This is a genomic window from Pseudomonas sp. GW456-L12, assembly GCF_059424045.1.
Map to the genome: position 1 here is coordinate 159,236 of NZ_JBWKZA010000007.1, position 57,287 is coordinate 216,522.

The 57,287-nt window shown below is 63.8% G+C and carries 51 protein-coding genes (1 of these 51 cut by a window edge); 27 read left to right on the top strand and 24 right to left on the bottom strand.

Features of this window, described 5'->3' with window-relative positions:
* Positions 1-4,963, top strand: a 4,963-nt coding sequence (locus AC07Y9_RS11650; protein ID WP_494990492.1) for a cadherin-like domain-containing protein, incomplete at its 5' end; no start/stop codon positions are given.
* Positions 4,964-5,016: 53 nt separating this feature from the next.
* On the opposite strand, the gene lapD is transcribed toward AC07Y9_RS11650, so the two are convergent.
* The 4 genes from lapD to AC07Y9_RS11670 form a co-directional block, all read right to left on the bottom strand.
* Positions 5,017-6,957: a cyclic di-GMP receptor LapD gene (gene lapD, locus AC07Y9_RS11655; protein ID WP_102679196.1), complete on the bottom strand. Its 1,941-nt coding sequence runs from the start codon at positions 6,955-6,957 to the stop codon at positions 5,017-5,019.
* An 18-nt stretch (positions 6,958-6,975) separates the two neighbouring features.
* The gene (locus AC07Y9_RS11660) at positions 6,976-7,683 is read right to left on the bottom strand and encodes a transglutaminase-like cysteine peptidase (RefSeq protein WP_087088953.1); all 708 of its coding nucleotides are present in this window, start codon (positions 7,681-7,683) and stop codon (positions 6,976-6,978) included.
* A gap of 108 nt (positions 7,684-7,791) precedes the next feature.
* Positions 7,792-8,187 (bottom strand): YbaN family protein, encoded by a 396-nt coding sequence (locus AC07Y9_RS11665; protein WP_007929758.1) that lies wholly within the window; start codon positions 8,185-8,187, stop codon positions 7,792-7,794.
* A gap of 10 nt (positions 8,188-8,197) precedes the next feature.
* Positions 8,198-8,785, bottom strand: coding sequence for a UPF0149 family protein (locus AC07Y9_RS11670; RefSeq protein WP_007929756.1), 588 nt, complete (start codon positions 8,783-8,785; stop codon positions 8,198-8,200).
* 274 nt (positions 8,786-9,059) lie between these two features.
* Here AC07Y9_RS11670 and recQ point away from each other — a divergent pair, with 274 nt between their 5' ends.
* The 3 genes from recQ (at position 9,060) to AC07Y9_RS11685 (ending at position 13,110) form a co-directional block, all read left to right on the top strand.
* Complete coding sequence (gene recQ / locus AC07Y9_RS11675; RefSeq protein WP_007929753.1) at positions 9,060-11,186, top strand: DNA helicase RecQ; 2,127 nt, start codon at positions 9,060-9,062, stop codon at positions 11,184-11,186.
* A 124-nt stretch (positions 11,187-11,310) separates the two neighbouring features.
* On the top strand, positions 11,311-11,745 hold the full coding sequence (locus tag AC07Y9_RS11680) for a MarR family transcriptional regulator (protein ID WP_007929752.1): 435 nt from the start codon (positions 11,311-11,313) through the stop codon (positions 11,743-11,745).
* 129 nt (positions 11,746-11,874) lie between these two features.
* Positions 11,875-13,110, top strand: coding sequence for a type IV pilus assembly protein FimV (locus tag AC07Y9_RS11685; protein WP_102679195.1), 1,236 nt, complete (start codon positions 11,875-11,877; stop codon positions 13,108-13,110).
* Here AC07Y9_RS11685 and AC07Y9_RS11690 read toward each other — a convergent pair.
* A complete protein-coding gene (locus AC07Y9_RS11690; RefSeq protein WP_102679194.1) occupies positions 13,083-15,272 on the bottom strand; it encodes a patatin-like phospholipase family protein in 2,190 nt (729 codons plus the stop codon). The two genes, AC07Y9_RS11685 and AC07Y9_RS11690, sit on opposite strands and share 28 nt — an antisense overlap.
* 71 nt (positions 15,273-15,343) lie before the next feature.
* Here AC07Y9_RS11690 and AC07Y9_RS11695 point away from each other — a divergent pair, with 71 nt between their 5' ends.
* Positions 15,344-15,631: an Rdx family protein gene (locus AC07Y9_RS11695; protein WP_007929749.1), complete on the top strand. Its 288-nt coding sequence runs from the start codon at positions 15,344-15,346 to the stop codon at positions 15,629-15,631.
* Here the strand turns inward: AC07Y9_RS11695 and AC07Y9_RS11700 are convergent.
* Positions 15,625-16,515 (bottom strand): DMT family transporter, encoded by an 891-nt coding sequence (locus tag AC07Y9_RS11700; protein ID WP_102679193.1) that lies wholly within the window; start codon positions 16,513-16,515, stop codon positions 15,625-15,627. The genes AC07Y9_RS11695 and AC07Y9_RS11700 overlap by 7 nt on opposite strands.
* Positions 16,516-16,609: 94 nt before the next feature.
* Entirely contained in the window at positions 16,610-17,368 is a 759-nt protein-coding gene (locus tag AC07Y9_RS11705) for a helix-turn-helix transcriptional regulator (RefSeq protein WP_053260082.1), read from the bottom strand.
* Positions 17,369-17,500: 132 nt separating this feature from the next.
* On the opposite strand from AC07Y9_RS11705, the gene AC07Y9_RS11710 reads away from it, so the two are divergent.
* Positions 17,501-18,322: a UDP-2,3-diacylglucosamine diphosphatase gene (locus tag AC07Y9_RS11710; RefSeq protein ID WP_009042684.1), complete on the top strand. Its 822-nt coding sequence runs from the start codon at positions 17,501-17,503 to the stop codon at positions 18,320-18,322.
* 118 nt (positions 18,323-18,440) lie between these two features.
* Here AC07Y9_RS11710 and AC07Y9_RS11715 read toward each other — a convergent pair whose 3' ends face one another.
* Both AC07Y9_RS11715 and AC07Y9_RS11720 read right to left on the bottom strand, forming a co-directional pair.
* Complete coding sequence (locus AC07Y9_RS11715; protein WP_087088946.1) at positions 18,441-19,031, bottom strand: HD domain-containing protein; 591 nt, start codon at positions 19,029-19,031, stop codon at positions 18,441-18,443.
* A gap of 98 nt (positions 19,032-19,129) precedes the next feature.
* Positions 19,130-19,441, bottom strand: coding sequence for an Mpo1-like protein (locus AC07Y9_RS11720; protein ID WP_102679192.1), 312 nt, complete (start codon positions 19,439-19,441; stop codon positions 19,130-19,132).
* Between the two features lie 162 nt (positions 19,442-19,603).
* Here AC07Y9_RS11720 and AC07Y9_RS11725 point away from each other — a divergent pair, with 162 nt between their 5' ends.
* On the top strand, positions 19,604-20,665 hold the full coding sequence (locus AC07Y9_RS11725; RefSeq protein ID WP_102679191.1) for an AraC family transcriptional regulator: 1,062 nt from the start codon (positions 19,604-19,606) through the stop codon (positions 20,663-20,665).
* Here AC07Y9_RS11725 and AC07Y9_RS11730 read toward each other — a convergent pair.
* Positions 20,622-22,076, bottom strand: a complete 1,455-nt coding sequence (locus AC07Y9_RS11730) for a TrkH family potassium uptake protein (protein ID WP_007929741.1) — start codon at positions 22,074-22,076, stop codon at positions 20,622-20,624. The two genes, AC07Y9_RS11725 and AC07Y9_RS11730, sit on opposite strands and share 44 nt — an antisense overlap.
* 120 nt (positions 22,077-22,196) lie before the next feature.
* On the opposite strand from AC07Y9_RS11730, the gene AC07Y9_RS11735 reads away from it, so the two are divergent.
* Complete coding sequence (locus tag AC07Y9_RS11735; RefSeq protein WP_007929740.1) at positions 22,197-22,763, top strand: nitroreductase family protein; 567 nt, start codon at positions 22,197-22,199, stop codon at positions 22,761-22,763.
* Between the two features lie 58 nt (positions 22,764-22,821).
* Here AC07Y9_RS11735 and AC07Y9_RS11740 read toward each other — a convergent pair whose 3' ends face one another.
* The 6 genes from AC07Y9_RS11740 to AC07Y9_RS11765 form a co-directional block, all read right to left on the bottom strand.
* Positions 22,822-24,162 carry a sensor histidine kinase gene (locus AC07Y9_RS11740; protein ID WP_102679190.1) on the bottom strand — a complete coding sequence of 447 codons (1,341 nt, stop codon included), beginning with the start codon at positions 24,160-24,162 and terminating at the stop codon, positions 22,822-22,824.
* Between the two features lie 66 nt (positions 24,163-24,228).
* Positions 24,229-24,666 carry a Spy/CpxP family protein refolding chaperone gene (locus AC07Y9_RS11745; RefSeq protein ID WP_016702278.1) on the bottom strand — a complete coding sequence of 146 codons (438 nt, stop codon included), beginning with the start codon at positions 24,664-24,666 and terminating at the stop codon, positions 24,229-24,231.
* 256 nt (positions 24,667-24,922) lie between these two features.
* Complete coding sequence (locus AC07Y9_RS11750; protein ID WP_007930075.1) at positions 24,923-25,600, bottom strand: response regulator transcription factor; 678 nt, start codon at positions 25,598-25,600, stop codon at positions 24,923-24,925.
* Positions 25,601-25,607: 7 nt separating this feature from the next.
* Complete coding sequence (locus AC07Y9_RS11755) at positions 25,608-26,018, bottom strand: SH3 domain-containing protein (protein ID WP_007930076.1); 411 nt, start codon at positions 26,016-26,018, stop codon at positions 25,608-25,610.
* A gap of 110 nt (positions 26,019-26,128) precedes the next feature.
* Entirely contained in the window at positions 26,129-26,428 is a 300-nt protein-coding gene (locus AC07Y9_RS11760) for a YciI family protein (protein WP_102679189.1), read from the bottom strand.
* Between the two features lies 1 nt (position 26,429).
* A complete protein-coding gene (locus AC07Y9_RS11765; protein WP_053260088.1) occupies positions 26,430-27,026 on the bottom strand; it encodes a septation protein A in 597 nt (198 codons plus the stop codon).
* 87 nt (positions 27,027-27,113) lie between these two features.
* Here AC07Y9_RS11765 and AC07Y9_RS11770 point away from each other — a divergent pair, with 87 nt between their 5' ends.
* The 5 genes from AC07Y9_RS11770 (at position 27,114) to rluB (ending at position 31,946) form a co-directional block, all read left to right on the top strand.
* Positions 27,114-27,977 (top strand): PHP domain-containing protein, encoded by an 864-nt coding sequence (locus tag AC07Y9_RS11770; RefSeq protein WP_007930079.1) that lies wholly within the window; start codon positions 27,114-27,116, stop codon positions 27,975-27,977.
* Between the two features lie 13 nt (positions 27,978-27,990).
* Positions 27,991-28,620, top strand: a complete 630-nt coding sequence (locus AC07Y9_RS11775; RefSeq protein ID WP_009042694.1) for an L-threonylcarbamoyladenylate synthase — start codon at positions 27,991-27,993, stop codon at positions 28,618-28,620.
* A complete protein-coding gene (locus tag AC07Y9_RS11780) occupies positions 28,621-29,439 on the top strand; it encodes a segregation and condensation protein A (protein ID WP_053260089.1) in 819 nt (272 codons plus the stop codon).
* Between the two features lie 12 nt (positions 29,440-29,451).
* On the top strand, positions 29,452-30,528 hold the full coding sequence (gene scpB, locus AC07Y9_RS11785) for an SMC-Scp complex subunit ScpB (RefSeq protein WP_102690478.1): 1,077 nt from the start codon (positions 29,452-29,454) through the stop codon (positions 30,526-30,528).
* A 203-nt stretch (positions 30,529-30,731) separates the two neighbouring features.
* Complete coding sequence (rluB, locus tag AC07Y9_RS11790) at positions 30,732-31,946, top strand: 23S rRNA pseudouridine(2605) synthase RluB (RefSeq protein ID WP_007930085.1); 1,215 nt, start codon at positions 30,732-30,734, stop codon at positions 31,944-31,946.
* Positions 31,947-32,034: 88 nt separating this feature from the next.
* Here the strand turns inward: rluB and AC07Y9_RS11795 are convergent, their stop codons facing one another.
* Both AC07Y9_RS11795 and AC07Y9_RS11800 read right to left on the bottom strand, forming a co-directional pair.
* Positions 32,035-32,994 (bottom strand): CgnE/CgnB domain-containing protein, encoded by a 960-nt coding sequence (locus AC07Y9_RS11795; protein ID WP_102678491.1) that lies wholly within the window; start codon positions 32,992-32,994, stop codon positions 32,035-32,037.
* A 70-nt stretch (positions 32,995-33,064) separates the two neighbouring features.
* Positions 33,065-33,202, bottom strand: a complete 138-nt coding sequence (locus tag AC07Y9_RS11800; RefSeq protein WP_007930088.1) for a hypothetical protein — start codon at positions 33,200-33,202, stop codon at positions 33,065-33,067.
* Positions 33,203-34,257: 1,055 nt separating this feature from the next.
* On the opposite strand from AC07Y9_RS11800, the gene AC07Y9_RS11805 reads away from it, so the two are divergent.
* Both AC07Y9_RS11805 and arfB read left to right on the top strand, forming a co-directional pair.
* A complete protein-coding gene (locus AC07Y9_RS11805; RefSeq protein ID WP_053260092.1) occupies positions 34,258-35,679 on the top strand; it encodes an amino acid permease in 1,422 nt (473 codons plus the stop codon).
* A gap of 206 nt (positions 35,680-35,885) precedes the next feature.
* Positions 35,886-36,299, top strand: a complete 414-nt coding sequence (gene arfB / locus AC07Y9_RS11810) for an alternative ribosome rescue aminoacyl-tRNA hydrolase ArfB (protein WP_102678490.1) — start codon at positions 35,886-35,888, stop codon at positions 36,297-36,299.
* On the opposite strand, the gene AC07Y9_RS11815 is transcribed toward arfB, so the two are convergent.
* The 6 genes from AC07Y9_RS11815 to phhA all read right to left on the bottom strand — a co-directional run bounded on the left by AC07Y9_RS11815 (position 36,296) and on the right by phhA (position 40,638).
* Entirely contained in the window at positions 36,296-37,495 is a 1,200-nt protein-coding gene (locus AC07Y9_RS11815) for an MFS transporter (protein ID WP_009042700.1), read from the bottom strand. The two genes, arfB and AC07Y9_RS11815, sit on opposite strands and share 4 nt — an antisense overlap.
* 113 nt (positions 37,496-37,608) lie before the next feature.
* Positions 37,609-37,791 (bottom strand): hypothetical protein, encoded by a 183-nt coding sequence (locus AC07Y9_RS11820; protein WP_007930093.1) that lies wholly within the window; start codon positions 37,789-37,791, stop codon positions 37,609-37,611.
* An 81-nt stretch (positions 37,792-37,872) separates the two neighbouring features.
* Positions 37,873-38,004, bottom strand: coding sequence for a hypothetical protein (locus AC07Y9_RS11825; protein ID WP_007930094.1), 132 nt, complete (start codon positions 38,002-38,004; stop codon positions 37,873-37,875).
* Between the two features lie 223 nt (positions 38,005-38,227).
* Positions 38,228-39,421, bottom strand: coding sequence for an amino acid aminotransferase (locus AC07Y9_RS11830; RefSeq protein ID WP_102678489.1), 1,194 nt, complete (start codon positions 39,419-39,421; stop codon positions 38,228-38,230).
* Positions 39,421-39,777 (bottom strand): 4a-hydroxytetrahydrobiopterin dehydratase, encoded by a 357-nt coding sequence (locus tag AC07Y9_RS11835; RefSeq protein ID WP_007930096.1) that lies wholly within the window; start codon positions 39,775-39,777, stop codon positions 39,421-39,423. Before AC07Y9_RS11835 ends, AC07Y9_RS11830 begins: the two co-directional genes overlap by 1 nt.
* Positions 39,778-39,846: 69 nt before the next feature.
* Positions 39,847-40,638, bottom strand: a complete 792-nt coding sequence (phhA, locus tag AC07Y9_RS11840; RefSeq protein ID WP_085530137.1) for a phenylalanine 4-monooxygenase — start codon at positions 40,636-40,638, stop codon at positions 39,847-39,849.
* Between the two features lie 305 nt (positions 40,639-40,943).
* Between phhA and AC07Y9_RS11845 the strand changes: the two genes are divergently transcribed.
* The 12 genes from AC07Y9_RS11845 to AC07Y9_RS11900 form a co-directional block, all read left to right on the top strand.
* Complete coding sequence (locus AC07Y9_RS11845; protein ID WP_007930099.1) at positions 40,944-42,509, top strand: sigma-54-dependent phenylalanine hydroxylase transcriptional regulator PhhR; 1,566 nt, start codon at positions 40,944-40,946, stop codon at positions 42,507-42,509.
* A 364-nt stretch (positions 42,510-42,873) separates the two neighbouring features.
* The gene (locus AC07Y9_RS11850; RefSeq protein ID WP_007922703.1) at positions 42,874-43,614 is read left to right on the top strand and encodes a flagellar basal body rod protein FlgF; all 741 of its coding nucleotides are present in this window, start codon (positions 42,874-42,876) and stop codon (positions 43,612-43,614) included.
* A gap of 45 nt (positions 43,615-43,659) precedes the next feature.
* The gene (gene flgG / locus AC07Y9_RS11855) at positions 43,660-44,445 is read left to right on the top strand and encodes a flagellar basal-body rod protein FlgG (protein WP_009047672.1); all 786 of its coding nucleotides are present in this window, start codon (positions 43,660-43,662) and stop codon (positions 44,443-44,445) included.
* 51 nt (positions 44,446-44,496) lie between these two features.
* Positions 44,497-45,192: a flagellar basal body L-ring protein FlgH gene (gene flgH / locus AC07Y9_RS11860; protein ID WP_053260098.1), complete on the top strand. Its 696-nt coding sequence runs from the start codon at positions 44,497-44,499 to the stop codon at positions 45,190-45,192.
* 27 nt (positions 45,193-45,219) lie between these two features.
* A complete protein-coding gene (locus AC07Y9_RS11865) occupies positions 45,220-46,308 on the top strand; it encodes a flagellar basal body P-ring protein FlgI (protein WP_080748366.1) in 1,089 nt (362 codons plus the stop codon).
* A 10-nt stretch (positions 46,309-46,318) separates the two neighbouring features.
* Positions 46,319-47,599, top strand: a complete 1,281-nt coding sequence (flgJ, locus tag AC07Y9_RS11870) for a flagellar assembly peptidoglycan hydrolase FlgJ (RefSeq protein ID WP_102678487.1) — start codon at positions 46,319-46,321, stop codon at positions 47,597-47,599.
* 10 nt (positions 47,600-47,609) lie between these two features.
* The gene (gene flgK / locus AC07Y9_RS11875; RefSeq protein WP_102678486.1) at positions 47,610-49,661 is read left to right on the top strand and encodes a flagellar hook-associated protein FlgK; all 2,052 of its coding nucleotides are present in this window, start codon (positions 47,610-47,612) and stop codon (positions 49,659-49,661) included.
* A 13-nt stretch (positions 49,662-49,674) separates the two neighbouring features.
* The gene (locus AC07Y9_RS11880; RefSeq protein WP_102678485.1) at positions 49,675-51,249 is read left to right on the top strand and encodes a flagellar hook-associated protein 3; all 1,575 of its coding nucleotides are present in this window, start codon (positions 49,675-49,677) and stop codon (positions 51,247-51,249) included.
* Positions 51,250-51,369: 120 nt separating this feature from the next.
* Positions 51,370-54,933 carry a glycosyltransferase gene (locus AC07Y9_RS11885; RefSeq protein WP_102678484.1) on the top strand — a complete coding sequence of 1,188 codons (3,564 nt, stop codon included), beginning with the start codon at positions 51,370-51,372 and terminating at the stop codon, positions 54,931-54,933.
* A 304-nt stretch (positions 54,934-55,237) separates the two neighbouring features.
* Positions 55,238-56,011, top strand: a complete 774-nt coding sequence (gene rfbF, locus AC07Y9_RS11890) for a glucose-1-phosphate cytidylyltransferase (protein WP_053260103.1) — start codon at positions 55,238-55,240, stop codon at positions 56,009-56,011.
* Positions 55,993-57,075 (top strand): CDP-glucose 4,6-dehydratase, encoded by a 1,083-nt coding sequence (gene rfbG, locus AC07Y9_RS11895; RefSeq protein ID WP_087088916.1) that lies wholly within the window; start codon positions 55,993-55,995, stop codon positions 57,073-57,075. Before rfbF ends, rfbG begins: the two co-directional genes overlap by 19 nt.
* On the top strand, positions 57,072-57,287 hold the 5' end (the start) of the coding sequence (locus AC07Y9_RS11900) for a dTDP-4-dehydrorhamnose 3,5-epimerase family protein (RefSeq protein WP_087088914.1). It continues 345 nt past the right edge of the window; 216 of the gene's 561 nt are visible here — the first part of the coding sequence; it begins with the start codon at positions 57,072-57,074; its stop codon lies beyond the right edge, outside the window. The genes rfbG and AC07Y9_RS11900 overlap by 4 nt, the downstream gene beginning before the upstream one ends.

A 57,287-nucleotide genomic window follows, 5' to 3' on the forward strand; every position in this document is an offset into this window, starting at 1 on the left:
GACCGCGCTGGATGGCCTCCAAACCCTGATGGTGGGCGGGATCAATGTGGTAACGGGCGGGGTGGCCGCGGGCTTCCCGCAATCGGTGACCACGGCCTTGGGCAATACCCTGACCATCACAGGCTACAACGCTGCCACCGGGGTGATCAGCTACAGCTACACCCTGACGGACAACGAGGATCACCCAACCGCCAATGGCGCCAACAGCCTCAGCGAACACTTCAATGTGGTGGCGACCGATGTCGATGGCAGCACGGCCAGCGGTTCGCTGGACGTGAATGTGGTGGACGACCTGCCAACGGCGGTCAATGACAGCAATGGTGTCGCCTCGGAAAGCCAGCTGGTGCTCAGCGGCAATGTGTTGACCAACGACGTGCAGGGCGCCGACCGGGTCCCCACAGGCCCAGTGACCGCCGGTACCTTCACCGGCACCTACGGCACCCTGGTCCTCGCAGCCGATGGCACCTACACCTACACCCTCAATACCGCGGACGCCGACTTCAAGGCTTTGCAGGGCAATGGCAGCGCTACCGAGACCTTTGCCTACACCATTACCGACGCCGACGGCGACCCGAGCACCGCCAACCTGGTGCTGAACATCCATAACAACGACGACGGCGTGACCCTCGATGGCCTGGATACCAACGGCGGCGAACTGACGGTCTACGAGAAAAACCTGGCGGACGGCAGCAGCCCGGATGCCGCGGCACTGACCCAGAGCGGCACCTTCACTGTGACCGCGCTGGATGGCCTGCAAACCCTGATGGTGGGCGGGATCAATGTGGTAACGGGCGGGGTGGCCGCGGGCTTCCTGCAATCGGTGACCACGGCCTTGGGCAACACTCTGACCATCACGGGCTATAACGCCGCCACCGGGGTGATCAGCTACAGCTACACCCTGACGGACAACGAGGATCACCCAACCGCCAATGGCGCCAACAGCCTCAGCGAACACTTCAATGTGGTGGCGACCGATGTCGATGGCAGCACGGCCAGCGGTTCGCTGGATGTGAACGTGGTGGACGACCTGCCAACGGCAGTCGATGACAGCAATGGCGTGGCCTCGGAAAGCCAGCTGGTGCTCAGCGGCAATGTGTTGACCAACGACGTGCAGGGTGCTGACCGCGTACCCACAGGCCCAGTGACCGCCGGTACCTTCACCGGTACCTACGGCACCCTGGTCCTTGCGGCCGATGGCACCTACACCTACACCCTCAACACCGCGGACGCCGACTTCAAGGCCTTGCAGGGCAATGGCAGCGCTACCGAGACCTTCGCCTACACCATCACCGACGCCGACGGCGACCCGAGCACCGCCAACCTGGTGCTGAACGTCCATAACAACGACGACTGCGTGACCCTGCACTGCCTGGATATCGAGGGCGGCGAGTTGACGGTCTACGAGAAGCACCTCAGCGATGGCACCAGCCCCAACGCCCCGGCCTTGACCCAGAGCGGCTTCTTCCTGGTCAACGCGCCGGACGGCCTGCAAACCCTGACGGTGGGCGGGATCAATGTGGTGACCGGCGGGGTGGCCGCGAGCTTCCCGCAATCGATCCTGACGGCCTTGGGTAACGTGCTGACCATTACCGGCTACGACGCCAGCATCGGTGTCGTCGCCTACAGCTATACCCTGCTCGACAATGAAAGCCATCCGACGGGGCTGGGGGCCAACAGCATCGCCGAGCATTTCAATGTGTTCGCCAGCGATGGCGATGGCAGCAGCGCCTCTGGGGTGCTGGATGTGAATATCGTCGACGACCTGCCCACCGCTCACCCTGATGTGGTGATGGCCGACGAAGGCACGACCATCAGCGGCAACGTGCTGGGTAACGACATTGGCGGCGCCGATGGCCCGGCAATCACTGGCGCGGTGGTCGGCGTGCGTGCCGGCAGCGACACCTCGACCTCGGCCATTGGCGGCTTGAACACTACCATCAACGGCCTGTATGGCACGCTGACCCTGGACGCCTTCGGCAACGCGACCTATCACAGCAATCCGAACTCGGTCACCGTTCCCGATTCGCAAGATGTGTTCGTCTACACCGTGCGTGACGCGGACGGCGATGAAAGCACCACCACCATCACCATCCAGATCTGCGGCAACGAACTCAGGGCGGTCACCGACCAGGACATCACTGTCTTCGAAAAGGCCCTGGACCTGAGCAAGGACGGCCAGGACCTGGCGGCCGGTACGGTGACCGGCAGTGACCCGGGCAATACCGGCGAAACCGCTACCGGCACCCTGGTCGGCGCGGTCACCGGCGGCAGCGGTGCGATTACCTACACCCTGGTCGGCAGCGCCACCGGCACTTACGGACAGATCCTGCTCAACCCCGACGGCACCTACCGCTACACCCTGACCTCGGCGCCGAAAACCTCGCCGAACGCCAACGACGGCCCGAACGTGCTGAGCGAAAGCTTCACCTACAAGGCCACCGACGCGGTGGGCAATACCACCACCAGCACCATCCAGATCAGCATCGTCGACGATGTACCCCAGGCGGTTGCCAGCGAGCGGGCGGTCACTGCGCTGGAGGTCGACTCCAACCTGCTGCTGGTGATAGATGTATCTGGCAGCATGGCCGACCCGTCGGGCGTCCCCGGCCTGTCGCGCCTGGAACTGGCCAAGCAGGCGATCAGCACCTTGCTCGACAAGTACGACGACATGGGCGATGTGAAGGTGCAGATCGTCACCTTCAGCAGCAGCGCCACGGACAAGACGCCGATCTGGGTCGATGTGGCGACGGCCAAGTCGATCATCGCCTCCCTGACCGCCGGTGGCGGCACCAACTACGATGCGGCCGTGGCCGCGGCGAAGCTGGCGTTTGTCACCAGTGGCCAGATCAGCGGGGCGCAGAACGTCGGTTATTTCTTCTCCGACGGCAAGCCCACCGATGGCCAGGAAATCGGCACTGCCGACGAGACCGCCTGGAAAGCCTTCCTCGACGCCAACGGCATCAAGAACTATGCAATCGGCCTGGGCAGCGGCGTCAGCAACAGCAACCTCGACCCGCTGGCCTATGACGGCAGTACCCACATCGATACTAATGCCGTGGTGGTCACCGACCTGAACCAGCTCGACTCGGTGCTGGCCGGTACGGTACAGGGCACCCCGGTCACCGGCAGCCTGCTCGGCGAAGGTGGCTCGTTCGGCGCCGACGGCGGTTTCATCAAGACTCTGGTGGTCGATGGCACCACCTACACCTATGACCCCAACGGCAATAGCAACCAGGGCTCGCTGAGCTTCAGCGGCGGGGTCAACCACGGCACCTTCAATACCCTGGACAACAGCCTCAGCATCGCCACCAACAACGGCGGCACGCTGGTGGTGAAACTCGACACCGGCGATTACACCTACAGCTCGCAGAACGTCACCAGCGTGGCGCTGACCGAGACAGTCGGCTTCACCGTCAGCGATAACGACGGCGACCTGGCCAGCTCGACCCTGGTGGTCAAGGTCAATCCGAACGCGGCGCCGGTGGCGGGCGACGACCACATCATCACCAACATTCTGTCGGGCACTATCGTGGTGCCGGCCGATGCCCTGCTGGCCAACGACAGTGATGCCAACGGCGATCCGCTGACGGCCGCGCCGACCAGCTTCAACACCGGCTGGCTGTCCCCAGGGGCGGACTTTACCGCCGGCAGCCTGCAGACCATTGCCTTCACCGGGGGTACCAGCCAGACCCTGAGCGTCGCCCGGGCCTCCTTCAATGCCAATACCCTGGCCATGACCGCCGTGGTGGTGGTCAGCGGCTTGCTGGGCAGCATCAACAATGGCAATGACAATGACGAGGATGTGATCAGCGTCAGCCTGAAACAGGGCGAGACCCTGACCCTGGATCACAACGTGGTGGCGGGCCGGGTGGGCATGGAGTATGCCTTCAATGGCGGGGCCTACACCGCGATCGCCGATGGCGGCTCGTTCACCGCGGGGGCGGACGGGATCTACCAGATCCATCTCATCAACTTGCCCAACCCCAGCGGCAGCAACGCCAACGGTTCGGAAAACTATCAGCTGACCATGACCGTCAACTACGCGGGCGGCCAGGAATCCACGCCGGATTACCACGGCACCTACACCGCCAGCGACAGCCATGGCGGCAGCGACAGCGCGGCGGTGAGCATCAGTTATCAGGACGGCCATACCCTGACCGGCACCGCTGGCGACGATGTGCTGCTGGCCGGCAGCGGCGACAACCTGATCAATGCCGGCGACGGCAACGATGTGCTCATCGCCGGCAGCGGCAACAACACCCTGCACGGCGACGCGGGTAACGACCTGCTGTTCGGCGGGCCGGGCAACGACCTGCTCGACGGCGGCACGGGCAACGACACCGCCAGCTACGCCCATGCCGGCGCCGGGGTCACGGTCGACCTCTCGCTGCTCGGTGCGCAGAACACCGGTGGCGCCGGGACCGATACCCTGACCGCCATCGAAAACCTGGTGGGCTCCAACTACAACGACACCCTGACCGGCGACAACAACGCCAACATCATCACCGGCGGCCTGGGCAACGATGTGCTCAACGGCGGTGGCGGCGACGACCTGTTGATCGGTGGGATGGGCAACAACACCCTGACCGGTGGCAGCGGCAGCGACACCTTCCAGTGGCAGCAGGGCAACAGCGGGCATGACCTGGTCACCGACTTCACGCCGGGCATCGACAAACTCGACCTGTCGCAACTGTTGCAGGGCGAGAACGCCAGCAGCGCATCGCTGGATGATTACCTGCACTTCACGGTCACTGGCAGCGGTCCGTCGCTGATCACCAGTATCGACGTCAGCGCGGCGGCGGGGGCCTCGTCGAGCCAGACCATCGATCTGGCCGGGGTCAACCTGGCGGAGCACTACGGGGTGACGCCGGGCGCGGGCGGAGTGATCGCGGGTGGCGCGGATACCGCGACCATCATCAACGGCATGCTCAATGACCATTCGTTGAAGGTCGATACCGTCTGAGGCCCGGCGCCAGCCTCGACCGAGGTTGGCGCCGGGGCTGTGCGGGGAAGGGGCTACATCGGTTCCGGTGGGCCGATCAGCCGCCCCATGACCCCGAACAGGCCCAGGGCCTTGAGGGTGTCCAGTTCGCCCTGGGTCTCGACCCGTTCGGCGATCAGCGGCAGGTCGATGCTGTGGGTGGCGCGAAATACCGCCTCGATGAACAGCTGTTTGTCGCTTTGCCGGTCGATGTCGCGGATGTAGCTGCCATCGACTTTCAGGTAGGCCAGGCCGAGGTGGGCGAGGTTGCCGATCTGGCTGAAGTTGCCGCCGAAATGTTGCAGTCCGATCCGGTAGCCGCTGTCCCGCAGGCGCTGGCTCAATTGCTGCAGCTCGCTGGCCGAGGGCAGTTGGCGTTCGTCGATTTCCAGGGTCAGTAACTTGGCCAGGTCGGGCAGGGCCTTGAGCTGGTCGAGGATCCGTCGCAACGCGTCGGGGTCGCGCAGGGTGCTGCCAGACAGGCTCAGGGCCAGCGGCCAGGCATGCTCGAGCAGATAATCCAGGGTGTGTTCGAGCATGGCCAGGTCGAAGCGCGCCGACCAGCCCAGGCGCTCGATCCACGGCAGGAAATGCCCGGCGGCAATGGCTTCGCCCTGCGGGTCGAGCAAGCGCGCCAGCACTTTGTGATGCAGCACCTGGCTGGTGTCGGCGCACTGCACCACCGGCTGGAAATACAACTTCAACTTGCCGTTGCTCAGGGCGTCGTCGATCCAGGCGCGCCAGTCATGCTGCGGCTGGCTGGGGCCGGCGGCGAAGTCCTGCAGCAGCGCCCAGGGACGTTCGGGGTGCTGCTGGGCCTGCGCCAGCGCCTGGTCCAGGCGCAACCAGACGCCGCTCAGCGGGTCGCCGGGCCGGTAGGCGACTATGCCCAGGTGCGCCACCGGTGTGCAGTCGCTGGCCCCGGTCAGGCGCAGGTTCTCCAGGGTGGCGCTGATTTCCATGGCCAGGCGCTCGGCGCCGCGGCTGTCCAGGCCCGGTGTCAGCAGGCTGAATTCGCCGCCGCGATTGCGCGCCGCCAGCCAGTGGCGGCGGTCGGCCTGGGCGCTGATGCGCTTGAGCAGATCGCCGATGCTCTTGATCAGGGCGTCGGTGCGCTGGCCACCCAGGCGCTGGTTCAGGCCACTGAGGTCATTGACCCGCAGCATCAGCAGATAACCATCGCCACTCTGCTCGTTGAGCAGCAACTGATCGCCGAGCTGTTCGTCCAGCAGGCGCCGGTTGGCCAGGCCGGTCAGGCTGTCCTGATAGGACTCGGCCCGCAGTTTCTCGCTGCGCGCGGCCTCTTCGGTGAACAGGGCTTTGAGTTTTTCCACCATCTGGTTCATGGCCAGGACCACCCGCTTGAGCTCGGGCGTGCGCGGCACCGTCGGCAGGCTGAGGAACTCGCGGTGGCTGATGGCTTCGGCCTGCTTGACCATGGCGTCCAGCGGCCGCAACTGGCGCCGCAGCAGCCAGCCGCCGAACACCGCGCTGAGCAAGCCGCACACCAGCAGCCAGAGCAGGCTGCCGACGCTGCTGTCCCAGAGCCTGGCCAGGGCGAACTGCGGGTTGCTCAGCACTTCCACCCGCGCCACCTGTTCCCAGCCACGCATGACCAGGGCGTCGCCACCTTGCGGGCGCAGGCTCACCAGCCTGACGAACCACTGGGGTACACCCTCGATCCTGGCAGGCACCGAACGCTCCAGCAGAATGCTTTCGTCTTCGATGTTCACCACCCGGATGCTGTTGTAGTAGCCGCTGTCGAAGACCGAGCTGACCATCAGTTCCATCATCGCCGGGTCGTCGACCTGGCTGGTCAGGGACAGGCCCAGGGCGGTGGCCGCATCCTGGGCGTGGGAGCGCAGCTGGTTGAGCATCTGCTCGCGGGAGCTTTCCAGGCTGACAAAAAAACTGCCGCTGAAGGCCACCAGCAGGAACAGGCAGATGGCGATGAACAGTTGCTTGAGTAGCGACATTCGGCACTCCTTGTCGGATCAGCCATTACCCACCGTGAAGCCCTCGTCCCGCATCTTTTTCAGTACGTCCTGCCAGCGCGAGAGTTTTTTCGGATCGATGCTGCGCGTGTTGCCAGCCACTCCGGGCAGGTACAGCCCCTCGGCATTGAAGGCGTATACCGGGTTCGGATCCTGGCGTTGGGCGGCGGAACGAATGTCGCTGCTGAGGTTGTCCAGTATCAGCGGTCCGGCGCCGGGGCTGGGGTAATAGGCCAGGACCATGTGCGGCCGGTTGCCGCGCCTGGCCTTGACGTAAGTGAGGCGCAGTTTGTCGCTGGAGACCCCCAGGCTGCGCAGGCTGAAATACTTGGCCAGTGCATAGTCCTCGCAATCCCCGGCGCCCTTGAGCAGGGCCTCGATCGGCGTGGCCCAATAGTCGCTCTGCTGCCAGGTGCGCTGGTCCTCCTTGAAGCTCAGTTGCTGGTTGAAGAAGCGGTTGATGGCATTCAGTTGTTCGTATTCCGCTCGCCCGGTCAGGTCCCGCAATAACTGGTTCCAGGCCTCGAGACGTTCCCGGGCCGGGCCCAGGACCTGATGACGGTACTCGAAGGTGCTCAGGGCAGAAACGAATTCCCAGTTCGCCCGCACATTGCCCGGGTCGGTCCACAAACAGACCAGCAACAGCGACCAGCCGGCCAGCCGAAACCGGAGCAGTGTCCACTCGGGGCGACGCGAACGTGCGGGCATGGCGGGCTGCTCGAATGCAGGTTTCTGAAGTCTAGGCGGTATTTTTCGCGAGCATGGGCAGTTGGTCGGGTTGCCACGAACGGAGGAAGGCGGCGCGCAGGGCCGGGTTCAAGGCTTGTGCAGGGTCTTCTGGCGCAGGATGTAGATCGTCACCAGCACCGCGCTGGTCAGCATGAAGCCGCGGGCCCAGGGCAGGGGCACCAGGTAGCAGGACAGGCCGATGCTCAGCCACATCAGGCCGATGGCGTAGACCTTGCCCTTGAGCGGAATGCCATGGCCGTCCAGGTAATCGCGGATCCACGGGCCGAGCCGCGGATGTTCCACCAACCATCGATAGAAGCGCGGCGAACTGCGGGCAAAGCAGGCGGCGGCCAGCAGCAGGAAGGGCGTAGTGGGCAATACCGGGAGGAAGATGCCGGTCACCCCCAGCACTACGCTCAGCCAGCCGATGGCCAGCAGAACGTAACGCAGGATCAGGGGGCGGTTGCCTATGGGCTTGGCCATAGGCGGTGACTCAGTGGTGACGGGGCTTGAGAATGGCCGGTTTTTCGTCCGGCGCGTTGCACAGCAGGTACAGCGCGGTCAGGGCTTCCGGGATCTGCACGATCATGTCGTCCATCAGGTTGGCATCGCTGGCGATGTCGGAGAACTCGGGTTGTTCGTCGAACAGACCGGAGCCGACCATGATCGGCAGGAGCATTTCGCTGACTTCTTCCTCGGCGGTTTCGAACCAGGCCGCTTCGCGCAGGAACACACCTTCCATGAAACCGATGCACCAGCCGCGCAGGTCGGAGTCGTCCGGCTCGTCGCCGAGGTCGAGGTCGCACGGCAGCTCGAACTCTTCGTCGGAGGCCAGTTGGCGGGCGATGTGGGCCTTGAGGGCAATCAGGGTGGATTCGATCTCTTCGCGCTGGGCGGCGTCGCTGTAGTGCGGCTCCTCGGCGAACAGGGCGTCGATCCACTCACGGTCGGGCACGCTTTCGGAACAGATGGACAGCGCAGTCAGATAGCCGTGGGCGGCCACATAGTCCAGCGCCTCGTCATGCAGCTCATCGGCGTCGAGGAAGGCTTGCAGGCGGGTTAATTGCTCAGCGAAGGACATTGAAGGACTACCTTGGGAATAAACGATGCTGAATTCTAGGCCTTCTTGAGCGCCCAGGCCAGCCGCAGCGCAGATTTGCGCGCTTCTAAAGGTTACCAGCGGTCCATTGCCGGCACCCTTCGCCGGCAAGTGCTCGGGTATACTTGCGCGTTTTGTGATGCCCGGCAGGCGTCATGACGGTCCAGGAAAAGTCCGCTAACGGATTTGTCAGTGAAAACCGTGGCCTTTTCGGCCAGCCTGCGCACAGGGATTTCAGCGATTTTTGGAGTTTTTCATGCTCGAACAGGCTCAACGCGTCCTCAAGGACATCTTCGGCTACGACAGTTTCCGTGGCCGCCAAGGTGCGATCATTGAGCGTGTGGCCAGTGGTGGCGACGCCCTGGTACTGATGCCTACCGGCGGCGGCAAGTCGTTGTGTTTCCAGGTCCCGGCCCTGCTGCGCGAAGGCCTGGCGGTGGTGGTCTCGCCATTGATCGCGCTGATGGATGATCAGGTCGCGACCCTGGAGGAACTCGGGGTCGCCGCGGCGGCGCTGAACTCCACCCTGAGCGCCGAACAGCAGCGCGACCTGGCCGCGCGCATCCGGCGGGGCGAGGTGAAGATGCTGTACCTGGCGCCGGAGCGCCTGGTGCAGCCGCGGATGCTGGCGTTCCTGCAGAACCTCGACATCGCCCTGTTCGCCATCGACGAGGCGCATTGCGTGTCCCAGTGGGGGCATGATTTCCGTCCGGAGTACCTGCAACTGGGCCAGCTGGCGGAAATGTTCCCCCAGGTGCCGCGCATCGCCCTGACCGCCACCGCCGACAAGCGCACCCGCGAGGAAATCGTCAATCGCCTGCACCTGCAGGATGCCGAGCGTTTCCTCTCCAGTTTCGACCGTCCGAACATTTTCTATCGCATCGTTCCCAAGGAGCAGCCGCGCAAGCAGCTGCTGGCGTTTCTCAGCGAACGACGCAGCGACGCCGGCATCGTCTATTGCCTGTCGCGCAAGAAGGTCGACGAGGTTGCCGCCTTCCTCTGCGAGCAGGGCTTTCCGGCGCTGCCGTATCACGCCGGGTTGCCCAGCGAGCTGCGGGCCTATCACCAGAAGCGTTTCCTCAACGAGGAAGGGCTGATCATGGTCGCGACCATCGCTTTCGGCATGGGCATCGACAAACCCAACGTGCGCTTCGTGGCGCACCTGGACCTGCCCAAGTCCCTCGAGGCCTATTACCAGGAAACCGGGCGTGCCGGGCGTGATGGCCTGCCTGCCGATGCCTGGATGGCCTACGGCCTGCAGGACGTGCTGATGCTCAAGCAGATGCTGCAGAATTCCGAGGGCGACGAACGCCACAAACGCCTGGAGCAGCACAAGCTCGATGCCATGCTGGCGCTGTGCGAGGAAACCCGCTGCCGGCGCCAGACCCTGCTGGCCTATTTCGACGAAGACATGCCACAGCCATGCGGCCATTGCGACAACTGCGTCGACGGCGTGCAGACCTGGGATGCCACCGAGCCGGCGCGCCAGGCGCTGTCGGCGATCTATCGCACCGGCCAGCGGTATGGCGTCGGCCACCTGGTGGACGTGCTGCTGGGCAAGGACACGGAAAAGGTCCGCAGCTTCGGCCATCAGCATCTTTCCGTGTTCGGCGTGGGCAAGGCGCGCAGCGAAGGCGAATGGCGCTCGCTGTTTCGCCAACTGGTGGCCCGCGGCCTGGCCGACATCGATCTGGAAGGCTACGGCGGCCTGCGTCTGAGCGACAGCTGCCGGCCGCTGCTCAAGGGCGAGGTGAGCCTGGAACTGCGCCGCGACATAAAGCCGCAGACCGCCGCCAAGAGCAGCACCAGCCAGGCCAGCCAACTGGTACGTGGCGAAGAGCGCGAACAGTGGGAAGCCTTGCGCGCCCTGCGGCGCAAGCTGGCCGAAGAACATGGCGTGCCGCCCTATGTCATTTTCCCCGATTCCACCCTGCTGGAAATGCTCCGCAGCCAGCCCGGCTCCCTGGCGGAAATGGCCCGGGTCAGCGGCGTCGGCGCGCGCAAGCTGGAGCGCTACGGCGAGGCGTTCCTCGAGGTGCTGGGCGGCCAAGTGGAGGCGCCGAAAGTGGTGGCCGACATCCGCCACGAGCTGATTACCCTGGCCCGCGCCGGCATGACGCCACTGCAGATCGCCGGGCAATTGCAGTGCTCGGAAAAGAACGTTTACACAATGCTCGCCGAGGCCGTGGGCAAGCAGCAGCTGTCCCTGGAGCAGGCGCTGGATCTGCCGGAAGACCTGCTCGGCGAGATCCAGGACGCCTTTCTCGATGGCGAAGGCGAGCTGCCCTCGGTGAGCGAAGTGGCCGAGCTGTTTGCCGGTCGCGTGCCGGAAGGTGTGCTGTATTGCGTGCGTGCGGCGCTGGAATCGGAATTCGAGATGTGAGTCCCACGGCGGCAAGATGTAACGATTCAGTTCATGCCAAACCTTGCCACTCGGCAACTGTCATGCTTAGCTGACTAATAATTAGTTTTTCTTAATTTTCAGTCTACTAACTCATGAGTTGTTTATGCCGTTAACCGATCAACACCGTTTTGGCATGCAGTTGGCGCAGATGTCCCGAGGCTGGCGCGCCGAACTGGATCGCCGTCTGGCCGGGCTTGGCCTGTCCCAGGCCCGCTGGCTGGTGCTGCTGCACCTCGCCCGTTTCGATGAAGCCCCGACCCAGCGTGAACTTGCCCAGAGTGTCGGCGTCGAAGGACCGACCCTGGCGCGGCTGCTCGACAGCCTGGAAACCCAGGGTTTGGTGCAACGGCAGTCGGTGGTCGAGGATCGCCGGGCGAAGAAGATCGTTCTGTGCGCCCCGGCGCTGCCCTTGATCGAACAGATCGAAACCATCGCCACAGCCCTGCGCAGTGAATTGTTCGTCGGTGTCGATGAAGAGGATATGCGGGTATGCATGCGGGTTCATGCGCATATCCTGGCCAATCTGGAAAAGTCTTGAGGCATAACTAGCGCCGCGGATTTTTGAGCTACCGACACTGGCGGACTATAAGAAATACCAGGTCCACAGCGGCATGCGCAGCCAGCGTATCGCCGCTGTGGTCGCTTTCGGTCCTCAAAAAGGGTGCTCATGTTCCAGAGTCTGCTGGCCGCTCTGCGCGGTTTCGTCGGGTCGTCCTGGGTGGCGAAGAATCGTTCCTTGTTCCTTCTGCCGGTGCTGGCGGCCTTGTATTCGTCCCTGGCCTCGGCGGTGGGCCTGGGTGAAATCACCGTGCATTCGGCGCTGAACCAGCCGCTGGAGGCGGAGATCGCCCTGGTGCAGGCGCAAGGCCTGGAGGAGGGCGAGTTGTCGGTCAGCCTGGCGACGGCCGGCGAGTTCAAGCAGGCCGGTATCGAGCGCTTGCCGTTTCTCGAAGATTTGCGTTTTACCCAGGTTTTGCAGGGCGAGCGCAGGGTGATCCGGGTGGTGTCGAGCAAGCCGGTGAACGAGCCGTTCCTGGATTTCCTGCTGCAGGTGAACCAGGCCAATGGCCGGCAGTTGCGCGAGTACACGCTGCTGATCGATCCCCCGGGAAGCCCCGAGATAGTGCCGGCTCCGCTGAGGGAGGTAGCAAAACCCGAACCGGCGATCGCCACCCAGGCGCCATCTACGGCGGTCAAGGTGAGCGATCCTGCGGCCGGACAATTGGCGCAAGCCCTGCAGGCCAACCAGCAATTGCAGGACCAGGCCCAAGAGCTGCGCAACACATTGCAGCAGCGGGACGAACAACTGGCGCGCCAGCAGCAACAGCTGGTGGAACTGCAACGTCAGTTGGCCGAAACCCGGAGCAAGCCTGCCGATAGTCCTGCCCCGGTTCACGCGCCCGCGACACCCACCGCAGTCAGCCCACCCCAGCCAGCCGAACAGGCCCCAGAGACTGATGAAGGCTCGAATCCCTGGCTGATGCTTGCCGCCTTGCTGCTGATGGCCTTGCTGGTGGTGTTGGTTGTGCGTCGCCGTCGTCAGTCCGCCGCCGTACCGGAGGCACAGATGGCCCCCGAGAGTCGACCCACACGAACGCTGGCCAGTGCTGTGACGACGGTGGCAGCCCAGGAGTCGTTCAGATCAACGCCCCCTGTCGCTCCGGTACAGCCCGTGGCAGGAGATCGGTTGACTGATCGCGAGCCGTCGATCGATGTCGACTGGGACCTGATCGCACCTTCCGAGCCCTCCAGCGCTCCGCCGCCTCCTACCGCAGCACCGGCGCCATTCAATGCCGATTCGATCGTCTGGCGCCTGGAGGAGCCAGACGAACCGGGCGCCGGCCCCCAGGCCGAAGCCGAGTCGGACACCAAGCCTCAGAACGTCTGGCCCAAGTTGAGGTAGACCGCTTTCTGGTTGTCGTCGTTGATGCCGTAACTGAAATTCAGCGGCCCCAGCGGCGTGTCGAAACCAAGGAAGATGCTGGCGGCGTTGATGTAGCCACTGTCGAACTCGTTGTCGTTGTTCCAGGCCCGCCCTCGCTCCAGGGAACCGCCGATATACAGCGGGAAGTCCAGGGGCAGGTAGGAGCGGGGTGTCAGCCGCCGGTAGTAGACGCCCCGCATCAGGCTGACGTTCTGGCCCGAGAGCGCATCCTGGCGGAAGCCCGACAGCTGGCGGGCGCCGCCGAGCACGAAGCTTGAGGTCACCACTTCGGCCTCATCCAGGGTCCGGCCATACCGACCGCCGAGGATAAAGGTGTTCGGGCCGCTGCTCAGGGCCTTGTCCAGCTTGAACTCCCACTGCCGGTAGCGCTTGTCCGAGCCCAGGCTGGGTTCGAACTGGCGCAGCGACAGGCCGATGTCCTCGCCCTCATGGGGGAAGTAGACATTGTCCAGGGAGTCGAACGAGTAGCGCAGTTCGTAGTAGCCCTCGTTGAAGCTTTCGCTGGGCAGGTCCTGGTCGCCGACGCGGACATCGGCCTTGCCCCAGGCCTCGCCGACACCGAAACGGATCTCGCCGCTGTTGCCGATCTGGCGCCCGATATTGAGGCCGAAACCGTAGCGCTCCAGGCGGTATTCGGCGATCGGGTCGTTATCCAGCACGGCTTCGATGTTCTGCGACTCGATGCCGATGTAAGGCGCGATGAAGTAGCGCGAGCCGACATCCAATGGTTGATAGAACTCGCTGTAGAGCTCCTGCTGATCACCGATCTGCACCCGGGTCAGCCATTCGGCGCCGAGGCTGTTGATGCCGTTGACCCGGTAGCTGGCGCCTAGGTTGAAGGCGCTGTCGCCGCGCATGTCGTCGGACAGGTTCAGCCCCAGGCGCAGGTAGTCGGTGCCGCTGCGTTTGCCCCGGGCGTTGATCACCAGGGTGTGGTCATTGCCCTTGTGGACCACGCGGTATTGCACCTGCTCGAAGTAGTCCAGGCCATACAGCGTGCCCATGTCGGTCTGCAGCCGGCCCAGGTCCAGAGGCTCGCCGATGTGCTGGCGGATGTAGTAACGGATCACGTCGTCGCTGACCTTCGAATCGTTTTCCACCCGGATCGCGGTGATGATCGGGGTGCGCTGGCTCGGCGTGCGCGCGGCGCTGAGTTCGGCATCCATCGGTTCGGCCCGGCGCAGCGGCGCCAGGCGGGCGTCGAGGATGCGGGTGGCGCGGTAGCCGGCGTCGATCATTTCCTGGGCGCGGCCGAAGTCGGTGACCCCGAAGCTGGCCAGGGGCGGCTGGATCAGCACGTCATTCTTGTGCAGGGTCGCCAGTTGTTCCTCGGAGTTGCGCCGGGTCATCAGGGTGATCGACTGGTTCAGCACATCGACCACGGTCGCCAACTGCTGGCGCGAGCGCAACGGGGTGCCGATGTCGACCACGATGGCGATGTCCACGCCCATGTCGCGGGCCACATCCAGCGGAATGTTGTCGGTCATGCCACCGTCCACCAGCAGCCGGCCATCCATTTCCACCGGGGCGAACACCGCCGGGATCGACATGCTGGCGCGGATCACCCGGGGCAGGTGGCCCTTGCGGAACACTACTTTCTCGCCGCTGGCGATGTCGGTGGCGACTGCACGGAAGGGGATCGGCAGCTTGTCGAAGTCCCGGGTATCGCTGGCGTGGGCCAGCATGCTTTCCAGCAGCAGCGCCAGGTTCTGGCCCTGGATGACCCCCAGCGGCAGGCCGAGGCTGCCGTCGTCGCGGAAGCTGAGTTTCTGTTTTACCAGGAAGTCGCGGTCATCCTGCTTGCGACGAAACGGTATGTCTTCCCGGGGGGGCGCGTCGGACAGCGCCTGTTGCCAGTCGATGCTCAGGGCCAGTTTTTCCAGCTCGTCGATCTTGTAGCCCGAGGCGTACAGCCCGCCGATCACCGCGCCCATGCTGGTGCCGGCAATCGCATCGATCTTCACGCCTTGCTCCTCCAGGGCCTTGAGCACGCCGATATGCGCCAGGCCACGGGCGGCGCCGCCGGACAACACCAGGCCGATCTTCGGCCGTGGCGCTTCGGCGGCGTGCAAGAACACGGGGAGCAAACACAGGAGCAGGCAGGACAGCAAACGACGCATCATGGATCTCGGGGCGAGCGATAAAGGCGGCTATTATAACGGCGCCCTTGAGCCCAGGAGTCGGCAGCACCATGTCAGAACGTAAACCCGAAGTGGTCATCACCTATTGCACCCAGTGCCAGTGGCTGCTGCGCGCCGCCTGGCTGGCCCAGGAACTGCTGAGCACCTTCAGCGACGACCTGGGCAAGGTGTCCCTGGAACCGGCCACCGGCGGCACGTTCCGCATTACCTGCGACGGCGTACAGATCTGGGAACGCAAGGCCGATGGCGGTTTTCCCGAAGCCAAGGTACTCAAGCAGCGGGTGCGCGACCAGATCGATCCGCAGCGCGACCTCGGCCACAACGACCGCACTCAGTGAGACGCGACTTCCGCCACTGGCGCTTTTTTGCTTGAGCCGGACAGGCTGCTGGAGACCACGATGGCGAGGATGATCAAGACGCCGCCGATCAGCATGCGCAGCGTCGGCGTCTCGTTGAACAGCAGCCAGGCCACGGTGATCCCGTAGACCGGCTCCAGGGCGAACACCACCGCCGCAGTGCGGGCCTTGATCACCGCGAGGCTGGCGACGAACAGACTGTGGGCCAGGCCGGTGCAGAAGATGCCGAGCAGGCTGATGCACAACCAGTCGAGGGCCCGGACCTCGCTCAGCCCTGGGGCCGCCACCGGCAGCAAGCACAAGGCAACCACCACGTTCTGGCACAGCGCCGCCTGCACCGCCGGGATGCGCGCGGAACTGGCGCGGTTGTTCAGTGACAGCAGGGCGAACAGCAGGCCCGATCCCACAGCCCAGAGCAGCCCGCTGGTGGCTTCGCTGGCGAGGTCGAAGTCCGGCGTGACCAGCACCAGGCCGACGCTGACCAGGGCCACCAGGACGATCTCGTTGAGGCGGATCCGCTCACGAAAGATCAGCCCCTCGAGGATCACCGTGAAGGCCGGGAAGCTGGCGAAGCCCAGGGTGGCGATGGCCACGCCGGCGACTTTCACCGCGATGAAGAAACTCACCCAGTGCCCGGCCAGCAGCAGGCCGCTGAGCAGCAGGCGCCACCAGTCCGTGGCCTGCAGCCGTTGCCAGCGGATGCTGCTGGCGCAGCGGGCGAAAAACGCCAGGGCGAGCACCGCGAACGCCGCGCGACCAAAGACGATGATGGCCGGCGAAGCGGCAGCGAGTTTGCCGAATACACCGGTGAGGCCGAACATCAATGCGCCGATATGCAGGGCGCCAAGGGCAGTACGCGGAGTCATTTCAATCCTTCAAAACGGTTGAGCGGAGCGGTGCCAGTCTAAAAGCCTGGGCAGGACCCGGTCTGTCGCGATCCTCGCGTTTTTTGTCGACAGCCTAGCGCTGGCCCGTCGCGCGCCGCAGCTTGCCGGGGGAGACGCCGAACTCGCGCAGCACCGCGGCGGCGAAGGCGCTCTGGGAGCTGTAGCCGACGCGGCTGGCGATTTCGCCGATGGGCAGTGCCGAATCGCGCAACAGCCCGGCGGCCATGTGCAGGCGCCGGCTGCGGATGTAGTCCATCGGCGTCTGCCCGCATTCGGCGACAAACCGCGCATGCAGGCGAGCGCTGGACAGTCCGGCGATTTGCGCCAGGTCGGCCACTTGCAGCGGATGGGCGGCGTGTTTATCGATATGGGCATTCAAGGCCGCATAGGGCAGGCGTCGGCCGCCGACGCTGGCGGGGCTGGCCTGGTTGAGGCTGGCCAGCAACAGCACGGCGCCTTGCTGGGCAATCAGCGGGTCGTTGACCGGGCTGCCGGCGAGCCAGTTGACCAGCTGGCTCTGCGCCGTATCCAGGGGCAGGCGCCCAGGGTTGTCGAGCAGGCGGCGACTGGCATCGGCGTGATCGCCCAGCGACTGCAGCAGCCAATGTTCGTCGGGCACGTCGAGCACCAGGCAGCGACTGCCGTTGGGGCTGCCGCAGGCATGATGGGCGCCGGAAGGCACCACCACGAAGCTCTGCTGGACCACCTGGCTGCCCTGGCCGTCGACCTCGAAGTCGAGCTGGCCCGACAGGCCGAACACCAGTTGCGCGTGTTCGTGGCTGTGGACGATCAGATCGTGGCTGTATTGGCGTAGCGTGAGGATCGGTCTCATCGCAGTCTCCTTGGCAGAACGGCAGTCTACACCGGCAGCCCGGGCTTCAGCGTTGTCATCGGACTGCCGTATTTCTGTCACAGGCGATTAATCGCTGGGGCGCAAGCTCGCAGAAAATGCAGGAGCGTGCCCATGACCAGTGCCGAACTCGCCAGACCCAGCCGTAAACAACGCGTGCGCACCCTGTGGATTTCCGATGTGCATCTGGGCACCCGGGACTGCCAGGCGGAGCATCTGTCGCAGTTCCTCAAGGGCTATCACGCCGACCGGATCTACCTGGTCGGCGACATCATCGACGGCTGGAAGCTGCGCGGCGGCATGTACTGGCCCCAGGCACACACCAACGTCATCCGCCGCCTGCTGACCATGAGCAAGCGCGGCACCGAGGTGATCTATGTCACCGGCAACCACGACGAATTCCTGCGCCGTTATTCGAAGCTGATCCTGGGCAATATCCAGTTGGTGGACGAGGCGGTGCATGTCACAGCCGACGGCCGGCACCTGCTGGTGATCCATGGCGACCAGTTCGATGTCATCACCCGCTACCATCGCTGGCTGGCCTTTCTCGGCGACTCGGCCTACGAGTTCACCCTGACCCTCAATCGCTGGCTCAATCACTGGCGGGCGCGCTACGGCTACGGTTACTGGTCGTTGTCGGCCTACCTTAAGCACAAGGTCAAGACCGCGGTCAGCTTTATCAGCGACTTCGAGGAAGCCATCGCTCACGAATGCGTGAAGCGCGAGTTGCACGGCGTGGTGTGCGGGCACATTCACCATGCCGAGATCCGCAAGGTCGGCGAGGTGGACTACCTCAACTGCGGGGATTGGGTCGAGTCGTGCACCGCCCTGATCGAGCATTGGGACGGCACCATCGAGCTGTATCGCCTGGCCGATGCCCAGGCGCGGGAGGCGCAGCGCAAGGCCGAACTGGCCAAGGTCGCGGAGCTGGCTTGAGGCTTTGGTCGCCTGATTTGACGTTATCGCGGGCAAGCCTCGCTCCTACAGATGCCGCGTACTCTGTAGGAGCGAGCGGCGGCGTCCGACTTGCCCGCGATAGCTTGCGCAGCAGGCCTCAGGCCGGTGCGTGTTCCTTTATGGCCGCCTTGTAGATCGAGTTTTTCGGCTGGGCGAACAGGCGTTCGAGCATGGGTTCGAAAAAGCTCAGGGGCAGGCTGTCGTAGTCTGGATCGAACGCCGCGGCGTCGTACTTGGCACAGAATTCGGCGGTCTGCAGATACAGCGGGTGGTCCTTGAATTGCTCGCGCAGGTGCCGGTCCATGCCCAGGTGATGGAAGAAGTAGTAGCCCTGGAAGATCCCGTGCTTCTCCACCATCCACAGGTTCTCGGGGCTGACGAAGGGCTTGAGGATCGCCGCGGCGATGTCCGGGTGATTGTAGGAACCCAGGGTGTCGCCGATGTCGTGGAGCAGGGCACAGACCACGTATTCCTCGTCGCGGCCGTCATGCCAGGCTCGGCTGGCGGTTTGCAGCGAGTGGGTCAGGCGGTCCACCGGGAAGCCGCCAAAATCGCCCTCGAGCAACTTCAGGTGCGCCACGATGCGCGCCGGCAACTGCTTGGCGTAGGCACTGAAATCCGCGGCGATGATCGCCCAGTCTTCCTGGGTGCCATCCTTCATGTGGGTGAAACGGGCGTGAGCGTTCATCGGCCATCCTCTTATTGTTTTCTGCGCAACGATGGGAGTCTATGCCTTGGATCCAATCCTGCACTGGCTGTGCAGGACGGCTTGCTGTCCGGCCAGGCCTAGAACGGCACCTTGCCGGTCAGCATGTCGCGGTACATGACGAAATCGCCCACAAGGCTGTAGAGCGGATGCTGGAAGGTGGCCGGGCGGTTCTTCTCGAAGAAGAAATGACCGGCCCAGGCGAAGCTGTAGCCGGCCACCGGCAGGGCCAGCAGCAATAGCCAGGCGCCTTTGCCGATGGCGAAGGCGAGGATGAAGATCACCAGGGTCGTGCCCACGAAGTGCAGGCGGCGGCAGGTGCTGTTGCTGTGTTCGCTCAGGTAATACGGATAGAACTCGGCGAAGCTGTTGAATTGCTTGATGTTATCCACGACTGCGATCTCTGTGGTTGTTGTTCTGCCAGCGGGACGCTCTGCGGGGAGCTTATTTGAGTCTAGAGTCATCAATGGCTGGGGCCAGTGACAATAGGCGCCACTTTAGTATCCTTGGGAAATCGGCCGTAGCATGCGGCTCATCATGTAAAAGAACCCACCATGAGCGAACGAACGACTTCTGCAAGCTGGGCGATGGGAATTGTCAAAGCTCTGGAGATGGACGGCCTGGATTGCCGTGCATTGTTCAAGCAGATCGGGCTCGACTATGCCGCGCTGGACGACCCGGACGCACGCTTCCCCCAGGACTCGATGACGCGTCTCTGGCAGCGTGCGGTGGAGCAGTCCGGCAACCCGGCGATCGGCCTGAACATGGGCAAGGTGGTGCGACCGGCCTCCTTCAACGTGGCCGGGTATGCCCTGATGTCCAGTCGTACCCTGGTCGAGGGTTTCCAGCGTTTGGTGCGCTATCAGCGGATCATCGCGGAAAGCGCTGATCTGAGTTTCCGACTTTTACCTGAAGGTTATGCGTTGATTCTGACGGTGCACGGCGATCATCTGCCGCCGACCCGGCAAAGTGCCGAGGCTTCGCTGGCCTGTGCGCTGGCGCTGTGTGGCTGGCTGACCGGGCGTACGCTGCAGCCGCGCCAGGTCCTGATGCAGGGGGCGGTGCCGGTTGATCTGGAGCCCTACAAGCAGGCGTTTCATGCGCCGCTGGTGTTCAACGCGCCTTACGATGGATTGATTTTCGAGCGGGCCGATATGGAGGCGCCGTTGCCGACCGCCAATGAAGCCATGGCGCGGCTGCATGACCGCTTCGCCGGTGAGTACCTGGCGCGCTTCTCCGAAAGCCGGGTGACGCACAAGGCGCGCCAGGCGCTGTGCCGGTTGTTGCCCCAGGGTGAGCCGAAGCGCGAAGCCGTGGCCCAGACCCTGCACCTGTCCCAGCGCACCCTGCAACGGCGTCTGCAGGAGGAGGGCACCAGTTTCCAGACCCTGCTCGACGACACCCGGCGTGAGCTGGCCGAGCAGTACCTGGCGCAGCCGAGCATGACCCTGCTGGAGATTGCCTATCTGTTGGGGTTTGCCGACCCGAGCAATTTTTTCCGCGCTTTCCGCCGCTGGTTCGATGCCACGCCCGGCGAATACCGGGCGCGATTGCAGGAGTCCGGGGCCGCTGTCAGTGACGCCAGAATGCCGGAATACACAGCACGAATACGGTGATGATTTCCAACCGGCCGAGCAGCATGCCCAGGGACAGAATCCACTTGGCGGCGTCCGGCAGGGTGGCGAAGTTGCCGGCCGGGCCGATGGTTTCGCCCAGGCCCGGGCCGACCCCCGACACCGTACTGGCCGCGCCGGTCAGGGCGGTCATCCAGTCCACACCCAGCAGCGACAGCGCCAGGGCGATCACGCAGATGGTGATGGCGAAGAAGAACGAGAAGGTCAGGATCGAACGGACGATTTCCTCGTCGAGACGGTGACCGTTGTACTTCTGCTTGATCACCGCGCGCGGGTGGATCAGCTGGTTCAAGTTGGCCTTGAGCAGGATATAGGCGACCTGGAAGCGGAAAATCTTGATCCCGCCGGCGGTCGAGCCGGAACAGCCGCCGACGAAGCCCAGGTAAAAGAACAGCATCAGCGAGAAGTTGCCCCACAGGCTGTAGTCGCCCAGGGCGAAACCGGTGGTGGTGACCACCGACGTGACGTTCAGCGCAACGTGACGCAGGGCTTCCAGCCAATGCAGCTGGGTGGTCCACCAGTACCAGGTGCCGAGCACCAGCCAGGTCACCAACAGCATCCCGAGCAGGCCCTGGACCTGCTGGTCCTTGATCAGCGCCCGGCGGTTGCCGCGCAGGGTGGCGACGTACAGGGTGAACGGCAGGCTACCGAGGATCATCACCACCACCGCCACCCAGTGCACCGCCGGTTGCGGCCAGTGCGCCAGCGAGCTGTCGGACGTGGAGAAGCCGCCGGTGGAAATCGCCGACATCGCGTGGTTGATCGCGTCGAACAGGCTCATCCCGGCCCACCAGAAGGCCAGGCTGCCGAGAATGGTGATGCCGACATACGCCGCCACGATCAGCCGCGCCACCATGTGCGAACGCGGCATGACCTTTTCCGAACGGTCCGAGGATTCGGTCTGGAACAGGCGCATGCCACCGATGCGCAGCAGCGGCAGGATCGCCACCGCCATGCCGATGAAGCCGATGCCGCCGAGCCAGTGCAACAGGGAGCGCCACATCAGGATGCCCGGCGACATGTTGTCCAGGCCGCTGAGCACGGTGGCGCCGGTGGCGGTGATGCCGGACATGCTTTCAAAGAACGAGTCGGTGTAGCTGATGTGCTGGGTCAGCAAAAACGGCAGGGCGGCGAAGATGCACACCACCACCCAGCTGGACACCGTCAGCAGGTACATGTCCCGCGGACGCAGGTGCACATGTTCCGGGCGCCCCGGTATCACCAGGGCCAGGCCGGCGACGAAGGTGATCATGCTGGCCCAGAGGAACGACGGCAGGTCGCCGGTGCGTTCGAACAGCACCAGCGTCGCCATCGGAATGACCATGGCGATGGCCAGGGTGATCAGGAAAATGCCGATGATGAAACCAATGATCCGTAGGGTCGGCAACGCCATGAGGTCCGCTCGGGGCTGATAAGGAGGGCGCCATTCTACCTGCGGCGCAGAGCATGTAAACCGGCACCCGGAAGGCACTTCCCGGTAGAATGGCCGGACATTTTTTTCAGGAGGTGGCCGATGGAGGCTCTCGACGCATTGCTCAACCGTGTTTCCGTACCGCGTCTGGTGGACCCGGCGCCGACGGCGGCGCAACGTGAAGCGCTGTTCGCGGCGGCATTGCGCGCCCCGGATCATGGCCAGTTGCGGCCGTGGCGCTTTCTGACGGTGGAAGGCGCGGCCCGCGAGCAGTTGGGCGAGCTGCTGGTGGAAGCGGTGCAATTGCAGGGGGGCGAAGTGACCCAGGCGGCCCTGGACAAGGCCCGTGCCATGCCATTGCGCGCGCCGTTGGTGGTGGTTGTGGTGGCTCGCCTGCAGGAACACGTCAAGGTGCCGAAGTCGGAGCAACGGCTGGCGGCCGGCTGTGCCGCCCATGGCATCCTGCTGGCGGCCTATGCCCAGGGTATCGGTGCGGTGTGGCGTACCGGCGAGCTGTCCTATTCGCCCCATGTCGCCAAGGGCCTTGGCCTGGGCGAAGGTGAAGAGATCATCGCCTTCCTGTACCTGGGCACACCGCTGAACGAGCCACGGGTCGCGCCCAAGGTGGATACGGCGGAGTTCGTCAGCGCCTGGTCGGGCAAGGCCTGATCCTAGAGTCGCGGTGTAGCGGATAGCCAATCGCGGGCAAGTCGGACCGCGATGCTTTTCAGGCCTGAGCGCTAACGCCTGGCACCAACGGCAACTCCAGGCTGGCGATAAAACCACCCTGCGGATGATTGTCCAGGGTCAGGCTGCCGCCATGGCGTTCCGCGGCGCGTCGGGCGATGGCCAGGCCCAGCCCGTGACCCGGCGCGGTCTGGCCTGGGGCGCGGTAGAAGGGTTCCCCCAGCTGGCGCAAATGTTCGGCCTCCACACCGGGGCCGTGATCGCGGACGCTGAGCACAATCCTGTCCCCCTGACGCAATGCCTGTACTTCGATCGGCTGTCCGGCCGGGTTGAAGCGCTGGGCATTGCGCAGCAGATTGTCCACCGCCCGCTCGATCATGGTCGGCCAGCCCTTGAGGCTGAGTTGCGATTCGGCCTGGATGTTCACCGGCTGTTCCGGGCAGGCCAGTTGGGCATCCTTCTGCAGGTTATCGAGCAGGGCGTTGAGGTCCACCTCTTCGGCGCTGGCGTTGTCGGCATCGACCCGGGCCAGCACCAGGATTTCGCTGATCAGCGCTTCCAGGCGATCGCACTCGCGGGTCAGGCGCGGCCACAGGCGCTCGCGCTCCTCGACCGTGGCGCGCTCGGCCAGCGCCAGGGCGATGCGCAGGCGCGCCAGAGGCGAGCGCAGCTCGTGGGAGACGTCGCGCAGCAGTTGGCGCTGGCTGCCGATCAGGCTTTGCAGGCGCGAGCCCATGCGGTTGAAGTCCTTGGCCAGCACGCCGAACTCGTCGCGGCGGGCGGCCAGGCGAGCCAGGCTGTTCTGTTGGTAGGTGGCCTGTCCCAGGTCATGCACCGCACCGCGTAAACGGCTGAGGGGGCGGGTGATGGACAGGGTTACCAGCAGGCTGAACAGGGTCAGTACCACCAGCGCGATGGTCAGGGCACTCAGCGGCCACAGCAGGCTGTCGCGGTGCCAGGCGTCCAGTTCCGGATGGGGGATGCGGTAGATCAGCAGGTAGGTCTCGCCGGTTTTCGGGCTGGTGTATTCGGCGGTCAGGCGCCGCCAGGGCAGGCGCCGGTCATCGTTGTTCTGCCGGGCCTCCAAGGCGGCCGCGCGGCGCGGGAAGGTGCCACGGACCACCGGGTCGCCGGCGTCGTTAAGCACTTGCACGTTGACGTGATACTGGTGCTTGCGCTGCTCCAGGATCTCCTGGGCGGCGTCTTCGCCTTGTTCTTCGTAGGTGCGCGTCCACTCTTCGGCCAGGGTATTGAGGCCCGGATGGCGACTGAGGATCCAGGCATCCTGGTTCAGCATGTGGCCAAGCAGAATCGACAGCCCTGCAACCAGGGTGATAGCCAGCCAGAAGCTGGCGAGGATGCGCCAGAACAATGAACGCACGGAAAGTCCTCAAACAAGGAAAGCCCAGTGGGGGCGCCACTGGGCTGTGGGATAAGCGCTAAAGCATTATTGCGCTTTTTGCGGCTGTTGCGCTTTCCAGGCCTTGAACTCGGCCCATTCGGCGCGGCGCTCGGCGTGTTTCTTCTGGATGGCGTCAAACTCTTTCTGTTGTTCCGGCTTGAGCAGGGCGCGGATATCGGCTTCGGTTTTCTGGCGCTTGGCGGCGATCTCGTCCTTCATGGCTTTCTGGTCGGCCGGCGACAGTTTTTCCAGGTACTTCTGCACCAGCTGCTTGCGCTCGTGCATCTGCTCACCCATCAGCTTGCGGATCTGCTGGCGCTGTTCGTGGCTCAGGTCCAGCTGGCTGTAAGGGCCTTTGCCCCGCATGTGTTCGCTGTGGCGCGGGCCATCCATCGGCCCCATGGGGCCTGCGCCTTCCGGCATGGCCATGGCCACGGTCGGCAGGGCGGCGGCGAACATCAGAGCGATCAGGGTCTTGCGCATGGTGTATCTCCTTGTCTCATTCCCGGTCAGTTCCGGATGTGTGCAGATTACGCAGAGCAAGGTCAGCGGCGGTCAGCGAAGGGTAAAGCTTGGGTAAAGACGTTTTTTGGCGAAACTGACATAACCCCTGTAGCCGCCGCCGAGCCCGCGAGGCTGCGAACGACCGGTACGCTCGCGGGGATCTTGCGAATGCAGGACGGCGGCGGCCCTATCGCAGCCTGCGGCAGCAGCTGCAGGACCAGGGATCTGTTCAGGATCAGAGGCTGTAGTAGTAGCCGCGGCTGCGCAGGGCGACGATGCGCGGGCGGCCGTCGGGGTGCGGGCCGATCTTCTTGCGCAGGTTGCTGACGTGCATGTCCAGGCTGCGGTCGTACAGGGTCAGCTTGCGGCCCAGGGCGATCTGCGCCAGTTCCTGCTTGTCCAGCGGTTCGCCCGGTTGCTTGAGCAAGGCTTCCAGCAGGCGGCTTTCGGAAACGGTGAGGGTGATGTCCTGTTCGTCGATGCTGACCACGCCGCGCACCGGGCTGAAACACAGGTCGCCCAGCTCCATCTGGCTGGACACCGCGGTCGGGTGGCTGCGGCGCAGCACAGCGCGCAGGCGGGCGGTCAGTTCACGCGGGTCGCAGGGTTTGGCCAGGTAGTCGTCGGCGCCCAGCTCCAGGCCGAGGATGCGGTCCAGGGGCTCGCCGCGGGCCGAGAGCATCAGCACCGGCAAGTCCGGGTGGTCGCTGCGCAGTTGCTTGAGCAGTTCCAGGCCGCTGCCGTCGGGCAGCATCACGTCCAGCACCACCGCCGCCGGGGCGTGATCGGCCAGGGCGCGACGAGCGCTCAGGCCATCGTGGCAGGCCCGTACCTGAAAACCCTCCTGGCCCAGCCAACTGGTCAGGAGCTCGCAGAGCTCCTGGTCATCGTCAATCAGTAACAGGTCGCTCATGAATCACTCAATTTAGCCATTGTCGACGCTTTCTATGTCCACCACTGGCGAAGATACCGCAGAGCAGGGCCAATAGCGCTACCCCGGCGCCGGTGACGAACCACTGTTGCTGGTCGGTCAGCAGGCGCGGCACGGAACTGGCCTGGACTTCGCGCAGTTGCAGCTTGAGGCGCTGATTCTCCTGGCGCAGGCGGCTCAGCTGGGCGCTTTCGCGCTCGCTGTCGGCACCCTGCAATTGTCGGGTCAGCTCTTCACGCTGGCGCTCGCTGTCTTTGAGGCGCTGCTGCAATTCGTTGATCTGGCTGCCGGCACTCAGGGACAAAGGCGTCGAATGCCCAGGGTCCGTGGTTTCTTCGGCGGAGGCGCTCGCCCCGATCGTTAACATGACCAACAACAGGCACAACAGACCTTGGCGCATCGCAACTCCTGATTCCAATCGAGTGTTGGGCAGGTTGTCGGCAGTCAAACGAGAATAATGAGCGATTGAGAGCGCGATGAACCGATAAGGTTCACCGCGGGGGAGAGGATTTACGGCAGGACTTGCTTGAACGGCTTGACCACGACGTTGGCATAGACACCGGCGACGACGTAAGGGTCGGCGTCGGCCCAGGCCTGGGCGGCGCTCAGCGAGTCGAATTCGGCGACGATCAGGCTGCCGGTGAAGCCCGCGGCGCCAGGATCATTGCTGTCGACGGCAGGGTGTGGCCCGGCCAGTACCACGCGACCTTCGGCCTTGAGCTGCTGCAACCGCTCCAGATGCGCCGGGCGCGCGGCCAGGCGGTTTTCCAGGGAGTTGGCGACGTCTGTAGCAATGATTGCGTAAAGCATGTCAGTCCTCGGTTTTCGACGTGGTGGGTTCGGTGTCGTGAAGATGGCGCGACAGGTAGATGCCCTGGCCGACCAGGAACAGCACGGTCATGCCCAGGCTGCCGAAGACCTTGAAGTCGACCCAGATGCTCTGGAAGGTGAAGGCGACAAACAGGTTGGCGGCGCCGCAGAACAGGAAGAAGGCGATCCAGGCGATGTTCAGGCGGGTCCAGACCGGATCCGGCAGGCTCAGCGCGTGGCCCATGATGCGCTTGATCAGCAGGCGGTCGCCGATGAAATGGCTGCCGATAAAGGCCAGGGCGAACAGCCAGTTGACCACCGGCGCCTTCCACTTGAGGAAGGTCTCGCTGTGGAAGGCCAGGGTCAGGCTGCCGAACACCAGGCAGGCGACCAGGGTCAGCCACTGGCTTTTCTCCAGCTTGCGCTGGGAGATGAACAGCGCGCCGTAGACCACCAGGGAACTGATGATCAACACCGCCGTGGCGCTGTAGATACCGCCTACGGTCAGTTGTTGACCGGCAATGTCGACGACTCGGGGATCGATTTTGTAGACGATGAAAAACAGGAACAGCGGGATGAAGTCGATGAATTGTTTCACAGTGGCAGCCAGAAGCAGGATGTGGCGGCATAATAACAAACATCCATGGTAGCGAAAGCGCCAGCTGACTTGAGGTTGAACAGTCCCGTGAATGTTGATTTGCACTGCCACAGCACGGCCTCCGATGGCGCCCTGGCGCCCGCGGCTCTGGTTGCGCGTGCGTTCGAGAAAGGCGTGCGAGTCCTGGCCCTGACCGATCATGACACCCTGGAAGGCCTCGACGAGGCGCGCCTGGCGGCCCATGAACTGGGCATGCAACTGGTCAATGGCGTCGAATTGTCCTGCACCTGGGGTGGGGCGACCATTCATGTGCTGGGCTACGGCTTCGACGTCAATGCGCCGTCATTGGTCGAAGCCATCGGCAAATTGCACGACGGTCGCTGGCTGCGGTCCGAAGAAATAAGCCGCAAGCTGGCGCTCAAAGGCATGCCGGGCGCCCTCGAAGGGGCCCGGGCGATCCAGCAGGAACTGGGCGACAGCGGCAATGCGCCGGCCCGGCCGCACTTCGCCGATTACCTGGTGCGCGCCGGTTTCGTGAAGGACCGCGCCGAAGCTTTTCGCAAATGGCTGGGGGCCGGCAAGCTGGGCGACGTCAAGCAGCACTGGCCGACCCTCGAGGAAACCGTCGAGACGTTGCGCGCGGCGGGGGCCTGGGTCAGCCTGGCGCATCCCTGGCATTACGATTTCACCCGCAGCAAACGTCGCCGCCTGATTGCCGACTATATTCAAGCAGGTGGCCACGCGATCGAGGTGGTCAACGGCCATCAACCCGCCGAGCAGGTGGGCAGCCTGGCCATCCTTGCTCGGGAGTTCGGTCTGCTGGTGAGCGCCGGCAGTGATTTTCATGGCCCTGGAGGCTGGTCCGAGATAGGCGAATATCGCCCGGTTCCGGAGGATCTGCCGCCGCTCTGGTGTCGGTTCAAACATGACCCAATTATTGCCGCCGTCTGAACAGGTAGAGAATGTGAGTCAATTTTTCCAGATTCATCCGGAAAACCCGCAACCGCGCCTGATCAAACAGGCTGTCGAAATCATCCGCTCAGGGGGCGTGGTGATCTACCCGACCGACTCGTCCTACGCCATTGGCTGCCAGATCGGCGACAAGAGTGCGGTCGAGCGTGTGCGGCGCCTGCGGCAACTGGATGACAAACACAACTTCGCGCTGATCTGCAGCGACCTGTCGCAGCTGGGCCTGTTCGCCAAGATCGATACCGGCACCTTTCGCCTGCTCAAGGCGCATCTGCCTGGGCCTTATACCTTCATCCTCAACGCCACCCGCGAAGTGCCACGGCTGTTGCTGCACCCGAAGAAACGCACCATCGGCCTGCGGGTGCCGAGCCATCCGATCGCCCTGGCGCTGCTGGCCGAACTCGGCGAGCCGCTGATGAGCGTCAGCCTGATCATGCCCGGCGAAACCGAGCCGATGAACGACCCTTATGAAATGCGCCAACTGCTCGAGCATCAGGTCGACCTGATCATCGATGGCGGTTTTGGCGGCATCATGGCCTCCACCGTGATCAACCTGGCCGATGGCGAGCCGGAAGTGATCCGTATTGGCTGCGGCGACCCGGCTCCCTTCATGGTCGAGGCCTGAATGTCCGCAGTGGAACATGTCGACGACCAGGCCGGAGCGCAGCAGGAGCTGCCCTTTGCGATGGTCTATGGCCAGGCGGTCATGGAAATGCCGCTGGACCTGTACATCCCGCCGGACGCCCTGGAAGTCTTTCTCGAAGCCTTCGAAGGCCCGCTCGACCTGCTGCTGTACCTGATCCGCAAACAGAACATCGACATCCTCGACATCCCGGTGGCGGAAATCACCCGCCAGTACATGGGCTATGTCGAGTTGATGCAGTCGGTGCGCCTGGAGCTGGCCGCCGAATACCTGGTGATGGCGGCCATGCTCGCCGAGATCAAGTCGCGCATGTTGTTGCCGCGCTCGGCCGAGGTGGAAGAGGAAGAGGAAGACCCGCGCGCCGAACTGATCCGTCGCCTGCAGGAGTACGAGCGCTTCAAGGCCGCCGCCGAAGGCATCGACGGCCTGAGCCGGGTCGGTCGCGACGTCATAGTGCCCAAGCTCGACGCCCCGGAGGCCCGGGCGCGCAAGCTGTTGCCGGATGTCGCCCTGGAAGAGGTGCTGATGTCCATGGCCGAGGTGCTGCGCCGTGGCGACATGTTCGAAAGCCATCAGGTCAGCCGCGAGGCGCTGTCCACCCGCGAGCGCATGAGCGAGGTGCTGGAGCGGCTCAAGGGCGGTGGTTTTGTGCCCTTTGTCGAGCTGTTCACCGCGCAAGAAGGACGCCTGGGGGTGGTGGTGACCTTCATGGCGATCCTCGAACTGGTCAAGGAATCCCTGGTCGAGCTGGTACAGAATGAGCCCTTCACGGCTATCCATGTGCGGGCGCGAGCCGAATAACGAGCTGAAACAATGAATCTGAATGAACCCCGCGAGCTGGCGCCACTGCTTGAAGCCTTTCTGTTGGCCTCGGGAAAACCGCAATCCATGGAGCGCCTGTTCGAGCTTTTCGAGGAAGGCGAGCGGCCGGACCCCGCGGTCTTCAAGAAGGCCCTGACCATTCTGGGCAAGTCCTGCGAGGGGCGGGCCTTCGAACTCAAGGAAGTGGCCTCCGGTTATCGCCTGCAGGTGCGGGAAAAGTTCGCGCCCTGGGTCGGTCGGCTGTGGGAAGAACGGCCCCAGCGTTACTCCCGGGCGATGCTGGAAACCCTGGCGCTGATCGCCTACCGCCAGCCGATCACCCGTGGCGAGATCGAGGATGTGCGGGGCGTGGCGGTCAACAGCCAGATCGTCAAGACCTTGCTCGAGCGCGAGTGGATTCGGGTGGTCGGCTACCGTGACGTGCCGGGCAAGCCGGCGATGTTCGCCACCACCAAGGCGTTTCTCGATCACTTCAACCTGAAGAACCTCGACGACCTGCCGCCGCTGGCCGAGCTGCGCGAGATCGAGACCGAGCCGGTCCTCGACTTCGACGACGCGCCGGTGCCCGCCAGCCTGCAAGCCCTGGCCGACACCAGCGCCGAGCCGGAAGAACCGAAGGAAGAGACCAGTTTCCACACCTTGCTGCTGGAGCTGGACTCGATGGAGGAGGGGATCAAGACCGACTTCGACGATCTGCATCGCGATGGCGCGGTCGATTCGTCCGGGGACGATGTGATTGCCGGCGCCGAGGTGGATGCCGAGATCAGCGCCGAAGCGCAAACTCGTATCGAAGCCGAAGCCGAAGCCGAAGCCGAAGCCGAAGCCGAAGCCGAAGCCGAAGCCGAAGCACCGGCCGAATACGAGGCCGAGCTCGAAGCGGATGTCGACGATGAACAGGAGCGCGAGGTCGACGACGATGTGCTCGGCGTCGCCGAAGCCCGCGCCAAGCTGCTGGCCGCCGTGGCGGCACTGGAGCCGCCGGCTCCGGAACTGAACGACGAAGAGGCCGAAGCCCTGGCGCTGGCCGAGGCCATCGAGAACGAAAGACGCCTGCTCGAAGACAATTGAGACGCCTCGGTCGCCCAGGTGCCTGCGCTGCCACCGGCCAGCGGAAAAATCGGTAGGCCACCACTTATCGGCTAGTCTCTGATGCGCAACCGACGCCATGAGCGTATGATTCGCGACCCTTTGGCGATCCCTTCGCCACAAGACCTGTTTTTATTACCGTTCGGGCCGCTCAAGCCTGAATCGACACACCGGGAGGTGCCCAGATGAGTGAAGATCAGCAAGACCAACAGGAAATCGGCCCAGCAGGCGAAAAGCTGCAGAAAGTCCTCGCCCGTATCGGCGTCGGCTCGCGCCGTGACGTAGAGTCCTGGATCAGCCAGGGCCGGATCAAGGTCAATGGCAAAGAGGCCACCCTTGGCCTGCGCGTCGACCTGCACGACGCCATCTCCATCGATGGCAAGGTGATCAAGCGCGAAGAGGCGTCCGAATCGGTCCGCCGCGTGATCATGTACAACAAGCCCGATGGCGAAATCTGCACCCGTGACGACCCGGAAGGCCGTCCGACCGTGTTCGACAAGCTGCCGCGTCCGCGAGAAGGCCGCTGGATCAATATCGGTCGCCTCGACATCAACACCACCGGCCTGCTGATGTTCACCACCGACGGTGAGCTGGCCAACCGCCTGATGCACCCGTCCTATGAAATGGACCGTGAGTACGCGGTACGTGTGCGTGGCGAAGTCGACGACGAGATGATCGAGCGCCTGAAAGCCGGCGTGATGCTCGAAGACGGCCCGGCCAAGTTCACCGACATCCAGCAGGCGCCCGGTGGTGAAGGTTTCAACCACTGGTACCACTGCGTGGTGATGGAAGGCCGCAACCGTGAAGTGCGTCGCCTGTGGGAATCCCAGGGCCTGGTGGTCAGCCGCCTGAAGCGCGTGCGTTTCGGTCCGGTGTTTCTCAACTCCGACCTGCCGATGGGCCGCTGGCGCGAAATGAGCCAGTACGAAGTGGACGTCCTCAGTGCCGAGGTTGGCCTGACGCCGGTGGCGATGCCGCAGCTCAACGCCAAGAGCAAGGACAAGCTGGAACGCATGCAGCGCAAATCCTCGCGCCCGGTCGGCAAGAGCGAGCGCGTGCGGACTCTGCGTCCAGCCCATGGCGCGCCTGCCGCCGGTGCCCCGCGCCCGTCGCGCGAGCCGCAGATCGAAGGCGAGCGTCCAGGCCGCAAGCCTGCGCCACGCCAGGATGGCGAGCGCGCTCCACGGGCGCCGCGTCCGGCTGCCGGTCGGGGTGAATCGGGTCGTGGCACGCCAGTGGCGGATCGTCCGAGCGACACCAAGCGCCCGGCCAAGCCAGCGCCGAAGTCCAAGCGTCCGGGCATTGTCCTGGTCGACAAGGACGCACCGTCGGGCAAGCGCCGCGGCGCTCCGGCCGGTTCCGGCCAGCGCCCGGGGTTCGGTCGCCGCAAGCCCGAGTAAGGCAGCCTTGAGCTGCAAGCTGTAAGCGACAAGAAAAAACGCCAACCTCAGGGTTGGCGTTTTTTTTTGCCTCTATGTAGCTGCAGGCTCAGAACACGAACTTGCCATCGAACACCGGCTTGTCGTCCAGCGCCAGCACCCCGCTGGCAAAGATCAGGTCCAGGTGATGGCTGCCCTTGGCGCCACCGCCCAGCCCCAGGTGCAGGCCGCAATGGCGCTCCTCGAAACCCGAGTTGCGCGCGTAGAGGTCTTTCACCCCTTCGTTGGTGCCGATGCCCAGTTCCTCGATGCGCCGGTTGGACGGGTTGGCATCCAGGTATTTGTTGAAGTCCTCCGCCAGCCCCGGCACGTCGGTGGCGATGCGGCTGATGGTGGAGTTGTCGATCCACAGTTCCAGCGGCGATTGCAGCACGCCGTACTTGCGCGCGAAGGGGATGGTGCCGAGGAAGGTGCCGACGAATTTCACCCGGCCATTGATGGCCTCGCTGTGGCTGGCGATTTCTCCGGGCGCCAGGTCGTAGTTGCCCACGCCGTTGATGTTGGTCCACTTCTTGATGCTGTCCAGCGGCGCTTCGAAGTACGAGCCGTGGTCGTCGCGAAAGCTCAGGGTGGTGGCCTCGGACATATGCTGGATCAGGGTCGCGTTGAGCTCGGCGATGCGTTGCGGCTCGACGCTGAAGGTGTCGTAGAAGTAGTCGCCGTAGTCCTTGAACAGCAGCGACTTCTTCCAGTTCTCGGCCATCACGCCCTGCAGCGCCTGGATGAACTCCGGGCCTTGCGGGCGGGGCGGCGAGAGGGTGGAGGAGTCGTAGAAGAAGATATACAGATCGCAGTCGGCGATGGCCTGGGCCAGCGCCGAGGTGGGTTCGAGGTCGAGACGCAGGGCTGTGAAACTGAAGGGCTCACCGGCCTGCTCGATGATGGCGGCGCTGGTGGCGGCATATTCGGCGGTGTGGCCGATCAGGACCCTGGCGCTCTGACGCTCGGCCAAGGCCGGGTGGTGTTCGAGGTAGTAAAGGAAATGTCGGATGGCAGCGGTGTTGTCCATGGATCCTCCCTGACAGACAGCGGACGGAGGCAGGGGCGACCGCCGGGCCGCTCCTGCCTGAAGGCCCTTTTTACAAAGGCCACATCGCCGTGCCGAACGGTACTACCGCGTCGGCCTGCATCATTTCCACCGCGGCCTCGTGGGTCGCTGCTTCAAACCAATCGTCCAGTTGCAGTTCAGTGTCCAAGTCTTTTTCCAGTGCTTGCATCGTGAATCTCCTAGATGACTTTTTCGGATAAAAGCAGTTTCGGATAAGCAGTCGGTGAGACGGCTCGGGCGTTCTACGGGGAGTGCTTGAAAGCCCCAACTGCTCAACGTGGCCGCTCGGCTTGCCGGGGGTGTGGTCCGGCAAGTGGCTGGAAACCTAGTCCAGGGTTTTTTGAAATGCAAAAAAATAATTGAATTATTTTTATTGAACTTTTTGTTCTGTTTTTGCGCTGGAAAATTATCAAGAAAAAACAAAAAGCTGAGCGAGCAGACAGATAAAAAAACGCTGGCCGTCAATTTGCAGTCGCCGATGTCACTGATCTGAAGTGGAAAAAATACGTTCCGCCTTGTAAAGAAATGCTTACGAAAAACCCGCTATCGATTCATCGAATCGACCCTTGTTCGGCGCTGTAAGAAAAACCTTCCGTTGTTGCCTCGATACAGCCCGCCGCCGGGCTCCAAGCCGCTTGTTCCGCGGCCTCAAGGCAGGTGTGATGCAGCCCATGCCTGTGTGCAGGTGCATAACAAGAAGGAGGCGCAATGAACGCCGTGGCTCACCTCAACCGATTCCCTCCGAAGGGCGATTGCTGTCGTACCTTCGTCGACGACCCCGACGGGTCTGTCCCGAACCTTGCCGCCGATGCCGAGCATCGAGCTGGCCCCGTGCGATTCCGGCACCCGACGCGCTGATAAGCCGCGTCTGGCGGCAGGGAGTCAGGGGTGTACAATGCGCGGCGTTTTAACTGTGACCCAACTGCGTATCCGCGCATTTTGCGCCCCAACGACTGGTTTCGACGCGTGACGAGCCCTGGCTCGAATGCTCGAGACACGCTCCCAAGGCCAATAATCTCAAGGCTATCCGCCTTGTTCACTCCGCCGCGTCACAAGCGTGGTGGGTTCGATTTCGTCACAGATAAAAACAAACAGGTGACGCATGACCGTTAAACAAACGCTGAACTCCTGGTGCCTGCGCTGGGGTTTGATCCGCGCTGCTTAAGCCTGCTGTCGGCTGCAACGTCTATCGAACATCATCAAACCTTGCGTGAGACCCTTTTCATGAGTGGACAAAACTCGCATTCAGGCGAGCTGAAGCGCGGCCTGAAAAATCGCCATATTCAACTGATCGCCCTGGGCGGCGCGATCGGTACCGGATTGTTCCTGGGCTCCGCCGGCGTGCTCAAGTCGGCCGGGCCGTCGATGATCCTCGGCTACGCCATCTGCGGCTTCATCGCCTTCATGATCATGCGCCAGCTCGGCGAGATGATCGTCGAAGAGCCGGTGGCCGGTTCCTTCAGCCATTTCGCGCACAAGTACTGGGGCGGTTTCGCCGGTTTCCTGTCGGGCTGGAACTGCTGGATTCTGTACATCCTGGTGGGTATGTCGGAGCTGACCGCGGTCGGCAAGTACGTGCACTACTGGTGGCCGGACGTGCCGACCTGGGCCTCGGCCGCGGCGTTCTTCGTGCTGATCAACCTGATCAACCTGGCCAACGTCAAAGTCTTCGGTGAAGCCGAGTTCTGGTTCGCGATCATCAAGGTGGTGGCCATCGTCGGCATGATCGCCCTGGGCAGCTACCTGCTGGTCAGCGGTCACGGCGGCCCGCAGGCTTCGGTGAGCAACCTGTGGGAGCACGGCGGGTTCTTCCCCAATGGCGTCAGCGGCCTGGTGATGGCCATGGCGATCATCATGTTCTCCTTCGGCGGCCTGGAGATGCTCGGGTTTACCGCGGCCGAGGCCGACAAGCCGAAGACCGTGATTCCCAAGGCCATCAACCAGGTGATCTACCGCATCCTGATTTTCTACATCGGTGCCCTGGTCGTGCTGTTGTCCCTGACCCCATGGAACAGCCTGCTGGAGACCCTGAATGCCTCCGGCGATGCCTACAGCGGCAGCCCGTTCGTCCAGGTGTTCTCGATGCTGGGCAGTGATACCGCGGCGCACATCCTCAACTTCGTGGTCCTGACCGCGGCCTTGTCGGTGTACAACAGCGGCACCTACTGCAACAGCCGCATGCTGCTGGGCATGGCCGAACAGGGCGACGCGCCGAAAGTCCTGGCGAAGATCGACAAGCGCGGCGTGCCGGTGATGTCGATCCTGGCCTCGGCGGTGGTGACCTTCGTTGCCGTGGTGCTCAACTACCTGATCCCGCAGCACGCCCTGGAGCTGCTGATGTCGCTGGTGGTCGCGACCCTGGTGATCAACTGGGCGATGATCAGTTACTCGCACTTCAAGTTCCGTCAGCACATGAACCGCACGAAACAATCGCCGCTGTTCAAGGCGCTGTGGTACCCCTACGGCAACTACGTCTGCCTGGCGTTCGTGGTGTTCATCCTCGGCATCATGCTGATGATCCCGGGTATCCAGATCTCGGTGTACGCGATTCCGGTGTGGGTCGCTTTCATGTGGGTCTGCTACGGCATCAAGAACAAGCGCAGCGCGCAGCACGCGCTACAGGTCGCCAGTTCTTCGGCGAAGTAACGCCAGCGCGACAACGACAAACCCGGCCTTGGCCGGGTTTTTTGTGGGCGCCAGGATTGCTTGGCAGCGAGTGGGCGGCGATCCGACTTGCCCGCGATCCGCGAAGCGGCCATCCAGCACGGGCGCCATCGCGAACAAGCCTCGCGCCTACGGAAGGCAGTGCGATTCGCGGTATCCTGAGCGCCCTGAAAGCGGATGTCTTTTCCATGCTGGTGATTTCCAACAACGTGCATCTGCCGGATGCCGAGATCGAATTGACCGCCATTCGCGCGCAAGGCGCGGGTGGGCAGAACGTCAACAAGGTCTCCAGCGCGGTGCACCTGCGCTTCGACATCCCGGCCTCGTCGCTGCCGCCGTTCTACAAGGAGCGGTTGCTGGCGCTGCGCGACAGTCGCATTACCGGCGACGGGGTGATTGTCATCAAGGCCCAGCAATACCGGACCCAGGAACAGAACCGCGCTGATGCCCTGGAGCGTCTGGTGGAGCTGATCCTCGGCGCCATCAAGGTGGAGAAGAAGCGCCGGCCGACCAAGCCGACCCTGGGCTCGAAGACCCGGCGCCTGGAATCCAAGAGCAAGCGCGGCAACATCAAGGCCGGCCGCGGCAAGGTCGACTACTAACGCTCGCCGCGCTCCTCGCGATACTTCGGCGCCTGGCGGTACAGGTAGAGGCTCAGCAGCAAACCGCTGCAGGCGGCGAGGGCGGCGAACAGGAAGATCGAGGCAAAACCGAAACCGGCGGCGATCGCCCCGGCCAGCGGTCCGGTGATTCCCAGCGACAGGTCGATGAACAGCGAATAGGCACCCACCGCCGCGCCACGGCTGGAGGCGGGAACCAGGTTGACCGCTTCCACCCCTAGCGCCGGGAACACCAGGGAGAAGCCGAAGCCGCTCAGCGCCGCGCCGGCCAGCGCCCAATGGGCATCCGGCGCCAGCCACAACAGCAACAGGCCGAGGGTCTCCACCGACAGGCAGGCGATTGCCACGCGAAAGCCGCCGAGGCGGTTGATCAGGTTGCCGAACAGCAGGCGCGCGCCGATAAAGCTGGCGCCGAACAGGCTCAGGCACAGCACCGCGTTGGACCAGTTCTGGGTGGCGTAATACAGGGTGATGAAGGTGGCGATGGTGCCAAAGCCGATCGAGCCCAGGGCCAGGCCGCAGCCGTGGGGGAACACCCGGCCCAGGACATGGATAAACGGCAGGCGCTCGCCGGCGACGATCGGCGCCGCCAGTTTCGGCCAGGCCAGCGCCAGGCCGAGGAGCGCCAGGAGGATGATGCTCACGCCCATGCTCCACAGCCCCAGGCGATCCACCAGCAACACCCCCAGCGGCGCGCCGACGGCCAGCGCGCCATAGCTGGCGATGCCGTTCCAGGAAATCACCTTGGCGGTGTTCTGCGCGCCGACGCGGCCGATGCCCCAGCCGATGGAGCCCGAGCCCACCAGGCTCTCGGCGCTGCCCAGCACCAGGCGCCCGATCAGCAGGCTGGCCAGGCTCAGCACCGGCAAGCTGTGCAGCCATGCCGACAACAGCATGAACACACCGCTCAGGCCGCAGCCGGCCAGGCCGTACATCACCGCGCGCTTGCTGCCCAGGTTGTCGATGATCTTCCCGGCATAGGGGCGGCTGAGCAGGGTGGCCAGGTATTGCACGCTGATCACCAGCCCGGCGATCACCGCGCCAAAGCCCAGCTCGCTGTGCACGTAGCCCGGCAGCACGGCCAGGGGGATGCCGATGTTCAGGTAGCCGATAAAGGTGAAAAGGACGATGGAGACGACTTGCAGCGTGACCGCCAAGGGGCGCTGGGTATCTGGCATGGGAAAGGTCCACGGACGCGGCAGAGATAGATAGGCTGCTTATGATACCGAGGGTTGAAACGATTCAGGTGGAGAAATCGATACCCATCCGCACTTTTTTGCGCGCGGCAGGCTCAGGCTTTTACAGGGGCCAGCAATTGCGTGGTGACCAGGGCGGCCAGGGCGTTTTCCTGGGTGCCGAAGCGGGCCAGCAGGGCGGCCTGTTTTTCCGGCGTCAGGCGGTTCCAGATCTCGATCATCTTTTCGGCGGTGCCGATCAAAACGCTGGCTTGGGTTTCGCTGAAGGCGTCGGTCATGGAGGCGGTTCTCGAAAGCGGGTTTCAGGCGGTGTGGAAAGCGCATCAAAGAGCGCTTTCCACACTGTCTGGGTGTTGCGGTCAGTCTTCGCTGTCGGCCTTGTGACCGGGTGCGGCTTCTTTCGGCTCGGGCTGTTGGGCGCCGGCTTGTTGCGGGGTTGTCTGCTCAGTTTCGTGCAGGCTTGGGAAGGGGAGATTAGGAATCTCGTGCATGTTCGTTGCTCCTCGCAAGGTCTGTTTTTTAATCGCTGGGTAGATCCGCGCTTTTAAAAAGCCTGGGCAGGATACAGCACTGGAAATGACAAAAAGATTTTTATCACGGCTTTTAGGATGAAAGGAGTTTCATCGGGCGGGGGATCGTTGAAGAGCATCGCGAGCAAGCTTGCTCCTACAGGCAGGTGCTTTTGTAGGAGCGAGCTTGCTCGCGATCAGGGTGTCACTTGCAGACTTCGGCGATGGCTTCGGCCAGCAGGTCCAGGCGGGTGGCGTCGATACCGGCGACGTTGGCCCGGCCGGAGCTGACCATGTACACGCTGTGCTGATCGCGCAGTTTGCCGACCTGCTCCGGCGTCAGGCCGGTGTAGGAGAACATCCCGCGTTGCACGCCGATATGGGCGAAGCGCTCGGCCAGGCCGAAGGGTTGCAGCGCCTCCACCAGGCCTGAACGCAACTGGGCGATGCGCAGGCGCATGGCTTCCACCTCGTCGGCCCAGAGGCTTTTCAGCTCCGGGTCACCGAGGATGGTGGCGACCACCGCGGCGCCGTGATCCGGCGGGGTGGACCACAGGTTGCGGGCGATGTGGGCCAACTGGCTGCGTACGTCCAGCAGCTTTTCCGCGTCCCGGGTGCAGACGATCAGCGCGCCGGTACGGTCGCGGTACAGGCCGAAGTTCTTCGAGCAGGAACTGGTGATCAGCAGCTCGGGCAGTTCGGCTGCGAACAGGCGGACCGCCCAGGCATCCTGCTCCAGGCCGTCGCCGAAGCCCTGGTAGGCGAAGTCGATCAGCGGCAGCAGGTTGCGGCTGCGCACCACGTCCAGCACCCGATGCCAGTCGTCGTGGCTCAGGTCGAAACCGGTGGGGTTGTGGCAGCAGGCGTGCAGCAGCACCACGTCGCCCTTGGGCACCTGGTTCAGGGTCGCCAGCATGGCCTCGACGTCGAGGCGGTTGTCGCTGCCGACGTAAGGGTAGTGGCTGACCTGGATGCCGGCGGCGGTAAAGATGGTTTCGTGGATCGGCCAGGTCGGATTGCTCAACCACACGCCACGGCCCGGCAGGCAGTGGGCGATGAAGTCGGCGCTCAGGCGCAGCGCGCCGGTGCCGCCCGGGGTCTGGGTGGCGCCGGCGCGGCGTTCGGCGATCAGTTGCGAATCGGCGCCCAGCACCAGTTCATTGATCACATTGCCAAAGGCCGCGTCGCCGTGGCCGCCGATGTAGATCTTGGTGGTCTGCCTGTCGACCAGGCGCTGCTCGGCCAGCTTGACCGACCGAGGGATCGGCGTCAGGCCCTGGGAATCCTTGTAGACACCGACGCCGAGGTCGAACTTGCGTGGGTTGCTGTCCGACGCATAGGCCTCCATCAGGCCAAGAATCGGGTCGCCGGGTACTCGGCCTATGGCGTCGAAATGCATTACTTGCGTCCTTCTGCGGTCTTGGCCACTTCGTCGGTGCGAGCGGCCATGATGAAGTCGTTGCGGTGCAGGCCCTTGATGGAGTGGCTCCACCAGGTCACGGTGACCTTGCCCCATTCGGTGAGCAGGCCAGGATGATGACCTTCTGCCTCGGAAATTTCACCCATTGCGTTGGTAAAGGCCAGGGCGAACTTGAAGTTTTTGAACAGGAAGACTTTTTCCAGTTGCATGACGCCATCGCGCACTTCGATGTTCCAGTCGGGGATCTGCTTGATCAGTACCGGCAGTTCTTCGTCGCTGACTTGTGGAGCATCGGCGCGGCAGGCTTCGCAATGGGCTTGGTTGAGAGCGGTCATGGTGGGTTCCTGAAATCGGTTCTTGTTGGAAATTACGGGTTTTATGAGCGCCGCGCGAGGGCAGGGCGCTCAGGCCGCCTTGGGTTTGGGCGGAAACTTGGGAGCGTGCAGGCCCATCTGCATGCCCTGGTGCACCAGGGCCATGATGTCTTCATGGGCCAGGTCGAACAGGCGCTTGAGGTTGGGCAGCACAAAGTAGATGGGTTGCAGGATGTCGATGCGGTACGGGGTGCGCATCGCTTCCAGCGGGTCGAAGGCCTGGTGCTCGGGCACGTCCGACAGGCAGTAGACGGTTTCCTTCGGCGAGGAGAGGATGCCGCCGCCGTAGATGCGCTGGCCTTGCGGGGTGTCCAGCAAGCCGAATTCGATGGTCATCCAGTACAGGCGCGCCAGGTACACCCGTTCTTCCTTGGTGGCCTGCAGGCCGAGCTTGCCGTAGGTGTGGGTGAATTCGGCGAACCAGGGGTTGGTCAGCAGCGGGCAGTGGCCAAAGATCTCGTGGAAGATGTCCGGCTCTTGCAGGTAGTCCAGTTCTTCGCGGGTACGAATAAAGGTCGCGACCGGAAACTGTTTGCTGGCGAGCAATTCGAAGAAGGTCTGGAAGGGAATCAGCGCCGGCACCCGCGCGACCTGCCAGCCGGTGGTTGCGTCCAGCACCTTGTTGATTTCGCCCAACTGCGGGATGCGGTCGTGGGGCAGGCCGAGTTTCTCGATGCCGTCCAGGTATTCCTGGCACGCGCGACCCTCGATCACTTTCAGCTGACGGGTGATCAGGGTGTTCCACACCGCGTGTTCTTCATCGGGGTAGTGGATAAAACCTTGCGCGTCGGGCTCGCGGGCCACGTACTGCGTCTGCTTCATGCTGCTCTCCTGTCAGGGGCTGCTTCTTGTTATCAGTTGACGCTAGAGATAACCCAAGGTTGCAGCCCATGCAGCAGGTTGACGTGAACGTAATGGGTGGATCAGGGCTGATTTCGTAAAGTTTTCGTTACGAAAATAGCGCGGGGCCGCTAATACTGAGAATAGTCGATTTGAAAAGGCCGGTGACTGTCACATAATCTTGACGATTATCTGCGTCACACCGCAGAAAGTTCCTGTCGGACGGTGCCAAAAACGCCGCTTTCTGGCATTCACGCCCTCCATTATCTGCCTCGGGCCTTCCTTCTATGCGTATCAAAGTCCACTGCCAGAATCGCATCGGCATCCTGCGCGACATTCTCAACCTGCTGGTGGAGTACGGCATCAACGTGGCCCGGGGCGAGGTGGGCGGCGAGCATGGCAATGCCATCTACCTGCATTGCCCGAACCTGATCAACCTGCAGTTCCAGGCGTTGCGGCCGAAGTTCGAGTCGATCGCCGGGGTGTTCGGGGTCAAGCGGGTCGGGCTGATGCCCAGCGAGCGGCGGCACATGGAACTCAATGCCTTGCTCGGGGCCCTGGAGTTTCCGGTGTTGTCCATCGACATGGGCGGTTCCATCGTCGCCGCCAACCGCGCGGCGGCGCAGCTGTTGGGCGTGCGGGTGGACGAGGTGCCGGGGATTCCACTGTCGCGCTATGCCGAGGATTTCGACCTGCCGGAACTGGTACGGGCCAACAAGTCGCGGATCAACGGCCTGCGGGTCAAGGTCAAGGGTGACGTGTTTCTGGCGGACATCGCGCCGCTGCAATCGGAGCACGACGACAGCGAGGCCATGGCCGGCGCGGTGCTGACACTGCATCGGGCGGACCGGGTCGGCGAGCGCATCTACAACGTGCGCAAGCAGGAGCTGCGCGGCTTCGACAGCATCTTCCAGAGCTCGAAAGTCATGGCCGCGGTGGTCCGCGAAGCGCGACGCATGGCACCGCTGGACGCGCCGCTGCTGATCGAGGGTGAGACTGGCACCGGCAAGGAACTGCTGGCGCGCGCCTGCCACCTGGCCAGCCCGCGCGGGCAATCGCCGCTGATGGCGCTCAACTGCGCCGGCCTGCCGGAATCCATGGCCGAGACCGAGCTGTTCGGCTACGGGCCGGGGGCCTTCGAAGGGGCGCGGGCCGAAGGCAAGCTCGGGCTGCTGGAACTGACCGCTGGCGGCACGCTGTTTCTCGACGGGGTGGGGGAGATGAGCCCGCGCTTGCAGGTCAAGCTCCTGCGCTTTCTGCAGGACGGCTGCTTCCGCCGGGTCGGCAGCGACGAAGAGGTGTACCTGGACGTGCGGGTGATCTGTGCGACCCAGGTCGATTTGTCCGAGCTGTGCGCCCGCGGCGAGTTCCGCCAGGACCTGTATCACCGCCTCAACGTCTTGTCGTTGCACATCCCGCCGCTGCGCGAGTGCCTCGACGGCCTGACGCCGCTGGTGGAGCACTTCCTCGACCAGGCCAGCCGGCAGATCGGCTGCGCCTTGCCCAGGCTGGCGCCGGCGGCCATGGAGCGTCTCAGCCATTACCACTGGCCGGGCAACGTGCGGCAGCTGGAAAACGTGCTGTTCCAGGCGGTGTCCCTGTGCGACGGCGGCACGGTCAAGGCCGAGCACATCCGCCTGCCGGACTATGGCGTGCGCCAACCCCTTGGTGACTTCTCCCTGGAAGGCGGGCTCGACGACATCGTCGGGCGCTTCGAAAAGGCGGTGCTCGAACGCCTGTATTCCGAGCACCCCAGCAGCCGCCAGCTGGGCAAGCGCCTGGGCGTGTCGCACACCACCATCGCCAACAAACTGCGCGAATACGAAGTCGGCAAAAACACAGACGAAAACTGAATCCTGTAGCCGCTGCCGCAGGCTGCGATCGGCTGCGCAGCAGGCGCCAGGCCTTAAGTCTGCGATCGGGTCGAGGTCATGCGTTGCCAGCCTTGCAAGTCCTGCGGCCTCGATCGCAGCCTGCGGCAGCGGCTACAGGAGCAGCGGCGAGGCAGGGGAGTGCCCTGGAGGCCGAGGCTTGCCGTAAGCGGCATATCTGCGCCGGTTTTTCGTCTTTGACACAATCGCCCGATTCCCTTCGAACGCCCTCAAGTTCCCGGATTTCCTGCCTTCGGCCGCCCGAAAAACAAGTTGGTGCGCTTATTGCTTATGGCTCAGCAGTACAGCGGTGGACGGCAAACGTCCGACATGCAGAGGAAAGACTGTGGACAAGTACCTTTATGTGGCCATGACCGGTGCCAGCCAGAATGCGCTGGCGCAAAAGGCGCATGCCAACAACCTGGCGAACATCTCCACCAACGGTTTCCAGCGCGACCTGGAGCAGGCGCGTTCGATGCCGGTGTTTGGTGACAGCTTTCCGGCGCGGGCCTTTGCCATGTCCGAACGGCCGGCTACCGATTTCACCCCGGGCTCGCTGGTGGAAACCGGTCGCGACCTCGACGTGGCGGTCAGCGGCAATGGCTGGATCGCCGTGCAGACCCCGGAGGGCGGTGAAAGCTACGTGCGCACCGGCAGCCTGAACATCGACGCCCTGGGCGTGCTGCGCGCCGGCAACGGCATGCCGGTGATCGGCAACGGCGGCCCGATCGCCGTGCCGCCGGAGCAGCAGGTGGAAGTCGGCCAGGACGGCACCATCAGCATCCGCGCCATGGGCGAAGGCCCGCGGGTGATGGCCGAGGTCGACCGCATCAAGCTGGTCAACCCGGACCTGAAGAACATGACCAAGGGGCTGGACGGTTCGATCCATACCAAGGACGGCCAGCCGGCAGCGGCTGACGCCAATGTGCAACTGGTCTCGGGATTCCTCGAGTCGAGCAACGTCAATGCGGTCGAGGAAATGACCTCGGTGCTGGCGCTCTCCAAGCAGTTCGAGCTGCACATCAAGATGATGAACACCGCCAAAGAAGACGACCAGGCCATGGCTCGGGTCTTGCAGATCAGCTAATTACCAGTACGTCGCGCCGTAAAACAGGCGCACGAGGAGAATCGAATGCTTCCGGCTCTGTGGGTTGCCAAAACAGGTCTGTCCGCCCAGGACACTAACCTGACCACCATTTCCAACAACCTGGCGAACGTTTCGACCACGGGTTTCAAACGTGATCGCGCCGAGTTCCAGGACCTGCTGTATCAGATCAAGCGTCAGCCTGGCGCCCAGTCGACCCAGGACAGCGAGCTGCCGTCGGGCCTGCAACTGGGTACCGGTGTGCGCATCGTCGGTACCCAGAAGAACTTCACCGCCGGCAGCCTGCAGACCACCGAGCAGCCGCTGGACATGGCCATCAACGGCCGCGGTTTCTTCCAGATCCTGCAACCGGACGGCACCACGTCCTATACCCGCGACGGCACCTTCCACCTGGACTCCAATGGCCAGATCGTCACCGCCAACGGCTTCGCGCTGGAGCCGGCGATCGTCGTGCCGAACGACGCCCAGACCTTCACCGTGGGCCAGGACGGCACCGTCTCGATCACCACCGCCGGCAACCCGGCCTCGCAAGTGATCGGCAACCTGCAGACCGCCGACTTCATCAACCCGGCCGGCCTGCAAGCGACGGGCAACAACCTGTTCCTGGAAACCGCCGCCAGCGGCGCGCCGCAAGTCGGTACCCCGGGCCTCAACGGTTTCGGCACCACCCTGCAGAACACCCTGGAAACCTCCAACGTCAGCACCGTTGAGGAGATGGTCAACATGATCACCACCCAGCGCGCCTACGAGATGAACTCCAAGGTGATCTCCACCGCCGACCAGATGCTCTCGTTCGTCACGCAGAATCTGTAATCAAGTCCTGGGGCGGCCCTGCGGCCGCCTGCAACACCATGAGGTAGGGTCATGAATCGCTTTGTATCTGTTCTCGCACTGAGTGGGTTCGTCGTGCTCGGAGGCTGCGTGGCCCCGACGCCGAAGCCCAATGACCCGTATTACGCTCCGGTGTTGCCACGTACTCCGTTGCCGGCTGCGGCCAACAACGGCTCGATCTACCAGGCTGGCTTCGAGCAGAACCTCTACAGCGACCGCAAGGCGTTCCGCGTGGGCGACATCATCACCATCACCCTCAACGAGCGGACCCAGGCGAGCAAGAACGCCAACTCGCAGGTCGACAAGAACAGCAAGACCGGCATCGGCCTGACCTCGTTTTTCGGTGGTGGCCTGAGCACCAATAACCCGGTGGGCAGCGGCGACCTGAGCCTGGACGTCGGTTACAGCGGCGACCGGGCCACCAAGGGCGACAGCAAGTCCGGCCAGAGCAACAGCCTGACCGGCTCGATCACCGTGACGGTGGCCGACGTGCTGCCCAACGGCATCATCGCCGTGCGCGGCGAGAAGTGGCTGACCCTCAACACCGGCGACGAGCTGGTGCGGATTGCCGGCCTGGTGCGCGCCGACGATATCGCCACCGACAACACGGTTTCCTCGACCCGCGTCGCCGACGCACGCATCACCTATTCGGGCACCGGTGCCTTTGCCGATGCGAGCCAGCCGGGCTGGTTCGACCGTTTCTTCCTCAGCCCGCTGTTCCCTTTCTAGGTGGCTACGTTGAATTTCAAACGCCTCATGCTGGCCGCGCTGTTGCTTTCTGCGGCCTGCCACGCTCAAGCCGAACGGCTGAAGGACATCGCCAGCATTTCCGGCGTGCGTTCCAACCAGTTGATCGGCTACGGCCTGGTGGTCGGGCTTAACGGCACCGGCGACCAGACGACCCAGACACCCTTCACCCTGCAGACCTTCAACAACATGCTGTCGCAGTTCGGCATCAAGGTGCCGCCGGGTTCTGGCAACGTGCAGTTGAAGAACGTCGCGGCGGTATCGGTGAGCGCTGATCTGCCGGCGTTCGCCAAGCCGGGGCAGCAGGTGGATATCACCGTGTCCTCCATCGGCAACTCCAAGAGCCTGCGCGGCGGCACCTTGCTGCTGACGCCACTCAAGGGGATCGACGGCAACGTCTACGCCATCGCCCAGGGCAACCTGGTGGTGGGCGGTTTCGACGCCGAGGGCCGTGACGGTTCGAAGATCACGGTCAACGTTCCGTCGGCCGGTCGCATCCCTGGCGGTGCCTCGGTGGAGCGCGCGGTACCGAGCGGTTTCAACCAGGGCAACAGCCTGACCCTGAACCTCAACCGTTCCGACTTCACCACCGCCAAGCGCATCGTCGACAAGATCAACGACATGCTCGGCCCGGGCGTGGCCCAGGCCATCGACGGCGGTTCGATCCGCGTCACCGCGCCGCTCGATCCGAGCCAGCGCGTCGACTATCTGTCGATCCTCGAGAACCTGGAAATCGATCCGGGGCAGGCGGTGGCCAAGGTCATCATCAACTCGCGCACTGGCACCATCGTCATCGGCCAGAATGTCAAGGTGTCGCCAGCCGCCGTGACTCACGGCAGCCTTACCGTGACCATCACCGAAGACCCGATCGTCAGCCAGCCTGGCCCGCTGTCCAATGGCCAGACCGCGGTCGTGCCACGCTCGCGGGTCAACGCCGAACAGGAAGCCAAGCCGATGTTCAAGTTTGGCCCGGGCACCACCCTCGACGAGATCGTGCGTGCGGTGAACCAGGTCGGCGCGGCACCGGGCGACCTGATGGCGATCCTCGAAGCCTTGAAACAGGCCGGCGCGCTGCAAGCCGACCTGATCGTGATTTGAGGTAGGGGCCATGGATATTCGCAAGAGCGGTCTGGTCAGCAGCGGCGATTCGGGTTCCTACTCGGACCTCAACCGGCTTAACCAGCTCAAGGTCGGCGACAAGAACAGCGACGCCAACATGCGCAAGGTGGCGCAGGAGTTCGAGTCGCTGTTCCTCAACGAAATGCTCAAGTCCATGCGCTCGGCCACCGAAGCGCTGGGCAAGGACAACCCGCTCAATACCCCGGCGGCCAAGCAATACCAGGAAATGTACGACCAGCAACTGGCGGTTTCCATGTCCCGCGAGGGCGGTGGCATCGGCCTGGCCGATGTGCTGATGCGCCAGATGTCGAAGAACAAATCCACGAATCCTGCCGCGGCGGCGACCTTGCCTGGCGCCCAGACCGAAAAGGTCGCGCTGACTGAAAAGGTCGCGACGCCAACCGCCATCGCTGCCGGCACCACCGCTTTGGGCGGGCCGTTGTCGCGGGTCAATGGTCAGCGTCCGTTGTGGGCCTCTCGTGCACTGGAACCGCAGCGCGCCGCCGACAGCGGTACCCAGAACGATATGGCGCTGCTCAACCAGCGGCGCATTTCCCTGCCGAGCAAGCTGACCGATCGCCTGCTGGCGGGCATCGTGCCGTCGGCCGACAGCGCCGCCACCAACCGGACGGCCTTGCCGGAACGCACCACGGCCGCTACCGACGCGCTGGTCAAGAACAGCTCGCGCAGCTTTGCCGCGGTGCCCCACGGACGCATGCAGATCTACGGTCGCGCCGTGGCCCAGCCACCGTTGGCGCCGGCGAAGAAAGCCTTCAGCTCGGCGGACGAATTCGTCGCCACCATGCTGCCGATGGCGCAGCAGGCTGCCGACCGCATCGGTGTCGATCCGCGCTATCTGGTGGCCCAGGCCGCGCTGGAAACCGGCTGGGGCAAATCGGTGATGCGCCAGCAGGACGGCAGCAGCAGTCACAACCTGTTCGGCATCAAGGCCGGCAGCAGTTGGAAGGGCGACCAGGCGCGGGCGATCACCAGCGAATTCAGAAATGGCCAGATGGTCAAGGAGACGGCCGAGTTCCGTTCCTATGCCTCGTATCAGGACAGCTTCCACGACCTGGTGACCTTGTTGCAGAGCAATAATCGCTATCAAGAAGTGCTGAAGTCGGCCGATAACCCCGAACAGTTTGTACGCGAGTTGCAAAAGGCCGGGTATGCAACCGACCCGGACTACGCAAGCAAGATTTCGCAGATTGCCAAGCAGATGAAGAGCTACGAGAACTACGCTGCGGCGGGCGTTTCCACGAATTTATAAGGTCTGAATCATGAGTTTGCTCAATATCGGGATGTCGGGGCTGTCAGCCAGCCAAACGTCGTTGATGACCACGGGTAATAACATCGCCAACGCCGATACCGCCGGTTATTCGCGCCAGCAGACCGTGCAGGGCAGCAAGGCTTCGAACCAGTACGGCAATGTCTTCATCGGCAGCGGTACCACCCTGGCCGACGTGCGCCGGGTGTACAACAGCTACCTGGACGCCCAGCTGCAGACCACCACCTCGCTGAACAGCGATGTCGCCGCCTACCTGGGGCAGGTCACCCCGGTGGACAAGCTGCTGTCGGACAGCGGCACCGGTATCACCGGCGCGCTGACCAAATTCTTTGCCTCGATGCAGAACGTCAACGCCAAGCCGGCCGACGATGCCTCGCGCCAATTGCTGCTCGGCGACGCGCAAGCCCTGAGCAACCGCTTCAATTCCGTTTCCAGCCAGTTGAACGAGCAGAACGCCAACATCAACGGCAACCTGAGCAGCATGGCTGACCAGGTCAACAAGCTGGCGGCCACTGTCGCCCTGCTGAACCAGAAGATTTCCGAAGTCTCCAGCGGCGGCGGCATGCCCAACAACCTGCTTGACGAGCGCAACGAGACGCTGCGCCAGCTGTCGCAGTTCGTCAAAGTGGATGTCTCGGAGCGCGGCTCGAGCGTCGACCTGTACCTGGGCAGCGGCCAGCCGCTGGTCGTGGGTAACACCACCAGCAAGCTGGAAGTGGTCCCCGGAAAGACCGACCCGACCCGTTCCTCGCTGCAGCTCAATCGCGGTTCGAGCACTATCGATGTGACCTCGGTGGTCACCGGTGGCGAGATCGGCGGCCTGTTGCGCTATCGCAACGAGGTGCTGGACCCGGCGATGAACGAACTGGGGCGTGTGGCCCTGGTGATCGCCGACCAGGTCAACAGCCAGCTCGGACAAGGCATCGACAAGAACGGCGAGTTCGGCGCGGCACTGTTCAACAACATCAACAGTGCGGCCCTGATCAGCCAGCGCAGCATTGCCAACGGCAACAACAGCGCAGGCTCGGGCAACCTCGACGTGACCATCAAGGACACCGGCAAGCTGACCATCAGCGACTACCAGGTGACCTTCACCAGCGCCACCGACTACACGGTCAAGCGCTCCGACGGCACCAGCCTGGGCGCGTTCAGCACCACCACCACGCCGCCACCGGTGATCGACGGTTTCACCCTGAGCCTCAACGGCGGGGCGATGAGCGCCGGCGACAGTTTCAAGATCACCCCGACCCGTAACGCGGCGACCACTATCAAGACCGAGCTGACCGACGCCAAGCGCCTGGCCATCGCCGCGCCGCTGAATGCCGAGGTACTGCCGGGGGCCACCGGTTCGCTGAGTATTCCGGGCCTGCCAACAGTCAAGCCGGCGCTGGACATCTACAACTCGGCCGCCAAAACCGAGATGCAGACCGCGATCAAGAACTCGGTGCCGGTCAAGCTGGTTTTCGACGCCCCCGCGGGCGGCAGCCAGGGCTACAAGTACTACGATGCCAAGGGCACGTTGATGGGCACCGGTTCGATCGTCCCGGGGCAGAACAACACCCTGAACCTGCAGATCAAGATGGTCGATGCCAGCGGCAACCCGATCACCGACGGCGGCACACCTCCGGTGCAGAAAACCTTCACCGTGGAAATGAGCGTCGCCGGTTCGCCCAAGGAAGGCGAAGGGCTGAACGTCAAGTTCAACGGTGCCGGTTCCACCGATAACCGCAACGGCACCGCCCTGGCGGGGCTACAGACCAAGCAGACCGTGGATACCGGTTCGGCCAGCAAGGGCATCACCCTGGTCGACGCCTACGGCAAGCTGGTGGAGAACGTCGGTGCCAAGGCCAGCCAGGGCAAGCTCGACAGCGCGGCCACCGAGACGATGCTGGCCAACGCCAAGGGCGCGCGGGATTCGTTGTCCGGGGTCGACCTGGATCAGGAAACCGGCAACCTGGTCAAGTACCAGCAGTACTACACCGCGTCCTCGCAGATCATCAAGGCGGCGCAGGAAACCTTCGCCACCCTGATCAACAGCCTTTAAGGAGTCGTAGTCCATGCGTATTTCCACCGCCCAGTTTTACGAGTCCTCGGCTGCCAACTACCAGAAGAACTTCGCCAATGCGGTCAAGAGCAGCGAAGAGGCTAGCAGCCTGATTCGCGTCAACACCGCGGCCGATGATCCGGTAGGCGCTTCGCGCCTGCTGCAACTGGGCCAGCAGGCTTCGCTGTTGAGCCAGTACTCGGCCAACACCACCTCGATCAAGGCGTCCCTGGGCCAGGCCGAATCGGTCCTGACCAGCATCACCAACGTTCTGGCGCGTGCCCAGGAACTGGCGAGCGGAGCCGGCAGCGCCGGTTACACCGACGCCGACCGCAAGGCCAACGCCGCCGAACTGGCGCAGATCGAAGAGCAGCTGTTGAGCCTGATGAATACCCAGGATGAAAACGGCAAGTACATCTTTGCCGGTTCCCAGGGCGACACCGTGCCGTTTGCCCGCAACTCCGACGGCACCTACAGCTACAACGGCGACCAGACCACGCTGAACCTGCCGGTGGGCGACACCATGTCCATGGCCACCAATACCACCGGCTGGGCCGCCTTCCAGCAAGCCATCAATACCAGCCGCAGCCAGGTCAGCATGACCGCGCCGACGGTGGATGATGGCCGGGTGACGCTGTCCAACGGCCAGGTGTCTTCGAATCCGAAGTACAACAGCGAGTTCCGCAGCGGCGAGCCGTACACCATCAGCTTCCTCAGCAGTACTCAGTTCAAGATCACCGACAGTGCCGGCAACGACGTGACGTCCGAGGCCAGCCAGAATGGCTCCTTCAGCTCCAGCAAAGGCGCAGAAGCGCAGACCGTCAGTTTCCGTGGCGTCGATATGCGTTTGAGCATCAACCTGAAACCTGGCGATGCCACCCCCCCGAACACGGAGATCGCCGGTCACAGCTTCACCCTGGCGGCCAAGCCTGACTCCTTCAATGTTTCGCGCAGCCCGGGCAACCCGTCGACCGCAGTCGTGACTGGTGCCAGCGTCAGCAACAGCAACGCCTACAACGCCAGCTTCCCGAGCGGTGGTGCGATCCTCAAGTTCACCAGCGCCACCGACTACGAGCTGTACGCGTCGCCGTTGACCGCCGACAGCAAGCCGGTCTCCACCGGTACCATGGCCGGCTCCACTGCCACGGCGTCTGGCGTGGGCTTCACCTTCAGCGGTACGCCGGCGGCGGGCGACCAGTATGTGGTGGCGGTCAACAACCACCAGACCCAGAACGTCCTCGACACCATCAGCCAACTGCGTACGGTGCTGGATACCCCGACCAACGGTGATCCGATCGCGATCCAGAAACTCAACGCGGGGTTGCAGGCGGGGATGGCCAACCTGGCCAGCGGCGCCAATCAGGTGGCGAGCGCGGTCAGCGATATCGGTGGTCGTGGGTCGGCGCTGGAGATTCAGAACGAAACCAACATGAGCCTGAGCGCCGCCAATACCCAAACCCAGTCGGCAATCCGCGATTCCGACCCGGCCGAGGTGATGACCCGCCTGACCCTGCAACAGACCATGCTGCAAGCCTCGCAACTGGCCTTCAGCAAGATTGCCCAGCTGGGCCTGTTCAACAAGGTCTGAGCCTGAGCCCGGTCGCGCTCCTGTGAGCGCGGCCGCACCGCCGAGCCGCCAACCGTCTTCATTAAGCGGTTCCGCGGCCCGCCTGACCAGGCCGGGCCCGCCGCTCGAGAGTTTCCCGTCGTGAATCAACGCCCGCTAGTCAGCATCGTCATCCCTGCCTTCAATCCGCGCTTCTTCAGCCAGGCGTTCGAGAGTGCGCTGGCCCAGACCTGGGAGCGGATCGAAATCGTCATCTGCGACGACTCGGCTGGCGATGAGATCCGTCAGGCGGTGGACGCCATCGTCGAGCCGCCCCATCCGGTGCGTTATCTGCGCAACCCGCAGTGCCTGGGCATGCAGAAAAACCTGCTGCGCTGTGTCGAAGAGGCGCGGGGCGAACTGATCAAGATCCTCTGCGACGATGACCGTCTGTTCGCTCCCTGCATTGCCATGCAGGCGCAGGTGTTGGCCGATCACCCCGAGATCAATCTGGTCTGCGGTTTGCGGGTGTTGAGCGACGCTGGCAATTTCATTCTGCCGCCGCGGGTCGAGAATGCCCGGCTGTCGCCGAACGACGCCATGCTCAAGGGCGACGACATGCTGGCGATACTCGAGAGCACGCCGCGCCACTTCCTCGGTAATTTCAGTTCGACCCTGATGCGCCGTGTCGACGTGCTGGAGCTGTTGCCAGCCCTGACGCAAGAGGACGCGGGGTTTGTCGCGCTGTTGGATCTGGCGCTGTTCGTGTGCCTGATGCGGCGTGGCAACCTGGCGCTGCTCAATACCGTGCTGAGCACCGAGCGCCTGTACCCGGAGCGCCTGAGCAAACAGCCGCAAGTGCAGCGCGTGGCGAAACTTGAGTGGGACTGGCTGGCGCAGATGCTCGCTGCGCGCAGCGGCGAGTCGGCCCCGGCCGAGGGCTGGGTACGCTATGTGGACCTGGAGAACATGGCGCAGCCCGGTTGGCAGTGGGATGAGCTGTGCGTGACCCGGGTACTGGGCAACCGCAGTACGGTGGTCAATGGCCGAGTCGGCGGCGAGAGTGAAAGTTACGCCGAGTTCTACAAGGAGTGGTTGGCGATCCGGCGTTTTACCGACACCGAGAAACGCCACCTGCCACAGCGCATCGCCAGTTGGCCGACACGGCCGCAGATCGTGCCCGTCGTGATCGACGTGGACGCCGATAGCGTGGCCCTGGAGTCGACCCTGCAGAGCCTGGCGCGGCAGCTGTATGCGCCGCAGGCGATCCTGGTCCTGTCCAATGCCGAGTGCGCGGAGCACGAACGCGTGCTGCAACTGCCGCTGGAGGCGCAGTGGCCACAGCAGCTCAATGCGCTGGTGCCGCAGCTGGAAGGTTGCCACTGGTTTTACTTGCTGCGCGCGGGTGACACCTTGAAGGAGTCGGCGCTGCTGATCCTTGCCGAACGCATTGCCGCGAGCCCGGGCGCGCTGTGCGTCTACAGCGACGAAGGCGCGCTGGTCAAAGGCGACTCCAGCGATCCGGTGTTCAAGCCTGATTTCAACCTCGACCTGATGCGCGGTTACCCCTACGTCGGCCGGACGCTGGCATTCGAGCGCCAGCGCTTTCTGACCCAGGGCGGTTTCGACCCTGCCTTTGGCGAACTGGCCCCCCATGACGTGCTGTGGCGCCTGGTGGAAGAGGCGGGGCCGCAGACCATCGAACACATTGCCGAAATCCAGGTCGAGAGCCCGTTCAATTTCGCCGACTGGCTGTCGCTGCCCGTAGTGATCGAGGGCAACGCCGGCCTGGTCGGTGCGCATCTGGACAGGATTGGCGTGGAGCACCGCATCAGCCACGACGAATTGCCGCTGCTCAACCGCATCGATTACCTGTTCCCGCAGCGGCCGTTGGTGTCGATCATCATCCAGGCTGGCGATTCGCTGGCGGCCTTGCAGCGCTGCACCGAAAGCCTGATCGAAAAGACCGCCTACAGCCATTACGAGATCCTGATCGTCGACAGCGGCAGCCGCGACCCGGCCATGGCCGCGTGGCTGGAGGCCATGGCGCAGCTCGGTGCCGACATGTTGCGGGTGTTGCCGTTTGCCGGCCGCGGCACTGCGGCGGCGGTCCGTAATTACGCGGCGCAACAGGCGCGCGGCGAATACCTGCTGTTGCTCGACGCCAATGCCTTGATCTGCTCCGGCGACTGGCTGGACGAACTGCTCAACCACGCCCGGCGCCCGGAAGTGGGGGTGGTGGGCGCGCGAATACTCGGGCCGGACGGCTCGATCGTGCATGCCGGGTTGATCCTCGGCCTGGCTGGAGCCGCCAGTTCGCCGTTCCATGGCGAGGCCGCCAGCGCCCGCGGTTACATGCAGCGCTTGCAAGTGCCGCAGAGCTGGAGCGCGGTCAGCGGCGACTGCCTGCTGGTGCGCAAGGAGGTATTCGACAGTGTCGGCGGGCTGGATGAGGTCAACTATTCCCAGGGCCTGAGTGATGTCGACCTGTGCCTGCGGATCAATCGCGACGGCTACCTGGTGGTCTGGACGCCCTATGCCAGCCTGGTGCTGGCACCGGTCGAAACGCCGCCGCAGGAGCCCGAAGAGCTGGAGGCACAGGAAGACACCTTCTATCGCAGCTGGATGCCCCAGGTCGCCCGTGACCCGGCCTACAACCCGGCCCTGAGCCTGGGTTATTCCAGCTTCAGCCTGGAAGTGGGGCTGCGCGATAACTGGAATCCGTTCTCGACCCGGGCCTTGCCATTGGTGCTCGGCTTGCCGGTGAACAACCAGGCGGTGGGCCATTATCGGGTAATGGCGCCGCTGACGGCGCTGGAGGAGGAGGGGCGGCTGATCGGTCGAGTGGCCCACGAGTCTCCCGCGAACGTGGAAATCCAGCGCTTGGATCCCGACTCGATCATCTTGCAGTGCCGCTACAGCGACGGGGCGGCGAGCGACATCCTGCGCATGAAAAAGTACTCCAGCGCCCTGCGGGTATTCGAGCTGGACGACTATGTGGTCAGCGCGCCGAAGAAAAACATGCTCGCGCGCAACCAGCCGGGCAACACCGAAGCCATGCTGCGCCAGGGCATCGCCCTGTGCGATCGGGTGGTGGTGACCACGCAACCGCTGGCCGACGCGCTGGCGGGCATGCACAGCGATATCCGGATCGTGCCGAACATGCTGCCGGTCGACCCTTGGGGCAGCCTGACCAGCCGCCGCGGCACCTCCAGCAAGCCGCGGGTGGGCTGGGGCGGAGGGACCAGCCACACCGGCGACCTGGAGGTCATCGCCGATGTGGTACGCGAACTGGCCAATGAAGTCGAATGGGTGTTCTTCGGCATGTGCCCGGACGCACTGCGGCCGTATGTCCACGAATTCCACGCCTTGATCAGTCTGCAGGCTTACCCGTACAGGCTGGCCAGCCTCAACCTCGACCTGGCCCTGGCGCCGCTGGAGTTCCACATCTTCAACGACTGCAAGAGCAACCTGCGCCTGCTGGAATACGGCGCCTGCGGTTACCCGGTGATCTGCACCGACACCGCGGCCTATCGCGGCTACCTGCCGTGTACCAAGGTCGTCAGCAACAGCACCCGGGAATGGATCGAAGCGATCCGCATGCACCTGGCCGATCCCGCTGCCAGCTACCGTATGGGCGATGCGCTGCGCGAGCACGTGCTGCGCGATTACATGTTGCGGGGCAATAACCTGAATCTGTGGATGAAGGGCTGGTTGCCGGACTGACAGGGTCTGCGGGGACAAAAAGCCAGGCTTTCGATGCCTGGCTTTTTTATGGCGGTTATCCCGGTTTTTTTGCTGCTCAAGCCTACGATCCGTTGCGTTACCCGCTCTGATTCGCGACGCCGAGGTCATGCGTCAGCCCCGCCAGGAGCTGGCGCGTTTCCTGCAAGCCCCCCTCGATATCGCCATAAAACGAGCGTTTCCGCTGAAAGGAAGGCGCCGCCAACGGCACAAGGTTTTATCCAGAAGGCCCGCAAAAAGCTCGCTGCAGCTTGGCAGGGCCCTGTGAGGAACAAGAGGGGAGACGATGAAGGCAGTTATTTTGGCGGGTGGCCTGGGCACGCGCATCAGCGAAGAGTCCCATCTCAAGCCCAAGCCGATGATCGAGATCGGCGGCAAGCCAATTCTCTGGCACATCATGAAGCAGTACTCCGCCCACGGTATTCACGACTTCGTGATCTGCCTGGGCTACAAGGGGTACGCGATCAAGGATTTCTTCGCCAACTACTTCCTGCACACCTCCGACGTCACCTTCGACATGCGGGAAAACCGCATGGACGTTCACCAGAACTACAGCGAGCCCTGGCGCGTGACCCTGATCGACACCGGTGAGGAAACCATGACCGGTGGCCGTCTGCGCCGGGCCGGGCGCTACCTGGAGAACGAAGAAGCCTTCTGCTTTACCTACGGCGACGGCGTTTCCGATCTGAATATCGGTGCCCTGGTGGACTTCCACCTGGCCCATGGCAAGCACGCGACCGTCACGGCGGTGCAGCCGCCTGGCCGTTACGGCGCCCTGGAGCGCGACGGCGACAGCGTCCTGGGCTTTACCGAAAAGCCTCGCGGTGACGGTGGCTGGATCAATGGCGGCTTTTTCGTGCTGTCACCCAAGGTGTTGCCGCTGCTGACGGCCGACGACACGGTGTGGGAAGCCGAGCCGCTGACCACCCTGGCCCGGCAAGGCCAATTGCATGCCTTCCAGCACGACGGTTTCTGGCATCCGATGGACACCCTGCGTGACAAGAACCACCTGGAGCAGCTCTGGCAGAGCGGGGAGGCCCCATGGAAGCAGTGGGCCTGAGCGCGCAATTCTGGCGTGGCAAGCGGGTTTTGCTGACCGGCCACACCGGTTTCAAGGGCAGTTGGCTGAGCCTGTGGCTGCACAGCCTGGGGGCCGAAGTCAGTGGCTTCTCCCTGGACCCTGCGACCGAGCCGAGCCTGTTCGAGCTGGCGCGGGTCGCCGAGGGCATCAACGACCAGCGTGGCGACCTGCGCGACCTCGGCGCCTTGCTGGAGCTGATCGCCGAGACGCAACCGGAAATCGTCCTGCACCTGGCGGCGCAGCCGCTGGTGCGTGAAGGCTATCGCGACCCGCTGGGTACTTACTCCAGTAACGTGATGGGCACCCTCAACCTGCTGGAAGCGATCCGTCAGGTCGGCGGCGTGCGTGCCTGCGTGCTGGTGACCACCGACAAGGTCTACGCCAATCAGGAATGGCTGTGGCCGTACCGTGAAAACGAAGCCCTGGGCGGGCATGACCCCTACAGCAGCAGCAAGGCGTGCTGCGAGTTGCTGGCGCAGTCCTATGCCGCTTCTTTCTTCCCGGCCGAGCGTCATGCCGAGCATGGCCTGGCCCTGGCCACGGCGCGCGCCGGCAACGTGTTGGGCGGTGGCGACTTTGCTCCCGAACGGTTGATCCCCGATGTGCTCAAGGCCTGGTCGGCCGACGAGCCGGTAACCCTGCGTTATCCGCAGGCGGTGCGCCCATGGCAGCACGCTTTGGAGCCACTGGCCGGCTATCTGCAACTGGCCGCCGGCCTCTACGAACAAGGGCCGCGGTTCGCCGGGGCCTGGAACTTCGGGCCAAGCGAAGCGGACATGTGCAGCGTCGGCGAAGTGGTCGAGTTGCTGGCCGCGCGCTGGCCGGCGGCCCCAGGCTTGCGCATCGAACCGAGCGAGCTGCACGAAGCCGGCCTGCTGCGCCTGGACAGCAGCCGCGCACGCCAGCTGCTGGCCTGGCAACCGCGCTGGTCGCTGCAGCAATGCCTGGCGCAGACCCTGGACTGGCATCTGGCCTGGCAGCGTGGCGACGACATGCGCGCCGTCACCCTGGACCAGTTGAACCTCTATCGGGGGGCGCTGTGAGCGAGTTTTCCTTGAAACAGCTGCCGCTGGCCGGGCTGTTCAGCGTCCAGCACAAGCGCTTCGAAGATCAGCGCGGACATTTCGCCCGGCTGTTCTGCGAAGGCAGTCTGAGTGCATTCGGCAGCGAGTTTCATATCCGTCAGATCAACCATTCCTGTACCCGCGAGAAGGGCAGTGTGCGCGGCCTGCATTACCAGAACGCCAATGCGCCG

Coding starts and splice junctions, on each gene's coding strand:
- lapD (WP_102679196.1), bottom strand. CDS start 6,957: ATGTCGCTACTCAAGCAACTGTTCATCGCCATCTGCCTGTTCCTGCTG.
- AC07Y9_RS11660 (WP_087088953.1), bottom strand. CDS start 7,683: ATGCCCGCACGTTCGCGTCGCCCCGAGTGGACACTGCTCCGGTTTCGG.
- AC07Y9_RS11665 (WP_007929758.1), bottom strand. CDS start 8,187: ATGGCCAAGCCCATAGGCAACCGCCCCCTGATCCTGCGTTACGTTCTG.
- AC07Y9_RS11670 (WP_007929756.1), bottom strand. CDS start 8,785: ATGTCCTTCGCTGAGCAATTAACCCGCCTGCAAGCCTTCCTCGACGCC.
- recQ (WP_007929753.1), top strand. CDS start 9,060: ATGCTCGAACAGGCTCAACGCGTCCTCAAGGACATCTTCGGCTACGAC.
- AC07Y9_RS11680 (WP_007929752.1), top strand. CDS start 11,311: ATGCCGTTAACCGATCAACACCGTTTTGGCATGCAGTTGGCGCAGATG.
- AC07Y9_RS11685 (WP_102679195.1), top strand. CDS start 11,875: ATGTTCCAGAGTCTGCTGGCCGCTCTGCGCGGTTTCGTCGGGTCGTCC.
- AC07Y9_RS11690 (WP_102679194.1), bottom strand. CDS start 15,272: ATGCGTCGTTTGCTGTCCTGCCTGCTCCTGTGTTTGCTCCCCGTGTTC.
- AC07Y9_RS11695 (WP_007929749.1), top strand. CDS start 15,344: ATGTCAGAACGTAAACCCGAAGTGGTCATCACCTATTGCACCCAGTGC.
- AC07Y9_RS11700 (WP_102679193.1), bottom strand. CDS start 16,515: ATGACTCCGCGTACTGCCCTTGGCGCCCTGCATATCGGCGCATTGATG.
- AC07Y9_RS11705 (WP_053260082.1), bottom strand. CDS start 17,368: ATGAGACCGATCCTCACGCTACGCCAATACAGCCACGATCTGATCGTC.
- AC07Y9_RS11710 (WP_009042684.1), top strand. CDS start 17,501: ATGACCAGTGCCGAACTCGCCAGACCCAGCCGTAAACAACGCGTGCGC.
- AC07Y9_RS11715 (WP_087088946.1), bottom strand. CDS start 19,031: ATGAACGCTCACGCCCGTTTCACCCACATGAAGGATGGCACCCAGGAA.
- AC07Y9_RS11725 (WP_102679191.1), top strand. CDS start 19,604: ATGAGCGAACGAACGACTTCTGCAAGCTGGGCGATGGGAATTGTCAAA.
- AC07Y9_RS11730 (WP_007929741.1), bottom strand. CDS start 22,076: ATGGCGTTGCCGACCCTACGGATCATTGGTTTCATCATCGGCATTTTC.
- AC07Y9_RS11735 (WP_007929740.1), top strand. CDS start 22,197: ATGGAGGCTCTCGACGCATTGCTCAACCGTGTTTCCGTACCGCGTCTG.
- AC07Y9_RS11745 (WP_016702278.1), bottom strand. CDS start 24,666: ATGCGCAAGACCCTGATCGCTCTGATGTTCGCCGCCGCCCTGCCGACC.
- AC07Y9_RS11750 (WP_007930075.1), bottom strand. CDS start 25,600: ATGAGCGACCTGTTACTGATTGACGATGACCAGGAGCTCTGCGAGCTC.
- AC07Y9_RS11755 (WP_007930076.1), bottom strand. CDS start 26,018: ATGCGCCAAGGTCTGTTGTGCCTGTTGTTGGTCATGTTAACGATCGGG.
- AC07Y9_RS11760 (WP_102679189.1), bottom strand. CDS start 26,428: ATGCTTTACGCAATCATTGCTACAGACGTCGCCAACTCCCTGGAAAAC.
- AC07Y9_RS11780 (WP_053260089.1), top strand. CDS start 28,621: ATGTCCGCAGTGGAACATGTCGACGACCAGGCCGGAGCGCAGCAGGAG.
- scpB (WP_102690478.1), top strand. CDS start 29,452: ATGAATCTGAATGAACCCCGCGAGCTGGCGCCACTGCTTGAAGCCTTT.
- rluB (WP_007930085.1), top strand. CDS start 30,732: ATGAGTGAAGATCAGCAAGACCAACAGGAAATCGGCCCAGCAGGCGAA.
- AC07Y9_RS11795 (WP_102678491.1), bottom strand. CDS start 32,994: ATGGACAACACCGCTGCCATCCGACATTTCCTTTACTACCTCGAACAC.
- AC07Y9_RS11800 (WP_007930088.1), bottom strand. CDS start 33,202: ATGCAAGCACTGGAAAAAGACTTGGACACTGAACTGCAACTGGACGAT.
- AC07Y9_RS11805 (WP_053260092.1), top strand. CDS start 34,258: ATGAGTGGACAAAACTCGCATTCAGGCGAGCTGAAGCGCGGCCTGAAA.
- arfB (WP_102678490.1), top strand. CDS start 35,886: ATGCTGGTGATTTCCAACAACGTGCATCTGCCGGATGCCGAGATCGAA.
- AC07Y9_RS11815 (WP_009042700.1), bottom strand. CDS start 37,495: ATGCCAGATACCCAGCGCCCCTTGGCGGTCACGCTGCAAGTCGTCTCC.
- AC07Y9_RS11820 (WP_007930093.1), bottom strand. CDS start 37,791: ATGACCGACGCCTTCAGCGAAACCCAAGCCAGCGTTTTGATCGGCACC.
- AC07Y9_RS11825 (WP_007930094.1), bottom strand. CDS start 38,004: ATGCACGAGATTCCTAATCTCCCCTTCCCAAGCCTGCACGAAACTGAG.
- AC07Y9_RS11830 (WP_102678489.1), bottom strand. CDS start 39,421: ATGCATTTCGACGCCATAGGCCGAGTACCCGGCGACCCGATTCTTGGC.
- AC07Y9_RS11835 (WP_007930096.1), bottom strand. CDS start 39,777: ATGACCGCTCTCAACCAAGCCCATTGCGAAGCCTGCCGCGCCGATGCT.
- phhA (WP_085530137.1), bottom strand. CDS start 40,638: ATGAAGCAGACGCAGTACGTGGCCCGCGAGCCCGACGCGCAAGGTTTT.
- AC07Y9_RS11845 (WP_007930099.1), top strand. CDS start 40,944: ATGCGTATCAAAGTCCACTGCCAGAATCGCATCGGCATCCTGCGCGAC.
- flgG (WP_009047672.1), top strand. CDS start 43,660: ATGCTTCCGGCTCTGTGGGTTGCCAAAACAGGTCTGTCCGCCCAGGAC.
- flgH (WP_053260098.1), top strand. CDS start 44,497: ATGAATCGCTTTGTATCTGTTCTCGCACTGAGTGGGTTCGTCGTGCTC.
- AC07Y9_RS11865 (WP_080748366.1), top strand. CDS start 45,220: ATGCTGGCCGCGCTGTTGCTTTCTGCGGCCTGCCACGCTCAAGCCGAA.
- flgJ (WP_102678487.1), top strand. CDS start 46,319: ATGGATATTCGCAAGAGCGGTCTGGTCAGCAGCGGCGATTCGGGTTCC.
- flgK (WP_102678486.1), top strand. CDS start 47,610: ATGAGTTTGCTCAATATCGGGATGTCGGGGCTGTCAGCCAGCCAAACG.
- AC07Y9_RS11880 (WP_102678485.1), top strand. CDS start 49,675: ATGCGTATTTCCACCGCCCAGTTTTACGAGTCCTCGGCTGCCAACTAC.
- rfbF (WP_053260103.1), top strand. CDS start 55,238: ATGAAGGCAGTTATTTTGGCGGGTGGCCTGGGCACGCGCATCAGCGAA.
- rfbG (WP_087088916.1), top strand. CDS start 55,993: ATGGAAGCAGTGGGCCTGAGCGCGCAATTCTGGCGTGGCAAGCGGGTT.